Here is a 56566-nt window from a genome sequence, read left to right on the forward strand (position 1 = left end):
GGGGGGGGGGCCCGGCCGGCGCGCGCGGGCGGGGGGGGGGGGGGGGCCCCCCGGGGGGGGGCCCCCCCCCCCCCCCCCGGGGGCCCCCCCCCCCGGGGGGGGGGCCCCCCGCCCGTTCGTCGCGTTCGTGCCGGACGTCCGCGTGAACACCGCGTGCCGTTCACGCGAGCCCCCTGTGAACCGACTGTCACACCCTCCGCGTACGCTGTATGGCTGTCATCGACCGCTCCTGCCGTTTCCCCGCCTACCGCGGCACGGTCCGGTCCACGGGGGACTCACGGGGAGTTGTGGTGGTCGACGGTTTCGGCAATGTGGCGGCGCTGGTCAGCAGCCCATGGATCTATGCCCTGGTGGCCGTGTCCGTGCTCCTCGACATCTTCCTGCCGGTGCTGCCGAGCGGTGTCCTGGTGATCACGGCGGCCACGGCGGCGGCCGCGGGCTCGGGCGCGGCGGCGGCCGGCCGGGTCCCGCACGACGTCCCCGACATCCTGGTCCTCACGCTGTGCGCCGCCACCGCCTCGGTCCTCGGCGACCTGCTGGTCTACCGCCTGGCCTGGCGCGGCGGCCCCCGCCTCGACCGCGCGATCGCCCGCTCCCGCCGGCTGACCACCGCGCGGGAGAACCTGGGCGGGGCGCTCGCCCGCGGCGGGGGCGCGCGGGGCGCCCTGGTCGTCCTGGCCCGTTTCGCCCCCGCCGGCCGCTCGGTCGTCTCGCTGGTGGCAGGGGCCGCCCACCGCAGGGTCCGCGAGTTCCTGCCCTGGTCCGCGCTCGCGGGCCTGGCCTGGGCCGCCTACAGCGTCGCCCTCGGCTACTTCGGCGGCCAGTGGCTCGGCGCGAGCTGGCTGGCGACGGGCGTCTCCCTGCTCGCGCTGTTCGGCGCGGGGGCGGGCGCCGCCTTCCTGATGCGCCGCCAGCCGCGGGCCGGCGAGGCGTCGTAGCGCCCCTCAGCCCGCCCGGCGCGCGCCGGCTGCGCCGCGCACCTCCAGCCCGGCCAGCAGCTCGGCCGTGGCCGCGGTGACGGCGTCCACGGCCTGTTCGAACACCTCCCGGTTGTGCGCGGCCGGCGCCCGGAATCCGGAGACCTTCCGCACGTACTGCAGGGCGGCGGCCCTGATCTCGTCGTCGGTGGCCTCCTCGGCCAGCGCGGGCGGGCGAAGTGTCTTGATGCTGCGGCACATGCCTTCAGTCTCCTCCCGCGAGGCCCACCGGGGAGCGGTTCCCGTCCGATCCGGAACGGCTCCGTGCGGAACCCGCGCCCGGCACCACTCGTTCGCATGAAGCACCGAAGGGAACGCGCGCCTCAAAATCGAACAGGCGTATTATTGAAACGTGGCTACGACCTACGACTTCCCCAGTGACCTCCTCGCCGGTCAGGAGGAACTGCACCAGGTCAGGGCCGAGCTGTCGGCCCTGCTGAAGCGGCTCCCCTGGTCCGTCGAGCCGCTGGACGGATTCAGTGACGACAACGGCTGGCGCAAGGTCGAGCGCCCCGCCTCGCCCGGCTGGACGGAGGACGAGCAGGCCGAGGTGGAGAAGCTCCGGCGGCGCGAGCGCGAACTCGCCGTCTTCGTCACGACCCACCGCTACTGGTCCGAGATCACCGGCCCCGACCGCGTGGCCGCGCGCACGGAGCTGAAGCGCTCCCACGACGCGCCGCCCGAGGAGGCCGACCGGACGCCGGGACAGGGCACGTAGGAACCGCGGACACGCGAGAACGCGAGAACGCGAGAACGCGAGAGGCCCCCGGAGGATCTCCGGGGGCCTCTCGGCCGGCGCTCGGGCCGGTCCTGGTGGGCGCGGACGGTTTCGAACCGCCGACATCCTGCTTGTAAGGCAGGCGCTCTACCCCTGAGCTACGCACCCGGGACGAATGGACAGACTACATGGCCTTCGGCCCCGTCCGGCAAGCGCGTCGACCCCCGGGCCCCGCCGGGGGTTAACCCCACCCCGGATCCGGGAGCGGCCCGGATCCTCTCGCGCAGCCCGGCTCCGTACGGTCGAGACGTCCCACCGCGCCGGCCCCTCACCCGGGCCTTCCGGCGCGGTGTCCCGTCGCATGTCCCTGGGGGAGTCCGCCATGCCCGCCCGACCCGTCACCGCCCGTGCCCTCGCCACCGCGGGCGCCGTCGCCGTCCTCGTCGCCGGGCTCGCCGCCTGCTCCTCCGCCGAGGACGACAAGGACCCCGAGCACCGCTCCTTCGCCCTGTCCGGCCGCACCCTCACCGTCGATTCCGACGACTCCGCGCTGGAGATCGTCGCGGCCGACGGGCAGCAGCAGGGCGAGATCGAGGTCACCCGCTGGTTCAGCGGATCCGTGGCCATCGGCAAGGATCCCGAGGTGAGCTGGACGATGGACGGCGACCGGCTGGTGCTGCGCATGCGCTGCACGGGCGTCGTCGCCGACTGCGACGCCAAGTACCGCGTCGAGGTGCCGCGCGGCGTCGCCGTGAAGGTCACGGGCGACGACGGCAGCGTCCGGGCGCGCGGCTTCCGGGACCCGCTGAGCATCCGCACCGAGGACGGGTCCGTGCACGTCACCGACTCCACCGGGCCGCTGGAGCTGCGCAGCGACGACGGGTCCGTGCGCGCGGAGGTCTCCTCGCGCCGGGTCAGCACCCGCACCGACGACGGTTCGGCCCGCGTCGAACTGGGCGCCGTGCCCGACCTGGTCGAGGCCCGCGGCGGCGACGGCTCCGTGACGATCACGGTGCCCGAGGGCTCCTACAAGGTGTCGGCCAGGACCGGCGACGGCGGGCGGGACGTCTCCGTGCCCAGCGACGACGACAGTCCCCATGTGATCGACGCCCGCACCGATGACGGCGAACTCACGGTCCGAACGGCGAACTGACCAGCCCGTGTGTTCGTCCTCAACGGGTGGGAGAATGAACCCGGGCAGGACGGACGACACGGGAGAGGGATGTGACGGCGACACCATCGCAGCCGTACTCGCCGATGGTGCCGCGTGCGCCGCGCCCGCCGCACCGCACGCCGCGGCCCCGCCCGCCGGGCGCGCTGCGCGACACCCTCATGCTGCTCGGCCTGCCGCTGCTCGCCGCCCTGGCCCTGCCCGCCGCGTTCGCCGGCGGCGGCACCCGGCGCTGGTTCGGCGGGCGGGCCGAGAGCCAGCGGGCCGAGGCACAGGCCGCGAAGGACGCCGCCGCGGCCGCCTTCTACGAACTCGACACCGCCCAGCGGGACCTGCGGATCTCCGTCGAGACGATCGCGGCCGTCGACTCCTCCCCCGCCGCCCGGCGCGCCGTCGACGGCTTCGCCGCGCTCGGCCTGCGCATCGACGAGGCCAGCGGCCGGTACATCAGCGCCGTGGACTCCCACGACCTGGACCGCGACGACCTGGAGGCGTCCGCCGCCTCCCGCGCCCGCGCCGAACTGACCGCCGCCAAGGACGACCTGGACCGGGTCAAGGGGGAACTGGACCGCTTCGCCGAGGGTCTCGGCCCACTGCTCGGCAAGGCCGAGACCCAGCTCGCCCGTCTCGCCCCCGCCGTCGAGCGGGCCCGGCAGGCCCTGCGCGCCGCCTCCGACGCCCTGGACACCGCGCGGGGCGCCGGGCTGAAGGCCGACGACCTCGCCGCCCGGCTCGCCGTCCTCGGACCTGAGCTGACCCGGCTGAACCAGGGCGCCGGACAGCACGGCGTGCCGCAGACCCTGGAGCGGGCCGAACGGGTCACCCGCGAGGCGGAGGCGGTGCGCGCCGAGGCCGAGCGGCTGCCCGAGCGCGCCGCCGAGACCGACCACCGGCTGGTCTCCCTGCGCACCCGCGCCCAGGCCCTGACCACCCGCGCCGGGCAGGTCGAACCGGTGCTGAGCGAGCTGCGCCGGCGGTTCACGGCCGCCTGCTGGCAGGACCTCCAGCACGTGCCCGAGCAGGCCGCCGCATCGGTCCGGCAGGCCGAGGACAGGCTCGCCGAGGCGCAGACGGCCCGTGACGAGCAGCGCTGGGCCGACGCCACCGCCCTGCTGTCGACGGTGCGGGCGCTGCTCAACCACACCGACGAGGCCGTCTCGGCCGCGGGCGACCGGCTGCGGCGGCTCAACGCCGTGCAGAAGGATCCGCAGCAGGAGATCGAACGCACCCGGTTCGCGATCCGCGACGCCCAGCGGCTGGCCATGGCGGGCCGCAACACCCCCGACCCCCGGGACGCGCGCCCCCTGGACGACGCCGTGGCCCGGCTGGAGAGGGCGATCGGCACGCTGGAGGGCCGGCACCCCGACTACTGGCACTTCCTGAGCGAGACGGACGCGGTCCGGCGGACGGTCGCCGACGTGGTGGCGCGCATCCGCGAGGAACGCGGCAGCGGTCACTGACCGCCCCGTGCGAGAGCGGGTCACCGCCCGGGTGCGCCGGTTAACCTGTGCCCATGCCTCGCTACGAGTACCGCTGCCGCAGTTGCGGCGACACCTTCGAACTGAGCCGTCCCATGGCCGAGTCCTCCGCCCCCGCGCCCTGCCCCGCGGGCCACGACGACACGGTGAAGCTGCTGTCGACGGTCGCGGTCGGCGGCTCCTCCTCCGCACCCTCCCCGGCACCCCGCGCGGGCGGCGGTGGCGGCTGCTGCGGCGGAGGCTGCTGCGGCTGACCGGTGACGCCGGGGCACCCGCACCGCCCCGGCCTCCGCTCAGGAACCCTTCAGGTTCGCCCGCCTAGCGTGGCGGCATGGCAGTCAACGCGGCGGAGCCGGCGGGCGGCGCTCCCCAGTGGATCAGCGACCTCATGGACACCCTCGGCGCGCCCGGGGCCGGGCTGGCCGTGGCCCTGGAGAACCTCTTCCCGCCGATCCCGAGCGAGATCATCCTGCCGCTGGCCGGCTTCGCCGCCAGCACCGGCGGCATGAACCTGGTCGCGGCGCTCGTGTGGACCGTCGCCGGATCGGTCGTGGGCGCCCTCGCGCTGTACGGCATCGGGGCGCTCCTCGGCCGGGACCGGACCGTCGCCGTGGCGGCCCGGCTGCCGCTCGTGAAGGTCTCCGACATCGAGCGGACGGAGGAGTGGTTCCGCCGGCACGGCACCAAGGCCGTGTTCTTCGGCCGGATGCTCCCCGTCTTCCGTTCCCTGATCTCCGTCCCGGCGGGCGTGGAGCGCATGCCGCTGCCGGTGTTCACGGCGCTGACCACGGCGGGCAGCGCGATCTGGAACACCGTGTTCGTGCTCGCGGGCTACTTCCTCGGGGACAACTGGCACCAGGTCGGCACCGTCGTCTCGGCGTACTCCAAGGCCGTGCTCGCCGCCGCCGCGCTGGCCGTGGCCGCCTTCGTCGTCGTACGGCTGCTGCGGCCGGGCCGGGGCAGCCGCCGCAGGGCCGAGCGGCGGTGAGCGGCCCGGGGTTCCGGCGGGATCGGAGCGACGGGGGCTAGGTCCGCCGTGCCGCCCGCAGGAACTCCCGCAGGATCCGCTCCCCGGCCAGCACCCCGCGCTCGGGCAGCGCGCCGACCGCCGGTGCCGTCCAGCCGGAGTCGGCCAGCTCGCCGTGGCCGGGACGCCAGCCCCGGTCCGCAGCGAGCAGCAGGTCGGCGTCGAGGAGGGAGTCCCCCGCGGCCAGCGCGAGACCGGCGCCGGTGCGGCGGACGACCTCGCGCAGGGCGGCGCTCTTGGTGAGCGGCTTGGGGACGGCGTAGATCTTGCGGCCCTGGAGGGAGACGGTCCAGCCGCGGTTCTCGGCCCAGACGGCGAGTTCCTTCACCCAGTCCTCGGGCAGCAGCTCGCGCTCGACGACGAGGTAGGCGAACAGGTCCTCGGCGACCCGCTGCTTGCGGACCCACACCGGGTCGGCGGCGCTCATCAGGTGGTCGCGGATCTCGGCGAGCGAGGCGCACTCGTCGGCCAGCCGTGCGGTCACCCGCGCGTGCCAGTCCGGGTCCGAGACGCCGTCCACGAGCAGGTGGCCGCCGTTGGCGCAGATCGCGTACTTGGGCGGCGGGCCGGGCAGGTTGACGCGCTGGTACTGCTTGCGGGTGCGTGTGGTGGCCGGCACGAAGACCGCCGCGTCGCCCAGCTCGGTCAGCAGTCCGGCGGCGGTCTCCGTCATGTAGGACAGGGGCCTGCTCTCGAAGACCTCCACGCACAGCAGCCGGGGCGCCCGCAGGTCGGGCATGGTCAGCCCGAGGGCGGCGGCGGAGTAGATGAGCGTGCGGTCGAGGTCGCTGGCGACGAGCACGGGCATCAGAGCGCCACCGCCTTGCCGTCGGCGCCGGTCGCGCCCCGCGTGTAGCGGGGGTGGATCAGTCCGACGCAGGTGTAGGGCAGGTCGGCGACCTCCTCCACGGGGACGCCCCGCTGCTCGGCGAGGAGCCGCACATGGTCCAGGTCGGTGCCCGCCCCGGCCCGGGCCAGCACCTTCCAGGGCACCCGGCGCAGCATCACGCGGGTGGTCTCACCGACGCCGGGCTTGACGAGGTTGACGTCGTGGATGCCGTACTCCTCGCTGATGCGCTCGACGGCGGCCCAGCCCTCCCAGGTGGGGGTGCGGTCGGCGGCGAGCAGCTCCTTGGCCTGGGCGTCGACGGTGTCGGCGACGTCCGGGAAGCGGGCGGAGACGGCGTCGAGGAAGGCCACGGACAGGTCGGCACCGGCGAGTTCGCGGTAGAACTTGGCGCCGTGGTAGTCGTGCGGGCCGACCAGGTCGGCGCGGAGCACGGTGCGCGATATCAGCCCGGAGACGGTGGAGTTGAGGCAGGCGGACGGGATGAGGAAGTCGTCGCGGGTGCCGTAGGTGCGTACGCAGGATCCGGGGTCGGCGAGGACGGCGATCTCCGGGTCGAAGCCGGTGATGCCGTCGGACGCCTCGAAGTCCCGCAGCGCCGCGGCGAGTTCACGGGTGATGGCGCCCTTGCCGGTCCAGCCGTCGACGAAGACGACGTCGGCCGGGTCGTGGTCGGCGGCCAGCCTGCGCAGCGCGTTGGCGTCGATGCCGCGGCCCCGGACGATGGAGACGGCGTAGTGCGGCAGGTCGAGGCCGTGGCGGTACTGGGCCCAGCGGCGCATCAGGATGCCGACCGGGGTGCCCGCGCGGGCGAGGGAGACCAGGACCGGGCGGGGCGAGCGCTCGGTGAGCACGACCTCGGTGACGGCGCCCACGGCACGGGCGAGGCGGTCGGCGGACGCCTCCAGCGCCGCGTGGAACAGCGCCTGGTACTCCTCGCTGGGCTGGTACTCCACGGGCAGCGACTCGGCGTAGTGCGCGCCGCCGCGCTGGACGGCCTCCTCGCGCTCCTCGGTCGGCGCCTCCAGCCGCACCGCGGACAGGTCCTGGAGCAGCCAGCCGACCTCGTCGGGGGCGTACGAGGAGAAGTCGGGGCCGCGCAGTGGCTCGGGCAGCATGGGGGGCCTTTCGGGGGCGGTCGGGGCTCCGGGGACGTGGGACGGGACGACCGCGAGCAGGACGTGCGGGGTGTGGGCGGCGAGCCGGTCCAGCAGGCCGCCGGGCGCGTGCAGCGCGGGGGTGTCGGCGGCCGAGTCGACGACGGCGACGACGGCGTCGAAGCCGGCGCCCGCGACGTTGTAGGCGTAGCGCTCGCCGGGGCCGTCGGCCGGGTCGTCGTGCGCGGGGAAGACCAGGCGGGTGCGTATCGCGTACCCGGGGTCGTCGACCGCGAGGACGGGCGAGCGGGTGGTCGTGGAGTAGCGCACCTCGGCCCCCACGGCCCGCTCCAGCTCGCAGGCCAGGCGCAGCGGGGCGTACATCAGCTCCTCGAAGCCGAGCACCAGCACGCGCCGGGCCCCGGCGGGCAGCGCCTTCGCGATCCGCGCGGCCATGCCGGGCAGGGCGGCCTCCAGCCGCTCCCGCCGGGCGGGCGTGAACCCGTGCCGCCCCCCGTCGGGAACGCCGTGCGGCCAGCCCAGGTCCGCCCGGCGCACGACACCGGCACCGGCGCCCGTGGGGGCGGTCGCGGCGCCTTCGGCCTGTTCCGGCTCGTGGCGGGCGACCAGCGCCTGGCCGCGTTCCAGGACGTCCTCGGGCAGGCGCACCCGGCCCGAGGCGGCGGTGACCAGGTCGACGCGGGCGCCGATCTCCCGGGCGAAGGCGTCCAGGCGGGCGGCGTCGGCGGGCGAGCGCATGTCGACCAGGGCCACGACGACGTACCGCCGCCGCGGGTAGCGCTCGTGCAGGGCGCGGACGGTGTTCAGGACGGTGTTGCCGGTGGAGAACTCGTCGTCGACCAGGACCAGCGGCCCGTCGCCGGCCAGCAGCGCCGGGTCCTCGGGGAGCAGCAGGTGCGAGGTGGCGTGCGAGTGGGACTCCTCGAAGCCGCCGGCGCGGGCGACCCCGTCGACCGGTCGGCGGGTGGAGTGCAGGTACGGCGCGTGGCCCAGGCCGTCGGCGACCGAGTGGCCGAGCCCGGTGGCGGTCTCCGCGTAGCCGAGGACGACGGCACGGTCCGCCTGCCCGTCGCCCAGCAGGTCGCGCACGCGCCGGCCGAGGGCCACGCCGTGGCCGTACACGACGGACGGCGACTGCGGGACGTGCTTGCCGAGCACGTTGGAGACGAGCAGGTGGGCCCGCTTGGGGTTGCGGCGCAGGGCGAGTCCGAGCATCCCAGTGAGCGCGTCGTCGCCGGTCAGCTCGACACCGAGCCGCTCGGCGACCCAGCTCCCGGTCCAGACCCCGTCGTGTCCTTCGGCCCGCGGCCCCTCGCTCATCTGCTCGTGCCTCCCGTTGCGCACTCGGTCGTTCATGGATTCCTCGTGTCGGTCTCCGGCGTCGCCGCCGCCGCGGTCAGTCGGCGAGGCCGGCCGCGAGGAGTTCGACGAAGCCGATGTCCTCGTTGGCCACGCCGAACGCCTCGGCGCGCAGCAGGGTCCGCTCGGCCCAGGCGCGGTGCGGCTTCACCTCGTTCATCTTGTTCGTGTACGCCGACCGCAGGACGCCTCCTCCGTCGCGCTCGGGGCGCAGGATGTCCTGGGCGTCGCTGAACTCCTCGTGGCTGACCACGGACAGGGCGTGCACCGGCAGCACGTGCGAGGGGTGGATGCAGGTCTTGCCGAGCAGGCCGTTGGCCCGGTCGAGGGCGATCTCCCGCAGCAGGCCGTCCATGGAGTGCTCGATGAGCTTCTGGCGCAGTTCCACGGCCTGCACCTCCAGGAACGGGCTCTGCCGCAGTTGCGGCTTGAACATCCTCTCCTGGACGCGGAAGTACTCCCACACCGGCCCGGTCACCGTGAACCCGGTGCCGTCGGCCCGCCCGAGCATGTTCACCACGTCGGCGATGACGGAGGCGACGACCTGGACGTCGTAGGCCGTCATGTCGGGGGCCCGGCGCAGGCCGTAGGAGGAGCAGAAGTCGGTCACGCCGAGGCGCAGGGCGAGCACGCGGTCGCGGTACTTGTCGACCGCGCGGAAGATGCCCTCCAGCGTCTGCACGCGCGACTCGCGGTAGAGCAGCTCGGGCGACTCCAGGACCGGCATGGCGAACAGGCGCCGGCCGGCGGCCGCCTCGGCGACGGTGAGCGCCTCCAGGAAGGGAACGCCGCGTTCCTGGGTGAACTTCGGCAGCACGAATCCGGACAGCACCCGCACGGCCGCGCCGAGGCGCCGGACGAGGTCGGGGATCTGCTCGGGGGTGCGGACGCGGACGAAGAGCAGCGGCAGATCCGCGGCGGAACGTTCCGCCAGGTCCGAGAGCTGCCGTACGAGGTTCTCCTCGCCGGCCTCCACGTCGGCGTCGTCGATCGAGTCCTCCAGGCACAGCACCATCGACACCACGCCGCGCGCGCCCTGCTTGAGGACGTCCTCGGCGAGCCGGGGCCGGGTGGCGGGGCTGTAGAGCGTGGCGCCCAGGGCGGCGGACAGCAGCCGGGCCGGGGAGTCCGCGGTGAATTCGCGGGGCTCCCGGTGAAAGAGGCGCTCGCGGACCTCAGGGGCGATGTGCCCGAAGTGACGCATGAAGTCTCCCCCGCGGTGTCTGGTGGCCGGTGAACTGTCCAAGGTGGCCGGTAATAGTACGTACGCATCCATGTCGCTGGTTCCCACCGGGCGTGAATTCCACGTGACCCCGCCGTGTCGGCGGCGGGCGGCCGGCGCGCGCGGACACGGCCCGGGTACCCGACCCGCGTTGTCGTGACCAGGACCGAGAAGGCAGGATGACGTCATGACGCACGCGATGCTGAAGGGGTCGAACGTCCCGCTGCGAGCCACCACGGTACGCGCCGTGCTGCGCTGGACACCCGGGCAGGGGGTCCCCGACGTCGACGCCTCCGCGCTGCTGCTGGGCCCCGACGACCGTGTGCGTTCCGACGAGGACTTCGTCTTCTACAACCAGCCCCGGCATCCCTCGGGCCAGGTGTGGCGGCTCGGCAAGAAGCGGCTGCCCGACGGCCTGACCGACACGATCCAGACAGACCTCTCCGGTGTCGAGGCCTCGGTGGGCCGGGTCCTGCTGGTCGCCTCCGCGGACGGGGTGGCCTTCGACCGCGTACGGGACCTGCGCATCCTGCTGTACGACGCGGCGGACGCGGACGCGGATCCGCTGGCCTGGTTCGACGTGACGCCGGAGACGGGCCAGGAGACGGCGCTGATCTGCGGCGAGCTGTACCGGCGCGGGGAGGGCTGGAAGTTCCGGGCGCTCGGCGAGGGCTACTCCAACGGCCTGAAGGGCCTGGCGACCGACTTCGGCATCTCGGTCGACGAGTCCGAGGTGGCGGCCGGGGAACCGGAGGCCGCGCCGGAGCCGGCCGCGCACACCCCCGCCCGTCCGCTGGTCGACCCCGAGCAGCCGACGACCGTGCAGCCGCTGCCCGTACCGGCCTCGCCCGAGGTCTCCCACCCGCTGCCGCCCGAGCAGCCCCCGGCGGTGCCGGCGCAGCCCGGGTACGGCTACCCGCAGCAGCCGGCGGCCGCGCAGCCCGCCTACGGCTACCCGCAGCCGGCCGCCGCGACGTACGGCTACCCGCAGGCACCGCCCCCCACCGCGGGGATCGCCGCCGCCCAGGCCGGCTACGGCTATCCGCCGGCGCCCGCGGCGGCGCCGGACCCGGACTTCCGGATGCCGCCGCAGGGGCCGCAGTTCCTCGGACGGTGACGGCGGGGCGGACGGGTGAGCGCCCGCGCGGGGCTCACCGGCCGGCCTTGGACTTGTAGCCCCGGCCCCACTGCAGTCCCCACCCGTAGAGCCGGTCCAGCTCGCCCTGGAAGCCGTAGACGAACTTCACCTCGCGGCGGACCAGGATCTCGCCCTTGACGTTCTCGATCATCACCACGGCGCAGGACCGGGCCTGCGGATGGCGCTCGTCGAGGCCGATCTCGACGCGGGGGCCGTTGCTCGGGTAGAGCGTGACGATGGCGTGCGTACGGTCGAAGGCGGGCGTCTGGTCGTAGATGTACGCGAAGACCAGCAGGCGTTTGATCTCGTCGCGGTGGTCGAGGTTGACGTACATCGTCTCGCCGGACGCCGAGCCGAACCGGTCGTCGCCGCTGAGCTTGACGTACGGCGGCGCGTTGACGTCGCCGAGATAGCCGCCGAGGGGCTGGACGACGCCGCGGGTGCCGTCCTGGAGTTCGTAGAGGCAGCCGAGGTCGAGGTCGACGTTGACCATGCTCTGGCTGTGGCCGACCACCTCGGGGGGCTTGAGCGCCTTGAAGGGGTGGCGCAGCAGGCTCTCGCGCTGCGCGCCCATGATGTCGGAGGTGCGCATCCGCCAGCTCAGGTTGATGCGCAGGTGCCCGGTGGCCGCGCCCTGCTTGGTCAGGGAGACCTGGCCGTGCCGTTTGGTCAGTTCTATGGAGTTGGTGGCCGCGCTGCCCGAGTCGAACTCGCTCTCGCGTCCACGCCACAGCCCGTCCAGGAAACCCATCGCCGCCCCCACTGTCGCCTCACCGCCGACGGGGCGGCCCCGAGGAGTCGTCCTCGCCGGCCGCCCCGCACAGAGCGTTCCTCACCCGGGGCCGGTTCACACCGGTGGCGCGGATGCACCGGGGGCGCACCGGCCCGGGCCGTCAGGGTGTCACACCCCGGAGGTGACCTCCGTCTTCTCCCCCTCGCCCGATCCGCCGGCCGCCGCGAGCGCCTTGTTGCGCCGCACGGAGGACCAGAAGGACCAGGCGATCAGGATCACGCCGACCAGGCCGGTGATGATCTCGTTGACCTCGTAGCGGATGGTGACGAGGAGGATCACGGCGAGGGCGCCGATGGCGTAGTGCGCGCCGTGCTCCAGGTAGACGTAGTCGTCCAGGGTGCCCTGGCGGACCAGGTAGACGGTCAGGGACCGGACGTACATGGCGCCGATGCCGAGGCCGAGGGCCATCAGGACGATGTCGTTGGTGATGGCGAAGGCGCTGATGACGCCGTCGAACGAGAAGGACGCGTCCAGGACCTCCAGGTAGAGGAACATGAAGAACGCGGCCTTGCCGGCCAGCGCGATCGCCGACTTGGGCTTGCCGGAGCGCGCGGCCTCCTCCTCGGCCTCGTGCTCGCGCTCCTCCTCCTCTTCGAGCTTGTCCTCGAAGTAGCCGGAGAGACCACCGACGATCATGTAGGTGATCAGGCCGGCGATGCCGGAGAGGAGGACCGTTTCCGCCTTGTCGGCGTGGCCGGCGTGCAGGTGGGCCTGCGTGGCGAAGGTCATCGAGGTGACGAGCAGCACGATCAGGGCGATGCAGACCGACAGCATGTCGACCTTGCCGAGCTTGGCCAGCGGCCGCTCCAGCCAGGCCAGCCACTTGATGTCCCGGTCCTCGAAGATGAAGTCGAGGAAGATCATCAGCAGGAACATGCCACCGAAGGCGGCGATCGCCGGATGGGCGTCGGTGACCAGTTCCTGGTAGCGGTCCTTGTCGGTGAGCGCGAGGTCGACGGCCTCGATCGGTCCGAGCTGGGCGCTGACGGCGACGATGACGACCGGGAAGACCAGGCGCATGCCGAAGACGGCGACGAGAATGCCGATGGTGAGGAAGATCTTCTGCCAGAAGGCATTCATCTTCTTCAGGATTCCGGCGTTGACGACCGCGTTGTCGAAGGAGAGCGAGATCTCCATGATGGAGAGGATCGCCACGATCCCGAAAGCGGTCCACCCCCCGTAGAAGACCGCCGCGACCAGGCCGAGCGCGGTGACCGCGAACGACCAGCCGAAGGTTTTCAGAAGCACTGGCTACCCAATCGTGTGTTGGGGGTCCCTCCCAGACGGAATCTCGGGGAGGGGCTCCCCCGCGCCCTACTCGGCTTTACGAAACGTTGACTCCGAAGTCTAGAGCGATGCCGCGAAGCCCCGACGCGTACCCCTGGCCCACTGCACGGAACTTCCACTCGCCCTGGTAGCGGTAGAGCTCGCCGAAGATCATCGCGGTCTCGGTGGAGGCGTCCTCGCTGAGGTCATAGCGCGCGAGTTCCTGGCCGTCGGCCTGGTTGACGACGCGGATGAAGGCGTTGCTGACCTGGCCGAAGGTCTGGCCGCGCTCGTCGGCCATGTGGATCGAGACCGGAAAGACGATCTTGTCGCAGTGCGCGGGCACCTTGGAGAGGTCCACCAGCAGCGACTCGTCGTCGCCGTCACCCTCGCCGGTCAGGTTGTCGCCGGTGTGCTCGATCGAGCCGTCCGGGCTCTTGAGCTGGTTGTAGAAGACGAACCACTCGTCACCGAGCACGCGCCCGCCGCTGCAGACCAGGGCGCTCGCGTCCAGGTCGAAGGGTGCTCCGGTGGTGGAACGCGCGTCCCAGCCGAGACCGACCAGCACCTGCGTGAGGTTCGGTGCGGCCTTGGACAGGGAGACGTTGCCCCCCTTGGCAAGAGTGACGCCCATGTGAAGTCCCTCCCCGGGTGATGGTTCTTGGGTTTACTGCGCGTCCGGCGCCGCACGTAAACCGTGCGGCGCCGGACGGTCGGGGCGTCGCCCCGGATGCCACCTGACTCAGACGTTCACGCCGAAGTCCTGGGCGATGCCGCGCAGGCCGGAGGCGTAGCCCTGGCCGATGGCCCGGAACTTCCACTCCGCCCCGTGCCGGTACAGCTCACCGAAGACCATGGCGGTCTCCGTGGAGGCGTCCTCGCTCAGGTCGTACCGGGCGATCTCGGCGCCGCCGGCCTGGTTGACGACGCGGATGAACGCGTTGCGCACCTGGCCGAAGGACTGCTGGCGGTTCTCCGCGTCGTAGATCGAGACCGGGAAGACGATCTTCTCGACGTCGGCGGGGACGCCGGCGAGGTTGATCTTGATCTGCTCGTCGTCGCCCTCGCCCTCACCGGTGAGGTTGTCGCCGGTGTGCTCGACGGAGCCGTCGGGGCTCTTCAGGTTGTTGAAGAAGACGAAGTGCGCGTCACTCGCGACCTTGCCGGAGTTGTTCAGCAGCAGCGCGCTGGCGTCGAGGTCGAAGTCGGTGCCCGTCGTGGTACGGACGTCCCAGCCCAGACCGACGATGACCGCGGTCAGTCCCGGGGCCTCCTTGGTCAGCGATACGTTGCCGCCCTTGCTGAGGCTGACTCCCACGAGTCCTCCCTTGATGTCCAGGGGCGGGAAGCCCCGTAGTGCGTTGGATGTCGTGCTGGCTGTCGGATCAACGAGTCGATCCTAGTGACGGGTTCCCGCCCGCCGCAGCCCCGGAGCCGACGAATCGCACGGTGTCGGCTAGAGGGTGTCGAGCGCCTTCACGTACTCGGTCAGGTCCCGGGCGTCGGGCAGGCCGTTGACGACGGTCCAGCGGACGACGCCCTCCCGGTCGATGATGAAGGTGCCGCGGACGGCACAGCCCTTGTCCTCGTCGAAGACGCCGTAGGCGCGCGAGACGTTGCCGTGCGGCCAGAAGTCGGACAGGAGCGGGTACTCCAGGCCCTCCTGCTCGGCGAAGACGCGCAGGGTGTGGATGGAGTCGTTGGAGACGGCGAGCACCTGGGTGTCGCGGTCCGAGAACTGCGGCAGGTTGTCGCGCACCTCGCACAGCTCGCCGGTGCACACGCCGGTGAAGGCGAACGGGTAGAAGAGCAGCACGACGTTCTTGCGGCCGTGGAAGTCGGACAGCCTCACGGTGGCGCCGTGGTTGTCCTTGAGCTCGAAGTCGGGGGCCTTGTCGCCGACCTGGATCGCCATGGTCCTGTTCGTCCCTTCGAAGGGTGGTTCGCTGGAAACACCCTACGCAGGGAGTGCCGCGGACCCGCGGACGGGCCGATCACTGTCGGCCCGTCCGCGGGTCCGGACGGTGCGGAGCCGTAAGGGCTACCGCTTCGACTTGGCCGCCTTCGGCGTCGCCAGCCGGCTGCCGCTCCAGTCCTTGCCGACGCTGACGCTCTTGGACGCCGTCAGGCCGGCCGTGGTGGCGGCTTCCGAGATGTCACTGGCCTCGACGTACCCCGGACGGCCGGTCTTCGGCGTGAGGAGCAGGATCGCCCCGCCCTCCTCGATGTACGTGGTGGCATCCACCAGCGCATCCGTCAGGTCGCCGTCGTCGTCACGGAACCACAGCACGACGGCGTCGGCCACGTCCTCGTAGTCCTCGTCCACCAGTTCGCCCTCGACGGCGCCTTCGATGGCCTCGCGGAGCTCCTGGTCGACGTCGTCGTCGTAGCCGATCTCCTGGACCACCTGCCCGGGCTGGAACCCCAGCCTGACGGCAGGGTTCGTCCGCTCCTCCGCGTGGTCCGCGGTCGCGCTCACGGGTTGCCTCCTGATCATGTCTTGAGTGATGTCTTCAGCCACGCGCGTGCGCGAAGCTTGGCCGTAGTCCACACGGGCGGGACGGATCGCGCAAGTACCCGGCGACTGGGACCGCCGAAACGGTGACGATCCCGGCCGTGTCGCCGCAACTCCAGCCATGCCGTCCAAGCCAAAGGTGACGTACACCACACCCTTGTGCCCCGTTTGCGTATTTGGGAACCATGTGTGGGTACGAGACTCGAATGAACGTGCCCCCGGCCCTCGTGGGAGAACCGGTTACCCCACGGTACAGATGACGTTTGCCCCCGCGAGGTGGACGATGGGGAACCGGCGCAGACACCCCGGCATCAGTGGCCCTCCGACAGCGAAGGATCAGCGTGGCTTCCGCATCCGATCGCAATCCGATCATCATCGGCGGTCTGCCGAGTCAGGTTCCTGACTTCGACCCCGAGGAAACCCAGGAGTGGCTCGACTCCCTCGACGCCGCCGTGGACGAGCGCGGCCGCGAGCGGGCCCGCTATCTGATGCTGCGGCTCATCGAGCGGGCCCGCGAGAAGCGCGTGGCCGTGCCCGAGATGCGCAGCACGGACTACGTCAACACCATCGCCACCAAGGACGAGCCGTTCTTCCCCGGCAACGAGGAGATCGAGCGCAAGATCCTCAACGCCACCCGCTGGAACGCCGCCGTGATGGTCTCGCGCGCCCAGCGGCCCGGCATCGGCGTGGGCGGCCACATCGCCACCTTCGCCTCCTCCGCCTCCCTGTACGACGTGGGCTTCAACCACTTCTTCCGCGGCAAGGACGAGGGCGACGGCGGCGACCAGGTCTTCTTCCAGGGCCACGCCTCGCCGGGCATCTACGCCCGCGCCTACCTGCTGGACCGGCTGACCGAGCAGCACCTGGACGGCTTCCGCCAGGAGAAGTCCAAGGCGCCGTACATGCTGTCGTCGTACCCGCACCCGCGGTCGATGCCGGACTTCTGGGAGTTCCCGACCGTCTCGATGGGCCTCGGCCCGATCGGCGCCATCTACCAGGCGCGGATGAACCGCTACATGCACGCGCGCGGCATCGCCGACACCTCGCGGTCGCACGTGTGGGCCTTCCTCGGCGACGGCGAGATGGACGAGCCGGAGTCGCTGGGCCAGCTCTCCATCGCCGCCCGCGAGGGCCTGGACAACCTCACCTTCGTGGTGAACTGCAACCTCCAGCGCCTGGACGGCCCGGTGCGCGGCAACGGCAAGATCATTCAGGAGCTGGAGTCGATCTTCCGGGGGGCCGGCTGGAACGTGATCAAGCTGGTGTGGGACCGCACCTGGGACCCGCTGCTCGCCCAGGACCGCGACGGCGTGCTGGTCAACCGGATGAACACCACCCCGGACGGCCAGTTCCAGACCTACGCCACCGAGTCCGGCGCCTACATCCGCGAGCACTTCTTCGGCGACGACCACCGGCTGCGCGCGATGGTCGAGCACATGACCGACGACCAGATCCTGCACCTGGGCCGCGGCGGTCACGACCACCGGAAGATCTACGCGGCCTTCTCCGCGGCCAAGGCGCACAAGGGCCAGCCGACGGTGATCCTGGCCAAGACGATCAAGGGCTGGACGCTGGGCCCCAACTTCGAGGGCCGCAACGCCACGCACCAGATGAAGAAGCTCACGGTCGACGACCTCAAGCGCTTCCGCGACCGGCTGCACCTGCCGATCTCCGACAAGGAGCTGGAGTCCGGCCCGCCGCCGTACTACCACCCGGGCCGGGACACGGAGGAGATCCAGTACATGCACGACCGCCGCAAGGGCTGCGGCGGCTACGTGCCGACCCGCGTCGTGCGGTCGAAGCCACTGGCCCTGCCGGGCGAGGAGACGTACCGCACCGTCAAGAGGGGGTCGGGCCAGCAGTCCATCGCGACGACGATGGCCTTCGTCCGGCTGCTGAAGGACCTGATGCGGGACAAGGAGCTGGGCAGGCGGTTCGTGCTGATCGCGCCGGACGAGTACCGCACGTTCGGCATGGACTCGTTCTTCCCGAGCGCGAAGATCTACAACCCGCTCGGCCAGCAGTACGAGTCCGTGGACCGGGACCTGCTGCTCGCCTACAAGGAGGCGCCGAACGGGCAGATGCTGCACGACGGCATCTCCGAGGCCGGCTGCACGGCCTCGCTGATCGCGGCGGGCTCGGCGTACGCCACGCACGGCGAACCGCTGATCCCGGTCTACGTCTTCTACTCGATGTTCGGTTTCCAGCGCACCGGTGACCAGTTCTGGCAGATGGGCGACCAGTTGGCGCGCGGCTTCGTGCTGGGCGCGACCGCGGGCCGCACGACGCTGACCGGTGAGGGCCTCCAGCACGCGGACGGCCACTCGCAGCTCCTGGCCTCCACCAACCCGGCGTGCGTGGCGTACGACCCGGCCTTCGGGTACGAGATCGCGCACATCGTCGAGGACGGCCTGCGCCGGATGTACGGCGCGGACGAGCAGCACCCGCACGGCGAGGACGTCTTCTACTACCTCACCGTCTACAACGAGCCCATCCGGCACCCGGCCGAGCCGGAGAACGTGGACGTCGAGGGCATCCTCAAGGGCGTGTACCGCTTCAGCGAGGGCACGGGCGGCTCCCTGCCGGCGCAGATCCTGGCCTCCGGGGTCGCGGTGCCGTGGGCCGTCGAGGCGCAGCGGATCCTCGCCGAGGAGTGGAACGTGCGCGCCGACGTGTGGTCGGCGACGTCCTGGAACGAGCTGCGGCGCGAGGCGGTGGCGTGCGAGGAGCACAATCTGCTGCACCCCGAGGAGGAGCAGCGGGTGCCGTACGTGACGCGCAAACTCGCGGGCGCCGAGGGGCCGTTCGTGGCGGTGTCCGACTGGATGCGCTCGGTGCCGGACCAGATCGCGCGGTGGGTGCCGGGCACGTACCAGTCGCTGGGCGCGGACGGCTGGGGCTTCGCGGACACGCGGGGCGCGGCGCGGCGCTTCTTCCACATCGACGCCGAGTCGATCGTGGTCGCCGTGCTGACCGAGCTGGCGCGCGAGGGCAAGGTCGACCGGTCGGTGCTGAAGCAGGCGGTGGACCGGTACCGGCTGCTCGACGTGACGGCGGCCGACCCCGGGGTCGCGGGCGGGGAGGCGTGACGCCTTCCTGACGACGACACGGGAGCCCCCGGCCGAGCGGCCGGGGGCTCCCGTGTCGTGAGGACCGCGCGCTCGGGACGTGCCGTCGTCCACGGCCGCGGGGCCGGCGAGCCGGACGGCCGCCGAGCGCGTGCGGGCGGCCCCCAGGACGATGCCCGGCGCGAGGCGTCCCGCGACCGGGCACACGATTCCCGCGACGGCGAGCGCCGCGCGGTCCGGCCCGGCCCGTAACCCCGTCCGGCCACGTGAGCGGGGGCACCCGCGCGATCCGTGTCCACGGCTCGCCGTCATCAACTTCCCCGATCCCCCGTGGAGTTCGGGTACCCGGATGAGGCGTGTCATGCCTGCGGCCGAGCGGCTGCCCACGCGCTGCCCCCCTCCGGCAGCGCGCCGCAGCCTCTCACCCCGTGCCCTCCGCAGGGCCTGACCCACTGTCACCTGCGGGATCGGCCTCGGGGGAGGGTTCGCCTCTCCCGTCACCCTGATGAGCGAACCGGGACGGTCACCCCCGTCAGATGTGGCCGACGCCCGCGCCGGCCTCCGCGTTGTCGCCGCGCTTGGTGAGGAACGCGACCAGCACCGCCACGACGGCGACCCCGGCGGCGACCAGCGACGCCAGGCTCATGCCGGAGATGAAGGTGTCGTGCGTGACGTCCACGATCTTCCCTGCGACCTGTGCCGGGGTGCCCTCGGGCACCGGGGCGGCGCCCACCTGGACGGCCTCGGCGGCCTGGTCGAGCTGTTCCGGCGCGAGCGGCGGCAGCCCCGCGTCGGCCCAGTTGCCCGGCAGGTCGTTGTCGACCTTGGAGGCCATCACGGCGCCCAGCACGGCCGTGCCGAGGCTGCCGCCGATCTGCATCGCGGCCTGCTGGAGGCCGCCGGCCACACCGGACAGCTCCATCGGCGCGTTGCCGACGATGACCTCGGTCGCGCCGACCATGACCGGTGCGAGACCGAGGCCCAGCAGGGCGAACCAGAGCGACATGACACCGCTGCCGGTGTCCGTGGCCAGCGTGGAGATGCCGTACATGGCGATCGCGGTGCACGCCATGCCCCCGGCCAGCGGGACGCGCGGGCCGACCTTGGTGATCATCGCGCCGGCCAGCGGCGAGCCGACGATCATCATGCCGGTGAGCGGCAGCAGGTGCAGACCGGCGTCGACCGGGCTCATGCCGTGCACGTTCTGGAGGTAGAAGGTGACGAAGAACAGGCCGCCCATGAAGGCGATGGCCATGAGGACCATCAGCACCACACCGGCCGACAGCGGCACCGATCGGAACATCGCCAGCGGGATCAGCGGTTCCTTCACCCTGGTCTCCCAGAAGGCGAAGAGACCGAAGCCCACCAGGGACGCCAGGACGAACAGCCACGTCTTGCCGTCGCCCCAGCCCCACTCCGGGGCCTTGATGAGCGCCCAGACGAGGGAGAACATCGACCCCGACAGCAGCACGATGCCGGGGATGTCGAAGGAACGCGGGGCGTTCTCGGCCCGGTGGTCCAGCAGGATCAGCACGCCGAGCACCAGGGCGAGGACGCCCACCGGCACGTTGATGAAGAACACGGACTGCCAGTTGACGTGCTCGACCAGCACACCGCCGAGGATCGGGCCGCCCGCGGTGGAGGCGCCGATCACCATGCCCCAGATGCCGATGGCCATGTTGAGCTTCTCGGCCGGGAAGGTCGCTCGCAGCAGGCCGAGCGCGGCCGGCATCAGCAGGGCGCCGAACAGGCCCTGGAAGACGCGGAAGACGATGACCATCGCGATGCTGTCGGACAGTCCGATGGCCCCCGACGAGACGGCGAAGCCGGCCACGCCGATGAGGAAGGTCTGCCGGTGCCCGAAGCGGTCACCGAGCTTGCCCGCGGTGATCAGCGCGACGGCGAGGGCGAGGAAGTAGGCGTTGGTGATCCACTGGACGTCCGCGAGGCTGGCGCCCAGGTCGTCACGGATGGCGGGGTTGGCGATCGCCACGATGGTGCCGTCGAGGGCCACCATCATGACCCCTACCGCGACGGTGACGAGGGTGACCCACGGGTGTCCGCGCAGCCCCCGGGCCGGCGTGGCGTCCGGCGGGGCGGGCGGTCCGTCCCCCGGTCCCGTCTTGTCGATGGTGGTCTGACTAGTCATACCTTGAGGCTAATGACAGTCACTGACAGTTGACAAACCAATTCACGAGTCGGTCACCGACATGTCGGATCCGTATAGCCTGAACGTAGTCTGAACTGCGGAAACAGGATGAGGAGGCGCCTTGTGAGGACGGCGGACACGCCGACGGCAGCGGAAGGCGCCGAGTCGGCGCCCCGGCCGGGGCTGCGGGAGCGCAAGAAGCAACGCACCCGGGACACGCTGCTGCGCTCCGCCCTGGAGCTGTTCACCGAGCGGGGCTACGAGGCGACGACCGTCGACGACATCGCCGAGGCCGCCGACGTCTCCCAGCGCACCTTCTTCCGCTACTTCGCCAGCAAGGAGGAGGCGGCGTTCTTCGTGTCGCGGCTCGCCGAGTCGCACTTCGTCGACGCCGTACGCCGCCGGCCGCCCGGCGAGGCTCCGCTGGACGCGCTGCGCGGCGCCCTGGTGGAGAGCTGGGACACCATCGGCGAGGCCGTCGAGCAGGTGGTGCCGCTGGAGCTGCACATGCGCTTCTACCGGGTGATCGAGTCGACGCCCGCGCTGCTCGCCGCCCACCTGCGCCGCGCGACCGAACTGGAGGAGGAGATCGCCCGCGTCGTCGCCGTGCGCGAGGGCCTCGACCTGGACGCCGATCCGCGGCCGCGCGTCGTGGTGGCCGTCTTCGGCGCGGTGATGCGGGTCACCGAGCGGATCTGGTCGGCCCGGCGGGACGCGGGCCTCGCGGAGCTGCGGGACCTGACGGCCTCGTACCTGGACCAGGTGGAGCTTGCGCTCACCGGGAGCTGGCGGACAACCCCGTAGCACACGACCGAAACGTGATCCGTGTCACTTGGTTTACGCGAGACCGTGCCGTTCTCCTAGTGTGTCCTCCCAGTGACTTCCTTCGACACCTCCCCGCAATCGAACGTCTTGCGCGCACTCCTCGCCCTGGCCGTGGTGTTCGTGATGCTGGCGACCACCGGCTGGACCGCCCTGCGCAACCAGCGGCAGCCCTCGGCGCTCGAGGCGTCGGTCACCGCCTGGGAGCACGGCCGGATCGACGGCCGCCGACTGCCCGACGCGCGATCGGCTCCCGCCCGGCTGGCCCGCTTCTTCGCCTCGCTCACCGAGCGGCAGCGCGCGAGCCTGGCCCACCGCTACCCGCTGGCCGTGGGCAACATGAACGGCGCGCCCGTCGAACTGCGCTACCGCGCCAACCGCCTCGCGCTGCGCACGGCGAGCGCGGTCGAACGGCAGCGGACGCGCGACAAGCGGCTCTCCCCGTCCGGGCAGCGGGAGGCCGGCCGGCGCATGCACCGCTACGAGTCGCTGCTCGACCCCGGCCGACGCATCCTCGCCTTCGACCCCGCCGGTTCGGGCCGGGTCGCGGAGGTGTTCGGGGACCTGGACCGCGCCGACCGCCTGTCGGTCGTCGTCCCCGGCGTGGACACCGACCTGCTCACCTTCCAGCGCACGGACCGCAAGTACTCGGCGCCCGCCGGCATGGCCGAGTCGCTGTACGCGGCCGAACGCGCGGCGAGCCCGTCCACGCGTACGGCGGTGATCGCCTGGGCCGACTACACCGCCCCCAGCGGCCTCGGCATGGAGGCGGCCACGGCGACGCGCGCCCAGCAGGGCGCCGTCCGGCTGAACGCCCTGGTGCGGGCGCTGCCCGGCCGGGCGCCGGTCTCCCTGTTCTGCCACAGCTACGGCTCGGTCGTGTGCGGCCTCGCCGCCGGCGCGCTGCCCCGGCGGGTCAGCGACATAGCGGTGGCCGGCAGCCCCGGCATGCGGGTCGAGAAGGCCGCGCACCTGCGCACCGCGGCCCATGTGTGGTCGATGCGGGACGCCGACGACTGGATCCAGGACGTGCCGTACCTGGAGCTGGGCGGGCTCGGGCACGGCGCCGACCCGGTGTCCGCGGCCTTCGGCGCCCGGGTGCTGTCGGCGCGGGGCGCCCAGGGCCACGCCGGGTACTTCGTGCCGGGCACGGAGAGCCTGGAGAACTTCGCGGAGATCGGGGTTGGCGCGTACCGCACGGTCGCCTGCGCCGGAGAAAACGACGGGTGCCGGGCGGGTTTGTCCCCTGCCGCGGCGGCCGGACGCGCGTAGAGGGAGCAGGAATTCCGGTCTGCGCGGGGAGGGGACGGAGGAGCGCATGCCGCATACGATGAGCCGCATGGGTGACGTACTGGCCGGATTTCATGCCGCCTGGGAGTTCGAGTCCGACTCCGTGCTCATCCGTTACGAACGGGGGATTCGAACACCCAAGTTGTTCCAGGCCCTCGGGGAACGCCGTGTCCCCGTGGAGGCGCTCGCCGGGGTGACGCTCACGCCCGGCAGACGCGGCACCGTCGTGCTGCGCGCCGAGCCGCGCCCCGGCGCCGACCCGTTGATGGAGGCGGCGGCCGGTCAGCTCAAGGAGGGCTGCGACCCGTACCGGCTGGTGCTGCCCGCCGAGCGGGAGACCCTCGCCGAGTACTACGCCGACGAACTGCGCGGGATGCTGCGCGAGTCCGGCAAGACCGAGAGGTACCTGGTGGCGGCGCCCGAAACGCCCCTCCAGTTCAAGGCGTACGACGGGAAGGCGTCCTTCGACGGCACCGCGGTGTCCTTCCGGTGGTCCTGGACGGGCGCGTCGTCGGCGAAGTGGAAGGCCGGCGACCAGAGCTACCCGGTCGCCGCGCTGGGCGGCGTGGAGTGGCGCTCCCCCGAGGCGTTCGAGGGGTACCTGCGGCTGCTGCCCCGGGACGGGTCGCCGGCGGTGCCGCAGGCCGACCAGGACCCGGCGGCCGTGGTGTTCGGGCTCGGGTACGGGCCCGTGCACGAGTCGCTGCCCTTCGCCGCGGCGGTCCTGGCGGCGGTGCGCGAGCACGGTTCCGGCGCGCCGGTGCCGGTGCCGGCGCCCCGGCGCGACCCCGCGGACATCGCCGAGCGGATCCGGCACCTCGGGGAACTGCACCAGGCGGGACTGGTGACGGACGAGGAGTTCTCCTCCAAGAAGGCGGAGCTGCTGGCGGAGCTGTGACCTCGGCGGGCGGCCCCGCTCTCCGTCACCGGGCCGTCTCCTGCTCGCGGGCGCGGCCCGCGTCCGTGTAGAAGCCGATCTTGCGGTCGAGCACGGCCAGGGTGTCCCGGAGCTCCGCGATCCGCGTCAGGACGTCGCGACGGGTGGACTCCAGCAGCTCGCGCCGGTCGAGGTAGGTGCTCTCGCCCTCGCGCACCAGCTCCGCGTACCGCACCATGTCGGCGACCGGCATCCCGGTCATGCGCAGCTTGCCGACGAGGTCGAGCCAGTCGAGGTCGCGGTTGCTGTAGCGGCGCTGCCCGGTGTGCGAGCGGTCGATGGTGGACATCAGGCCGATCCGTTCGTACCAGCGCAGCGTGTGGGCCGTCAGCCCGGTCAGGGCGACGACCTCGCTGATGGTGTAGCGGTCCTGGCCGTCGGGGCGCGGGTGGCGCAGCGGCGGGGCGGCGCAGATGTCCGTGCCGGCGGCGTCCGGCGAGGTGGTCCGGGCCGTGGTCTGCATCACCGTCATGGCCCCCACGCTAGGACCTTGGAGTGCGCTCCAGGCAAGCGCCTCGGGTTTGGGCACGACGGGTTCCCACGGCTCCCCGCGCGGGGCCGGTCGTGCCGACGGCCCCGGCCCCCGGCCGTGTCCGCGCGCCGCTTAGGCTCGGTGCATGTCCTTGAAGAGCCTCGCGTTGATCGAGAACTGGCCGGTTCCCACCGCTGCGGCGGGTGTCGTACGGGCCGACGGCACCGTCCTCGGGACGCACGGACCCGTCGCGCAGCGTTTCCCCCTCGCCTCGGTCACCAAGCCGCTCGCGGCGTACGCGGCCCTCGTCGCGTACGAGGAGGGCGCGATCGAGCTGGACGAGACGGCCGGCCCGGCGGGTGCCACGGTCCGCCACCTGCTCGCCCACACCTCCGGGCTGTCCTTCGACGAGCACCGGGCGACCGCGCCCCCCGGCGAGCGCCGGCTGTACTCCAACGCCGGTTTCGAGCAGCTCGGCGACCACATCGCGAAGGCGGCGGACATGCCGTTCGCGGAGTACGCGCGCCAGGCGGTGCTGGAGCCGCTCGGCATGACGGCCACGACCCTGGACGGCTCCCCGGCGAAGGACGGGGTCTCGACGGTCGAGGACCTGCTGCGGTTCGCCGCCGAGGTGCAGTCGCCGCGCCTGCTGGACGCGCGTACGGTCGCCGAGGCGATGACCGTCCAGTACCCGGGCACCAAGGGCGTCCTGCCGGGCTACGGCCACCAGAACCCCAACGACTGGGGTCTCGGCTTCGAGATCCGCGACTCCAAGTCCCCGCACTGGACGGGGGCTTCCTCCTCGCCGCGTACCTTCGGGCACTTCGGCCAGTCGGGCACGTTCCTGTGGATCGACCCCGACGCGGGGCTCGCCTGCGTGGCGCTGACCGACCGTGCCTTCGGACCGTGGGCCGTCGAGGCGTGGCCGCCGTTCACGGACGCGGTGCTGGCGGAGGCGCGCGGCTGAGGCCGCCCGCGCACCGCCCGGACCGCCCCGCCCTCTCCTGCCCCGCGGATCAGGGCCGTTGGTCCCTGCGCCGTCCGGACCGTGGGGACTGTTCGGCCCTGCCGGGCCCCGTGTCCCGCTGACGATCATGTGGAACGGCCGGGACGTGCCGCGTCCCCTGCCGTCCACACGGCACCTCCCGGCCCGTCGGCCTGTGTCCGGTACCTGCGGACACGGGCGGAGCACGGACAGAAGGAGAGGGCACCGGCGGTGGCCGAAGGGCAGATACAAGAGGTCGGGACCGCGCGGGCGCACGCCGTGGTCCCCGGCGGGGGCGAGGCGAACGAGCCCCCCGGGCACACCGCGTCCTCGACAGCGCGCGCCTCGTGGGTGGACTGGCTGACGACCACCGACCACAAGCGGATCGGGACGCTCTACCTGATCTCGTCGTTCGTGTTCTTCGTCGTCGGCGGTGTGCTGGCGCTCGTCATGCGCGCCGAACTGGCCCGGCCGGGCATGCAGATCCTGTCGAACGAGCAGTTCAACCAGGCGTTCACGATGCACGGCTCGATCATGCTGCTGCTGTTCGCCATGCCGCTGTTCACCGGCTTCGCCAACTGGATCATGCCGCTGCAGATCGGCGCGCCGGACGTGGCGTTCCCGCGGCTGAACATGCTGGCCTTCTGGCTGTTCCTGTTCGGCTCCCTGATCGCGGCCGGCGGCTTCCTCACCCCGCAGGGCGCCGCCAGCTTCGGCTGGTTCCTGTACACCCCGCTCTCCACGGAGACCTACTCACCGGGCCTCGGCTCCGACCTGTGGATCATGGGCGTGGCGCTGTCCGGCTTCGGGTCGATCCTGGGCGCGGTCAACTTCATCACCACCATCATCTGCATGCGCGCACCGGGCATGACGATGTTCCGCATGCCGATCTTCACCTGGAACGTGCTGCTGACCGGCCTGCTCGTCCTGATGGTGTTCCCGGTCCTGGCCGCGGCCCTGTTCGCGCTGGAGATGGACCGCAGGTTCGGCAGTCACATCTTCGACGCGGCCAACGGCGGGGCGCTGCTGTGGCAGCACCTGTTCTGGTTCTTCGGCCACCCCGAGGTGTACGTCCTCGCCCTGCCGTTCTTCGGCATCATCTCCGAGGTCGTCCCGGTCTTCTCCCGCAAGCCGATGTTCGGCTACATGGGCCTGGTCGCGGCGACCATCTCGATCGCGGGCCTGTCGGTCACGGTGTGGGCGCACCACATGTACACCACGGGCGGTGTGCTGCTGCCGTTCTTCTCCTTCATGACCTTCCTGATCGGGGTCCCGACCGGGGTGAAGTTCTTCAACTGGATCGGCACCATGTGGAAGGGGTCGCTGTCCTTCGAGACGCCCATGCTGTGGGCGACGGGCTTCCTCGTCACGTTCCTCTTCGGCGGTCTGACGGGCGTCATCCTGGCCTCGCCGCCGCTCGACTTCCACCTCTCCGACTCGTACTTCGTGGTGGCGCACTTCCACTACACGCTCTTCGGCACGGTCGTGTACGCGATGTTCGCCGGATTCCACTTCTGGTGGCCGAAGTTCACGGGGAAGATGCTCGACGAGCGCCTGGGCAAGATCACTTTCTGGACGCTCACGGTGGGCTTCCACCTCACCTTCCTGGTCCAGCACTGGCTCGGCGTCGAGGGCATGCCCCGCCGCTACGCCGACTACCTGGCCGCCGACGGCTTCACCGCCCTCAACACCATCTCGTCCATCGGGTCGTTCCTGCTGGGCATGTCGTTCCTGCCGTTCTTCTACAACATCTGGAAGACGGCGAAGTACGGCAGGAAGGTCGAGGTCGACGACCCCTGGGGCTACGGCCGTTCGCTGGAGTGGGCCACCTCCTGCCCGCCCCCGCGCCACAACTTCTCGGCCCTGCCCCGCATCCGCTCCGAGTCCCCCGCGCTCGACGCGCACCGCCCGGACATGGCGGCCCTCGAGGCGGTGGACTGAGCCGTGTCCCACCCCGTCCTCGCCCTCGGAGCGGCGGCCCTGACCGCGGCCGGCTCCGCCTGGTACGTGCCGGCCCTCGCCGATCTGAGGGCCGGGGCCGACCGCCCCGCCTCCCACCGCGCCGCGGCGCTGGCCTGCCTCACCGGCTGGAGCACGGCCGCCGCCGTCGGCGTACTGCTCCTGGTGACCGAGAGCTGGTGGCCGCCCTGCGCGGCGGCCTCGGTGGGCGCCGCGGCCGCGACCGGGCTGTGGGTCCGCGCGGTTGCCCACCGCCGGCGCGGTGCCCGCGAGGCGGCCCTGCTGTGGGCCCGGTTGGGGCGGCCCGCCCCCCTCGGGCGTTCCTCTGCCGCCTTCGTCGCCGCCGTCCTCGCCGGCGGTCTGATCACGGCCACGGCCACCGCGGCCGTCCTGTGGGCCCACGGTCGCGAGGCGGCGCCGCTGTGGCTGACCGCCGCCACTCCCCTCACCCTCGTCACCCTGTCCCTCGGCCTCGCGCTCACGGCCGCCCACGGAACCGGCACGCCGGCCCGCCCCGCACGGCGGGCCGGCGGACGCCACGACGTTCCGGGACGGTGACGGCCGGCCGGTGACCGTGCTCCGGGCCGCACCGATCGCGCGGTGCGGCCCCGCGGTTCACCGCTCGCCCATCCGCCACACCAGCAGTTCCGCGTCCGTCACCCCGGTCGCCACGACGCCCCGCGCTCCCGTGATCCGTGCCGCGTCCCCCGGTCCCAGCTCCTCCCCGTCCAGGGCCACGGTGCCGCGCACGACGTGGACGTAGAGGTACGCCGCGTCCGGCAGCCCGGTCCGCTCCCCCGCCGAGGGGCGGCGTACGTGCAGCACGGCGTCCGCCCGCGGGACGGCGTAGGGGACCGAGTCGTCGAGCGCGCGGACGACCTCGTAGGACGGGTCGCCGCCGGACTCGCGCGGTGCCAGCCACATCTGCACGAAGGTCAGCGGGCCCGTGCCGTCGTTGCGTTCGACGTGGCGGACGCCCGCCGCCGCGCTGAGGCGCTGCACGTCCCCGGCGCGGACGACCGTCTCGTGGCCCGCGGTGTCCCGGTGGGTCAGCTCGCCCTCCACCACCCACGTGACGATCTCGGTGTGGCTGTGCGGGTGTTCGTCGAAGCCGGCCCCGGGTGCGAGGCGCTCCTCGTTGCAGGCGATCAGCGCCCCGAAGCGGAGGTTGCCGGGGTCGTAGTGGGGGCCGAAGGAGAAGGCGTGCCGTGTCTCGATGCCGGCCGCCCGGTCGCCCCCGGGATAGCGCTCGTCGGCGCGCCGCAGTTCCATCACGGCGTCCACCGTAGACCCGGCGACACGCCCGCCCGTCCCGATAAGGCAGTCTTGTCCCCGTGCCCGAACCCGAAACCAGCAAGCCCGAGCCCACGGCGCGCGCCGTCCACCCGCACGACGCGACCCTGAAACGGCTGGAGAGGTCGTCCGGATCGCTCGCCGCGCAGGCGATCACGCGGATGGACGAGACCCTGCCGTGGTACCGGGCGATGCCGCCGGAGAACCGTTCCTGGATCGGGCTGGTCGCCCAGGCGGGCATCGCCGCCTTCACCGAGTGGTTCCGGCACCCGGACGCCCCGCAGGCCATCTCCACCGACGTCTTCGGCACCGCGCCGCGCGAGCTGACCCGGGCGATCACGCTGCGGCAGACCGTGGAGATGGTGCGGACCACCATCGAGGTCATGGAGTCGGCCATCGACGAGGTGGCGGCCCCCGGCGACGAGTCCGTCCTGCGCGAGGCGCTGCTGGTGTACGCGCGGGAGATCGCCTTCGCCACCGCCCAGGTGTACGCCCAGGCCGCCGAGGCACGCGGTGCCTGGGACGCGCGGCTGGAGTCCCTGGTGGTGAACGCCGTGCTCAGCGGCGAGGCCGACGAGGGCGCCGTGTCCCGGGCGGCGGCGCTGGGCTGGAACTCCCCCGAGCACGTGTGCGTCGTGCTGGGCACCGCCCCCGACGGCGACTCCGAACTGACCGTGGAGGCCATCCGGCGCGCGGCCCGGCACGCCAAGCTCCAGGTGCTGACCGGGGTGCTCGGGGACCGGCTGGTGGTGATCGCGGGCGGCAGCGACAGTCCGCTGGCCGTGGCCAAGTCACTGATCGGCCCGTTCGCGCAGGGCCCGGTGGTGGCCGGCCCGGTGGTGCCGGACCTGCTCGCCGCGACCCGGTCCGCGCAGGCCGCCGCGGCCGGCCTCAAGGCGTGCACCGCCTGGCAGGACGCCCCGCGCCCGGTCCTGGCGGACGATCTGCTGCCGGAACGCGCGATCGCCTCCGACCCTTCGGCGCGCGAGCAGTTGGTGGAGGAGATCTACAGACCGCTGGAGGAGGCCGGGGCCGCGCTCCTGGAGACGCTCAGTGTCTATCTGGAGCAGGCGAGCAGCCTCGAAGGCGCCGCGCGGATGCTCTTCGTTCACCCGAACACCGTGCGCTACCGGCTTCGACGTGTGACTGACGTCACCGGCTGGTCGCCCTCTGATGTACGGTCTGCCTTCACCCTGCGGATCGCGCTCATCCTGGGGCGCCTGGCCGATGGAGATCCGCAACTCTAGGATTTTGTCGGGGGTCCACAAAACCCCCTCGTGTTCTTCGTCCTTGTCCCCACGGGCGGTCGCGGCCGTCCTCAAGAGAGAGTGTGAGAGTGCTCGTACTCGTCGCTCCCGGCCAGGGCGCCCAGACGCCCGGCTTCCTGACTGAATGGCTCGACCTCCCCGGCGCCGCCGACCGCGTCGCCGCGTGGTCCGACGCCATCGGACTCGACCTCGCCCACTACGGCACGAAGGCCGACGCGGACGAGATCCGCGACACCGCCGTCGCGCAGCCGCTGCTCGTCGCCGCCGGGCTGCTGTCGGCCGCGGCGCTCGGTGACGGCGTCGTGCCGGGCGCGGTCGCGGGCCACAGCGTCGGCGAGATCACCGCCGCCGCCTTCGCCGGCGTCCTCGACGACACCGCCGCGCTGACCCTCGTACGCCGTCGCGGCCTGGCCATGGCCGAGGCCGCCGCGGTCACCGAGACCGGCATGTCGGCGCTGCTCGGCGGCGACCCCGAGGTGAGCGTCGCGCACCTGGAGAAGCTCGGCCTGACCCCGGCGAACGTGAACGGCGCCGGCCAGATCGTGGCGGCCGGCACCATGGAGCAGCTCGCCGCGCTGAACGAGGACAAGCCCGAGGGCGTCCGCAAGGTCGTCCCGCTGAAGGTGGCCGGCGCGTTCCACACGCACCACATGGCGCCCGCGGTGGACAAGCTGGCCGAGGCCGCCGAGGCCCTCGCGCCGGCCGACCCGAAGGTGACCTACGTGTCCAACAAGGACGGCCGCGCCGTCGCCACCGGCACCGAGGTGCTGGAGCGGCTGGTCGGCCAGGTCGCCAACCCGGTCCGCTGGGACCTGTGCATGGAGACGTTCAAGGAGCTCGGCGTCACCGCGCTGATCGAGGTGTGCCCCGGCGGCACGCTGACCGGCCTGGCCAAGCGCGCGCTGCCCGGCGTGAAGACGCTGGCACTGAAGACCCCCGCCGATCTCGACGCGGCCCGCGCGCTCGTCGCCGAGCAGGCCTGACAAGGAGCCCGAGAGCATGCCGAAGATCAAGCCAAGCAAGGGCGCCCCGTACGCGCGCATCCTCGGCGTCGGCGGTTACCGTCCGACCCGGGTGGTGCCCAACGAGGTGATCCTCGAGAAGATCGACTCGTCCGACGAGTGGATCCGCTCGCGCTCCGGCATCGAGACCCGGCACTGGGCCTCCCCCGAGGAGACCGTCGCGGCGATGTCCGTCGAGGCGGCAGGCAAGGCCATCGCGGACGCCGGGATCGACGCCGCGCAGATCGGCGCCGTGGTCGTGTCGACGGTGTCGCACTTCAGCCAGACCCCGGCCATCGCCACCGAGATCGCCGACCGGCTGGGCACGCAGAAGGCCGCCGCCTTCGACATCTCGGCGGGCTGCGCGGGCTTCGGCTACGGCCTCACCCTGGCCAAGGGCATGGTCGTCGAGGGTTCCGCGGAGCACGTCCTCGTCATCGGCGTGGAGCGGCTGTCGGACCTGACCGACCTGGAGGACCGGGCCACGGCGTTCCTGTTCGGCGACGGCGCCGGCGCGGTCGTGGTCGGCCCCTCCCAGGAGCCGGCGATCGGCCCGACGGTCTGGGGCTCGGAGGGCGACAAGTCCGAGACCATCAAGCAGACGGTGCCGTGGGACCGCTTCCGGGTCGGCGACGTCTCCGAGCTGCCCCTCGACAGCGAGGGCAACGTGAAGTTTCCTGCGATCACGCAGGAGGGCCAGGCGGTGTTCCGCTGGGCCGTGTTCGAGATGGCGAAGGTCGCCCAGCAGGCGCTGGACGCGGCCGGGATCAGCCCGGACGACCTGGACGTCTTCATTCCGCACCAGGCCAACGTGCGGATCATCGACTCGATGGTGAAGACGCTCAAGCTGCCGGAGCACGTCACGGTCGCCCGTGACATCCGCACCACCGGCAACACCTCGGCCGCCTCGATCCCGCTCGCGATGGAGCGGCTCCTGGCGACCGGTGAGGCCAAGAGCGGCGACACCGCGCTCGTCATCGGCTTCGGGGCGGGTCTCGTCTACGCCGCGACGGTCGTTACTCTCCCCTAGGCACTCCGTGCCGGATCACACGGTCCGGAACGGAACCCGGCATCACCCGCCGCCGACGCGGCGGGCGCCACACCCTCTGGAACATCTACGAAGGAGCGCCGCCATGGCCGCCACTCAGGAAGAGATCGTCGCCGGTCTCGCGGAGATCGTGAACGAGATCGCCGGCATCCCGGTTGAGGACGTCCAGCTGGACAAGTCCTTCACCGACGACCTGGACGTCGACTCGCTGTCCATGGTCGAGGTCGTCGTCGCCGCCGAGGAGCGGTTCGAGGTCAAGATCCCCGACGAGGACGTCAAGAACCTCAAGACCGTCGCCGACGCGACCGACTACATCTTCAAGCACCAGAGCTGATCTCCCGATCACTGCCTCTGGGCTGACTGCCCCGCCACCCGGCGGTGGCGCCGTACGAATCCGTATCCCGTTGGAGAAAGAATTCCCGTGAGCTCGACCAATCGCACCGTGGTCGTCACCGGTATCGGCGCAACCACACCGCTGGGTGGCGACGCAGCCTCTACCTGGGAGGGCCTGGTGGCCGGCCGGTCCGGCGTCAAGCCCCTGGAGCAGGAGTGGGCCGCCGAGCAGGCGGTCCGCATCGCCGCGCCGGTCGCCGTCGACCCCTCCGAGGTCATCCCGCGGCCGCAGGCCCGCAAGCTGGACCGCTCGGCGCAGTTCGCGCTGATCGCGGCCCAGGAGGCGTGGAAGGACGCCGGCTTCACCGGCAAGGCCGGCGAGGACGGCTCCGTCGACCCCGACCGCCTCGGCGCGGTCATCGCCTCCGGCATCGGCGGCGTGACGACCCTGCTGGACCAGTACGACGTGCTCAAGGAGAAGGGCGTCCGCCGCGTCTCCCCGCACACCGTGCCCATGCTGATGCCGAACGGCCCCTCCGCCAACGTGGGTCTGGTCGTCGGCGCCCGCGCGGGCGTGCACACCCCGGTCTCCGCCTGCGCGTCGGGCGCCGAGGCCATCGGCTACGCCATCGAGATGATCCGCACCGGCCGCGCCGACGTCGTCGTCGCGGGCGGCACGGAGGCGGCGATCCACCCGCTGCCCATCGCCGCGTTCGGCAACATGATGGCGATGTCCAAGAACAACGACGACCCGCAGGGCGCCTCGCGTCCCTTCGACACGGGCCGTGACGGCTTCGTCCTCGGCGAGGGCGCGGGCGTCCTCGTCCTGGAGTCGGCCGAGCACGCCGCCGAGCGCGGTGCCCGCGTCTACGCGGAGGCGGTCGGCCAGGGCGTCTCCGCCGACAGCCACGACATCGTGCAGCCGGAGCCCGAGGGCCGCGGCATCTCCGCCGCCCTCCAGCACCTGCTGGACCGCTCCGACCTGGACCCGGCCGAGATCGTGCACGTCAACGCGCACGCCACCTCGACGCCGGCCGGTGACATCGCCGAGCTGAAGGCGCTGCGCAAGGTCTTCGGCGACGACGTGAACCACATGGCGGTCTCCGGCACCAAGTCGATGACCGGTCACCTCCTCGGTGGCGCGGGCGGCGTGGAGTCCGTCGCGACGGTGCTCGCCCTGTACCACCGGACGGCGCCGCCGACCATCAACGTCGAGAACCTCGACCCGGAGGCGGAGGCCACCGCGGACATCGTGCGCGGCGAGGCCCGGAAGCTGCCCGCCGAGGGCCGTATCGCCGCGCTGAACGACTCGTTCGGCTTCGGCGGGCACAACGTCGTCCTGGCGTTCCGGACGGTCTGAGCAGCGCTCGTACGCACGTGAGAGGGCCCCCACCGGCGGTGGGGGCCCTCTCGTTCCGCGTCCGGGGCGTGCGCGGCGTTCACACCACCTGGTGCAGCCAGCGCACCGGGGCGCCCTCCCCGGCGTACCGGAAGGGCTCCAGTTCGTCGTCCCAGGGCTTGCCGAGGAGCTTGGCGATCTCCTTCTCCAGGTCGGTCTCGCCGGCCTGGGAGCGGGTCAGCGCGGCGCGCAGCCGGTCCTCGGGGATCAGGATGTCGCCGTGGATCCCGGTGACGGCGTGGAAGATGCCGAGGTCGGGGGTGCAGCTGTAGCGCTCGCCCTCGGCGCCGGCGCACGGCTCTGCGGTGACCTCAAAGCGCAGCATCTGCCAGCCGCGCAGCGCGGAGGCGAGTTTGGAGGCGATGCCCGCCTGGCCCTGCCAGGAGAACTCCGAGCGCCAGGTGCCGGGTGCGGCGGGCTGCCGGATCCAGTCGAGGGCGACGCGTGTGCCGAGCACCCCGGCGACGGCCCACTCGACGTGCGGGCAGAGCGCGCGCGGCGCGGAGTGCACGTACAGAACTCCACGTGTCGTCACCGGAACCTCCGGGCTGAGCGGGACATCTCGGAACGGGTGGAACGGCCGTGACCGGGCGGGCCACATGAGGGCGAGGCTACCGTGCGACGGCGCAAGGAGTGTGACGTACCGTCGGTCCCGGTGCCGGGAAACCCCCGCTATTCACCCGGCAGGACGCTTGTGCGGGTGTGAGCCGTCGCATCGCCGCGTGCGGGAACCCTCGGCGGGGTGTCATGGGTTGTGCACGGTGGAGGCACGAGGCGAGGGACGGGGAGCGTATGCGGCAGGGGACGGAGCGGGGCGTACGGAACCGACGGCACCGTGCGCGTGCCGGGCTCGCCGTCCTGGCCGCGGCCGTGCTGGGCGCCGCCGGCTGCGACGCCGCCGGCCCGCCGGAGGCCGCGCGGCCGTCCCCGAAGCCCACGCCGGTGTGGGACACGAGCCCGGCGTCGATCGCGGCGGTGGGCGACTCCATCACCCGGGGCTTCGACGCCTGCACGATCCTGTCGGACTGCCCCGAGGTGTCGTGGGCGACGGGCAGCAGTGCCGAGGTCGACAGCCTGGCCGTACGGCTGCTGGGCGAGGCGCGGGCCCCCGGGCGGAGCTGGAACTACGCGGTCACCGGGGCCCGGATGGCGGATCTGCCGGCGCAGATGACGCGGGCGGCGGCGCACCGGCCCGAGCTGGTGACGGTGATGGCCGGCGCGAACGACGCGTGCCGGACCTCGGCCGACGCGATGACCCCGGTGGCGGACTTCCGGGCCCAGTTCGAGGAGGCGATGCGCACCCTGCGCGCCAAGGCGCCCGAGGCGCAGGTGTTCGTGGCGAGCATCCCGGACCTCAAGCGGCTGTGGTCCGAGGGCCGTGCCGACCCGCTGGGCAAGCAGGTGTGGAAGCTGGGCGTCTGCCCGTCCATGCTGGGCGACGCGGACGCCGTGGACGCGGCGGCGACGCTGCGGCGCAACACGGTGGACGACCGGATCCGGGCGTACAACGAGGTGCTGCGGGACGTCTGCGTGAAGGACCGCAAGTGCCGCACCGACGGCGGCGCGGTGCACGCGTTCCGGTTCGGGACCGAACAGTTGAGCCACTGGGACTGGTTCCACCCGAGTGTGGACGGGCAGGCGCGGCTGGCCGAGATCGCGTACCGCGCCGTGACCGCGCGGACCGGGTGAGCCCCGGCCCGGCCGTCAGGTCCCGGGCCGGGGCTGTCCGCGGGGGACGCCGTGACCGTCCCGGGTCCCGACGGTAACCGTCATGCCGCCGCGGCGGTCGGCGTACGGCGCGCGGGGCCGCGTTCCGTACGAACCCTTCACACACGCACCGCGTCCCGCCCGCGGGGCGTCAGTGGGCGGGGGCGGGACCGCCGCCGGCCGCCGGGGCGGCGCCGGCCGGGGCCTGCCCGCCCCTCGCGGATCTCCTCGCCCAGCAGTTCGCGGGCGAGGAGGGTGGCGCCCGCGACGGCACCCGGCATCAGGAACACCGCGACGAACGGCACCAGGAAGGCGACGCCCAGCGGGGTGCCGAAGCCCCAGGCCAGCATCTTGCGGGAGCGGAGCAGGGTGAGGCGGTCGCGCAGGGGGACGCCGCGGCGCTGGAGGGCGACGGCGGTCAGCTCCTCGGTGAGGAAGAAGCCGGTGACGAAGAAGCCGATCACCGGGACGACGGTCTGGCCGACGACCGGGACGAAGCCGAGCGCGAAGAGCAGTACGCCCCACACGGCGGCGCGCACCACGATGCGGAGGCTGTCGCGGCCGGAGATCCACAGTTCGCGCCAGAGCGGCAGCTGCGACTCGGGCGCGGTGCCGTCCGGGGAGACGTCCCGGTCGACGCGCTCGGAGAGGCTCTCGTAGAAGGGCTGCCCGACGAGCAGCGTGACCGCGGTGAAGGTGAGGACGGCCAGCAGCAGGGTGAGGGCGAACAGGACGGCGGTGAGGAAGCCGCGGAAGAGGCCGGCCCAGGGGCTCGACCAGTCGTCGGCGAAGGGGGTCGCCCAGGCGACGAAGTCGTCGCCCCACAGCGCCAGCGCGACCAGCACCCCCGCGTACAGGACCAGGGTGATCAGGCCCGGGACGAGCCCGAAGCCGTAACTCTTGCCGTGCCGGGCCACCCAGCGCTGGCCCTTCAGGAGATGGCCGAATCCCGCCCCAAGATCACGCATGGGCGGAACTCTACCGGGCCGCCGCGGGCCGCAGGGCCCGACTGTCGCGGGCATACGGTGAAGGCCGCACCCCGTTCGCGGGGTGCGGCCTTCACCGTGCGTGAGGGGCCCGTCAGACGAGCGTCACGGTGATGTTGCCCCGGGTCGCCTTCGAGTACGGGCACACCTGGTGGGCCTTCTCCACCAGGGACCGCGCGGTGTCGGCGTCCACGGCGGGGATCTCGGCGGAGATCTCCACGATGATGCCGAAGCCGTCGTCGTTCTTGCCGATGCCGACCTTGGCGGTGACGGTCGAACCGGAGACGTCGGCGCCCTCCTGGCGGGCGACGACGGCGAGCGCGCCCTGGAAGCAGGCGCTGTAGCCGGCGGCGAAGAGCTGCTCCGGGTTGGTGCCGGCGCCGCTGCCGCCCATCTCCTTGGGCGGGTTCACGACCACGTCGAGCTTGCCGTCGTCGGTGGCGACGCGGCCGTCGCGGCCGTTCTCGGCGGTGGCGACGGCGGTGTAGAGGACATCGGACTGCTGGATGGGCATGGGGTTGTCTTCCTCCTCGGTCCGTCGTGACTCGCGCCCACGATCACGACGAATTTCGGAATGACGCTACCGCATGGCGGAAATCCAGTGAAGGTCCGTCCTCGCCTCAGAGCTTGACGATCATCTTTCCGGTGTTGTCGCCGCGCAGGACGCCGAGGAAGGCCTCGAGGGTGTTGTCGATTCCCTCGACGACGGTCTCGCGGTACTTCAGCTCGCCGGAGCGGACCCAGGCGCCGACCTCCTGGACGAACTGCGGCTGGAGGTCGTAGTGGTCGCCGACGAGGAAGCCCTCGATGCGGCCGCGGGTCTGGATGAGGCGGGCGAGGTTGCGGGGGCCGGGGGCGGGCTCGGTGTTGTTGTAGACCGAGATCATGCCGCAGACGGCGATGCGGCCGTCCCGGTTGAGGGAGCCGATCGCGGCCTCCAGGTGGTCGCCGCCCACGTTGTCGAAGTAGACGTCGATGCCGTCGCGGGCGGCGGCACGGAGCTGCTCGCCCACCGGGCCCGCCTTGTAGTTGAAGGCGGCGTCGAAGCCGTACTCGTCCACGAGCAGCTTGACCTTCTCGTCGGACCCGGCCGAGCCGATCACCCGCGAGGCACCCTTGAGCCTGGCGATCTGGCCGACCTGGCTGCCGACGGCACCGGCGGCGCCGGAGACGAACACCGCGTCGCCCTCCTTGAAGGAGGCGGTGCGCAGCAGGCCCGCGTAGGCGGTCAGGCCGGTCATGCCGAGCACGCCCAGGTACGTCGACAGCGGCGCCGCCTGCGGGTCCACCTTGACGGCGTTCTTCGCGTCGACGGCGGCGTACTCGCGCCAGCCGAAGAAGTGCAGGACGTGGTCGCCGACGGCGATGCCCTCGGCGTCGGAGGCGACGACCTCGCCGACCGCTCCGCCCTGCATGACCTTGCCGAGCTCGAAGGGGGCGACGTAGGACTTGGCCGCGCTCATGCGGCCGCGCATGTACGGGTCGACGGAGAGGAACAGGTTGCGCACCAGCACCTGCCCCTCGCCCGGCGTGGGGACCTCCGCCTCGACGAGGGCGAAGTCCTCGGGCCGGGGCCAGCCGACCGGACGGCTGAGCAGGTGCCATTCGCGGTTGACGGCGGGGAGAGCGGGGGAGTCGGCCATGAGGCACCTTCCAGGGGATGCGATGCGGGGGGTCGGGTGGTGTTTCAGTACCTGAAACAACCATGCGACTGAATATTTCAGGTTGTCAAACACATGGGTACCCTGGATTCCATGGCCGCACCTCGTGACACTCCCCGCCGACCCGACGCCCTGACCCTGGAAGTCGTCGAGCTGATCGGCGAGGTCGTGGCGCGCTTCCACGCCGACTACGAGGAGGCCGCGGCCGAGCGGGCCCTCACCGGGGCGCAGGCCAAGCTGCTGAGCCTGCTGTCGCTGGAGCCGCTGCCGATGCGCAAGCTCGCGCAGAAGCTGAAGTGCGAGCCGTCGAACGTCACCGGGATCGTGGACCGGCTGGAGGCGCGGGGGCTGGTCGAGCGGCGGCCGGATCCGGGCGACCGGCGGGTGAAGGTGGCCGCAGCGACGGAGGAGGGACGGCGGGTGGCCCGGGGGCTGCGGGAGTCGCTGAGGTTCGCGCGGGAGCCGCTCGCGGGCCTCGCGGAGGCGGAGCGGATCGCCCTGCGGGACGCGCTGCGGCGGATGCTCGGGGAGTGAGCGCGGGGCGGCTCCCGCGGGGCGGGGTCCGCGCCCCGGCGCCGGCGGGGTGCCGCTCCCGGCGGGGGCGTGCCGTCCGGATCGGGCCGGCCGTGAGGCGCGGAGACTCTCGGGCGGGGCCGGGCGGGGGCGGTGCGTGCCGCCGGACGGCGCGGGAGGGTGTCGAGCGGCGGGGGCGTGCCGTCCGGATCGGGCCGGCCGTGAGGCGCGGAGCCTCTCGGGCGGGGGCGGTGCGTGCCGCCGGACGGCGCGGGAGGGAGTCGACGCGGAGCGTCGGTGAGGGACGACGCAGGGCGCCCGCCGGGCCCCGCGTCGCGCGTGATCCGAACGACAGGCCCTGCGGCGGCGTGGTCCGTACGAGGCCGCCCTAGGCGCACCACCACAGGAAGCGGTCGCAGGTTTCGCTCGGGGTCGGGTCCGGTGGCGGCGTCGGGGTGGCGGGCGGGGTGCGGGGGTCGCTCGACGAGGGGTTCGCGGGCGGCGTCGCCGTCCCGTCCGGCGGCGGGGACGAGGGGGCGGTGGGCCGTGCCGTGCCCGCCTGACGCGGTGACGCGGACGGGGAGGCCGACGCCGATGCCGACGCCGTGGCGGAGACGGAGGCGGAGGGCCCGGGTGACGGGCCGTCCGAGGGTGCGGCCGCGCCCGGAGCGCCGGTGGCCGGTGCGGCCGGCGCGTCTCCCGGCTCCCCCGCCTCCCGCGTCGCCCCGCCGTCCGCCGTCTCCTCCCCGGCGGCGGACGGCCGCGGTGCGGACTCCGGCGCCTCGGCGCCGAGTTCGGCGACGCCGAGACCGCCGGCCGCCAGGACGAGGCCCGCGGTGACGAGCAGGGTCCGGCGGCGGCGACGGCGGTGAGCGGCGGCCTTGCGGTCGCGTCGGCTCGCCCTGCCGCCGGGGTCCGCCGGCCGGGCGCCCTCGGCGGCGCGGTCCGGGACGCCGGGTCCGTCGACGACCGGCGGTCCGTCTTCCGGACGTTCCGTCACATACGTCCGCGGCGAGGAATGTCGCCGGACAGGAGTGCCGCAGCCCGGGCAGGCGAGGGCGCCGTTGAGGTGCCGTCGGCACGGGTGGCAGTAGTCCATGACGCGGGAAGGTTAAGTTCCGTGACAGCCGTGTTCCTAGGTCCGCCTGTGAAGGTTGTGTGGGGAAGCGGCCGCGCCGTGTCGCCCATGCCGCCGAACCCGCCGAAACCCTTCTGTGTCCGACCCATTGACACTCCCACCACCTCCTCCATTACTGTCACGCCACTATTTCGAACGAGTGCCGAAATCTCGAACAAAGCGAGGGGCAGCCGCCGTGCGCATCACCGGAATCAGCACACACGTGGTCGGGACGCCGTGGCGCAATCTGACGTACGTCCAGGTGCACACCGACGAGGGCCTCACCGGAGTCGGCGAGACCCGGATGCTGGGCCGCACCGACGCCCTCCTCGGCTATCTGAAGGAGGCCGAGGCGAACCACGTCCTCGGTTCCGATCCGTTCGCCGTCGAGGACCTGGTGCGCCGCATGAAGTACGGCGACTACGGCCGCGCGGGCGAGATCGTGATGTCCGGCATCGCCGTGGTCGAGATGGCGTGCTGGGACATCAAGGGCAAGGCGCTCGGCGTCCCCGTGTGGCAGCTCCTCGGGGGCAGGGTCACCGACCGGGTGAAGGCGTACGCCAACGGCTGGTACACCACCGAGCGGACCCCGGAGGCGTACCACAAGGCCGCGCAGGGGGTGATGGAGCGCGGTTACCGGGCGCTGAAGATCGACCCGTTCGGCACCGGCCACTTCGAGCTGGACCACGAGCAGACCCTGTACGCCGTGTCGCTGATCGAGGCCGTGCGCGACGCCATCGGCCCCGAGGCCGAACTGATGCTGGAGATGCACGGCCGCTTCTCCCCCGCCACCGCCGTGCGGCTCGCCAGGGAGATGGCGCCCTTCCGGCCGGCCTGGCTGGAGGAGCCGGTGCCGCCGGAGAACCTGAAGGCGCTGCGGAAGGTCGCCGAGAAGGTGGACCTGCCCGTCGCCACCGGTGAGCGCGTCCACGACCGGATCGAGTTCCGCGAGCTGTTCGAGGACCAGTCGGCGGACATCATCCAGCCGGACGTCGGTCATATCGGCGGCATCTGGGAGACCCGGAAGCTGGCCGCGACCGCCGAGACGCACTGCATGCTCGTCGCCCCGCACAACGTGGGCGGATCCGTCCTCACCGCCGCCTCGCTCCAAGTCGGCTTCACGAGCCCCAACTTCAAGATCCTGGAGCACTTCAACGACTTCGCCGACGCGGAGATCAAGAAGGTGGTGAAGGGCGCCCCCCGGGTGGACCCGGAGGACGGCTGCTTCCACCTGTCCGACACGCCCGGCCTCGGCGTCGAGCTGGACACCGACGCGGCGGCCGAATTCCCCCAGCAGCAGGCCCGGTTCGACCTGTGGGCCGAGGGCTGGGAGCAGCGCCGGCCGAAGGGGGCCGGGGAATGACCGGCGCGGTCGTCGTCGACGCGCCGGGCCGGCACCGGATCGTGCCGCACGTGCCGCGCGAGCCCGGTCCGGGCGAGGCCCTGGTACGGGTGCACGCGGCCGGGATCTGCGGGAGCGACCGCGAGGTCTACCAGGGCAACCGGCCCGAGGGGTACGTGCGTTACCCGCTCACCCCGGGCCACGAGTGGTCCGGGACCGTCGAGGCGGCCGGCGCCGGGGTGTCCGGGGCCCTGGTGGGACGCAAGGTGGTCGGCGAGGGGTTCCGCAACTGCCAGGTGTGCGACCGCTGCCACGAGAGCGAGACCACGCTGTGCGGCGCCGGGTACGAGGAGACCGGCTTCACGCAGCCGGGCGCGATGGCCCCCACGCTGACCCTGCCCGCCCGCCTCCTGCACGTGCTGCCCGACGACGCCGACCTGACTGCCGCCGCCCTGCTGGAGCCCGCCGCCTGCGTCGCCGCCGCCGCGCTCAAGGCGAACCCCCGCCCCGGCGAGCGGGTGGCGGTCGTCGGCACCGGCACGCTCGGCATGTTCGCCGTGCAGTTCCTGCGCGCCGCCTGCCCGGCGGAGCTGCTGGTCGTCGGCACGCGCGACGACCGCCGGGCGCTGAGCGAGCGGTTCGGCGCGACCCGCTTCGGCACCAAGGACGCCCTGGAGCCGGAGCTGCCCGGCACCTTCGACGTCGTCGTCGAGACCGCCGGGTCGGCCGACGCGGCCCGCACCTCCGCCGCGCTGCTCAGACGCGGGGGCCGGCTGGTGCTGACGGGCATCCCGGCGCCGGGCGCCGACGGTCTCGACCCCACCGACCTGGTCGTACGGCAGCTCGAGGTGCACACCGTCTTCGGGGCTCCGCCGGCCGCCTGGGCGCACACCGTGCGGGTCTTCGCCGCCGGACTGCTCGACCCGCTGCCCCTGGTGACGCACGAGATGCCGCTCGCCGACTTCGCGCGGGCCGTCGAACTGGCCGGGGCCGGCGACCCGGCCGTCGGCAAGGTGCTGCTGCGCCCCTGAAACCGTTCGCCGGTGTGGGGGCGGCCCGACGGCCTCCGCACCCGGCGACCCCGGCAGTTCTCCGTACCCATCGTCGCGAACCGTGTCCGGTATCTCGAACCGGCCGCCCGAGCGGCGCATCGAACCGAAGGACAGCACGTGACCGACTCTTCCGCCCCGGCGGCCGCCCGCAGGCCCGGTGAGCAGGCACTCACCGCCCTCGGGCTGGCCGCACCCGCCCTCGACCCGGCCGACGCGTCGCCGCACTCCTTTCCCGGCGGCGGCCGCTGGCGCACCGAGATCCCCTCCTGCGAGGGCCCGGAGGCGCTGGCGGTAGTGCTGAGGGAGTCCGCGCGGCTGGACGTGCCGGTGCACCGGATCAGCCAGGGCAGCGGCGTGTGGATGCTGACCGACGCCGAGATCACCGAGATGGTGGAGGCGACCGCCGAACGCGGCATCGAACTCTGCCTGTTCACCGGCCCGCGCGGCACCTGGGACATCGGCGGCTCCACCCGGACCGACTCCGGCGGCGCGGGCCTGCGGGCACGCGGCCACGACGCGGTCGCCGGATGCGTCGAGGACGCGGTGCGGGCGACGGAGCTGGGGGTGCGCTGCCTGCTCGTCGCCGACGAGGGTGTGCTGTGGACGCTGCACCGGGCACGGTCGGCCGGCCTCCTGCCCGCCGGCACCACCCTCAAGGTGTCCGCGCTGGTGGGCCCCGTCAACCCGGCCTCGTACGCGGTCTACGAGCGGCTCGGCGCCGACTCGATCAATGTGCCCAGCGATCTGACGCCGGACCACCTCACCGAGATCAGGCGGGTTTCGGCCGCGCCCATGGACCTCTACATCGAGGCCCCCGACGACCTCGGCGGCTACGTCCGGATGTACGAGGTCGCCGAGCTGATCCGGCGCGGCGCCCCGCTGTATCTGAAGTTCGGCCTCTCCAAGGCGCCCGGGATCTATCCGTACGGGCACCACCTGCGGGAACTGACGCTGGCGACCGCCAAGGAGCGGGTGCGGCGCGGGCGGCTGGCCCTGGACCTCCTCGCGCGGCACGGCGCGGACGGGGACATGGCCCCCCTCGGCACACGGCTGCCGGGCGCGCTCCACCGGTTCGAGATCCCGTCATAACTTCCGGAAAGACCCTTCACAAAAGAAGACACGACCGCGCACAATCCCACACACCTGTTCTCGGCCGATCCCCCACTCAGCGTTCTGGCGCCACCGGACCGATCCCCGCACCCACCTCAAGGATGATGACCATGCGCAACCGCAGAGCCGCACTCGCCGCCGTCGCCTCGGCCGCCTCCCTCGCCCTCGCGCTGACCGCCTGCGGCCAGAACAGCGAGGGCGGCAGCGAGGAGGACAAGGGCGGCGGCGAAGGCGCCACCATCGGCATAGCCATGCCGACCAAGTCCTCGGAGCGCTGGATCGCCGACGGCGCCAACGTCGAGAAGGAACTGAAGGCCAAGGGCTACAGGACCAAGCTCGTCTACGGCGAGGACGACCCCGACCAGCAGGTCTCCCAGATCGAGAACATGATCACGCAGGGCGTGGACGCCCTGATCGTGGCCGCGATCGACAACAAGTCCCTGGGCAACGTCCTCCAGCAGGCCAAGGACGCCGACATCCCGGTCATCTCCTACGACCGGCTCATCCTCGGCACGGAGAACGTCGACTACTACGCCTCGTTCGACAACGAGAAGGTCGGCGAACTCCAGGGCGGCTACATCGCCGAGAAGCTCGGCCTCGAGGACGGCTCCGAGAAGGGGCCGTTCAACATCGAGCTGTTCGCCGGCTCCAACGACGACAACAACACCAAGTACTTCTTCCAGGGCGCGATGAACGTGCTCAAGCCCTACATGGACAAGGGGCAGTTGGTCGTCCGCTCCAAGCAGACCGCGCTCAACCAGGTCACCACCCTGCGCTGGGACGGCGGCACCGCGCAGAAGCGCATGGACGACCTGCTGACCTCCAGCTACCGCAGCGCCCGGGTCGACGCGGTGCTCTCCCCCTACGACGGCATCTCCATCGGCATCCTGTCCGCCCTGAAGTCCGACGGCTACGGCTCCGCCGGCAAGCCCATGCCGGTCGTCACCGGCCAGGACGCCGAGGTCGCCTCGGTGAAGTCGATCGTCGCGGGCGAGCAGACGCAGACCGTCTACAAGGACCTCCGCCAGCTCGCCAAGATCGCCTCCAACATGGTCGACGCCGTGCTGAACGACAAGAAGCCCGAGGTCAACGACACCACGTCCTATGACAACGGTGCCAAGGTCGTCCCCTCCTACCTGCTCCAGCCGGTCAGCGTCGACAAGGCCAACTACAAGCAGGTCCTCGTCGACGGCGGCTACTACACCGAGAACGACCTCAAGTAACCGGGCCCACCGAAGGATTGGAAGGCACGACCATGGCGGGACCCGTCCTGGAAATGCGCTCGATCGTCAAGACCTTCCCCGGTGTCACAGCGCTGTCGGACGTCACCCTGACCGTCGGCCGGGGCGAGGTCCACGCCATCTGCGGCGAGAACGGCGCGGGGAAGTCCACCTTGATGAAGGTGCTCTCCGGCGTCCATCCGCACGGCAGCTACCAGGGGGACATCCTCTTCGAGGGGGAGACCTGCCGGTTCAAGGACATCCGGGCGAGCGAACAGCACGGCATCGTGATCATCCACCAGGAGCTGGCCCTGGTGCCGTACCTCTCCCTCGCCGAGAACATCTTCCTCGGCAACGAGCACGCCAGGCGCGGGCTGATCGACTGGAACGCCACGCTGCGGCACGCCACCGAACTGCTGCGCCGGGTCGGTCTGGACGAGCACCCCCAGACCCGCGTCGCCGACATCGGCGTGGGCAAGCAGCAGTTGGTGGAGATCGCCAAGGCGCTGTCGAAGAAGGTGAAGCTGCTCATCCTCGACGAGCCGACGGCGGCGCTCAACGACGAGGACAGCGGCAAACTCCTCGACCTGATCCTTCAGTTGAAGGAACAGGGCATCACCTCGATCATCATCTCCCACAAGCTGAACGAGATCCGCCGGGTCGCCGACTCGGTCACCATCCTCCGCGACGGGCGCTCCATCGAGACCCTGGACGTGAAGGCGCCGGAGACCACCGAGGACCGGATCATCTCCGGGATGGTGGGCCGCGACCTGGAGAACCGCTTCCCGCAGCGCACCCCGCACCAGCCGGACGACGGGGCGGCGCCCGCACTGGAGATCCGCAACTGGACCGTGCACCACCCCATCGACCAGCAGCGCAAGGTCGTGGACGACGTGTCGGTCGAGGTGCGGCGCGGGGAGATCGTCGGCATCGCCGGCCTCATGGGCGCCGGCCGCACGGAACTGGCGATGAGCGTGTTCGGCCGGACGTACGGCCGGTACGCGTCCGGCACGGTCCTCAGGGACGGCAGGGAGGTCCGCACCAGGTCCGTCCCGGAGGCGGTCGGGCACGGCATCGCGTACGTCACCGAGGACCGCAAGCAGTACGGCCTCAACCTCATCGACACGGTGGGCCGGAACATCTCGCTGACCGCGCTGGCCAAGGTCGCCCGGCGGGGCCTGGTCGACGAGCACGGGGAGCGGCAGGTCGCCGAGGGCTTCCGCACGTCCATGAACATCAAGGCGCCGACCGTCTTCGAGCCGGTGGGCAAGCTGTCCGGCGGCAACCAGCAGAAGGTCGTCCTCAGCAAGTGGATCTTCGCGGGCCCCGAGGTGCTGATCCTGGACGAGCCCACGCGGGGCATCGACGTCGGCGCCAAGTACGAGATCTACACGGTCATCGACCGGCTTGCCGCCCAGGGCAAGGCGGTCGTCTTCATCTCCTCCGAACTGCCGGAGCTGCTCGGCATGTGCGACCGCATCTACACGATGGCCGCGGGGCGGCTGACGGGTGAGTTCTCGCGGGCCGAGGCGTCGCAGGAAGCGCTGATGCGCCAGATGACGAAGGACAAAGAGGTAACCCGATGAGCACGGACGTGACCGCCAAGACCCCGGCCTCCGCACCGACGGGCAAGGGCGCTCCGGCCGGCGGGGGCGGCCTGCTGCGGCTGATGCTCGACGGCATGCGCCGCAACATGCGCCAGTACGGCATGCTGTTCGCGCTCGGCCTGATCGTGGCGCTGTTCGCCGTGTGGACCGGCGGAGACCTGCTGCTGCCGCGCAACGTGTCCAACCTGGTGGTGCAGAACAGCTACATCCTGATCCTCGCGATCGGGATGATGATGGTCATCATCGCGGGCCACATCGACCTGTCGGTGGGCTCCCTGACGGCGTTCATCGGCTCGATGGCCGCCGTGTTCATGGTGAAGCACGACGTGCCCTGGCCGCTCGCGGTGGTCCTGTGCCTCGCGATGGGCGCGGTCGCGGGAGCCGTCCAGGGGTTCTTCATCGCGTACGGCGGCATACCGTCGTTCATCGTGACCCTGGCCGGCATGCTGATCTTCCGCGGTCTGACGGAGATCTTCTTGGAGGGCCAGACCCTCGGCCCGTTCCCGGACGGCCTGCTGAAGGTCTCCACCGGCTTCCTCCCGGAGGTCGGCCCCGAGACCAACTACCACAACCTCACCCTGCTGCTCGGGCTCGCGCTGATCGTGTGCGTGGTGCTCCAGGAGGCGCGGGACCGCAAGCGGCAGCGGGAGTTCTCGCTGGAGGTGCCGCCCGCCAAGCTGTTCGCGCTGAAGCTGGTCGCGCTGGTCGCCGCGATCCTCGTCGTGACCCTGCTGCTCGCCTCCTACAAGGGCGCCCCGATCGTGCTGCTGGTCCTGGGCGTCCTGCTGGTCGGCTTCGGCTACGTCATGCGCAACGCGATCATCGGCCGCCACATCTACGCCATCGGCGGCAACCTGCCCGCGGCCAAGCTGTCCGGCGTGAGGGACAAGAAGGTCACCTTCCTGGTCTTCCTCAACATGGGCATGCTCGCGGCCCTGGCGGGGCTGGTCTTCGCCACCCGCCTCAACGCGGCCTCGCCCAAGGCCGGCCTCAACTTCGAACTGGAGGCCATCGCCGCCTCGTTCATCGGCGGCGCCTCGATGAGCGGCGGCGTGGGCACGGTGCTGGGCGCGATCATCGGCGGTCTGGTGCTGGGCGTGCTGAACAACGGCATGAACCTCGTCGGCATCGGCTCCGACTGGCAGCAGGTCATCAAGGGCCTGGTGCTGCTGGCGGCGGTCGGCTTCGACGTGTGGAACAAGCGCAGGGTCGGTTCGTAGACCGCCTCCGGCCCCGCCGCCCGGGGGCGGGGCCCCGGCAGGTCCCGGGACCCCGCCCCGCGGCGAACCGGCGGGAAACACCCCGTGCCCCGCGTGACGCCCCGGTGAATTCGGGGCGGACGCTCCCCGTACCCGGCGCCGCCCGGCCCCGCGCCCGGCAGACCGAGATCGCCTACACCTACGGCGAGCCGCCGGCGGACTCGATCGCCGCGGGCTTCCTGCGCTACCTCGCCGACGAGGTCGGCAAGGACATCGTCCGCGCCAAGGGCCACCGCCCCTGCGCCGAACTGGACAAGCCGCTGCTGTGCCGGCCGGACCGGTAGCCGTCCGGGGCGCGGCGGCCGGTCACGGGTTCTCCCACGCCGCCGGTTCCGCCGCGAGCCTGCGGACCGGGTCCGGCAGCGCGTCCGCCGCCAGGTCCGCCACGGTCACGCCCTCCAGGATCCGGCGGACATTGGCGCGCAGCGCCACCCACAGGGGCAGCAGGGGGCCCGCGGTGCCCGTGTAGACGAGGCCGGTGGGCCGCTCGCCGCGCACCGAGACGATCGGGCCGTCCACCGCGCGGATGACGTCCGCGACCGTGATCCGCGACGCCTCCCGCGCCAGCCGGTACCCGCCGCCCCCGCCGCGCCGGCTCTCCACGACGCCGCCCCGCCGCAGGTCGGTGAGGATCCCCTCCAGGAACTTGCGCGGGATGTCCTGCGCGGCCGCGAGCGTCTCCGCCTTCACCGGGCTGTCGCCCTGCCGGACGGCGAGTTCCAGGACCGCCCGTACCGCGTAGTCAGCCCGTGCCGAGATCCTCATGCGTCCATTGTGGACAATGACCCCCGGCACGGGTGACCGGCGGATCCACCGGCACCAGCGGTACAGGCAACAGGAGAGGCTCCCTTGGAGCTCAGCAGACGAGTATTCAGCGCCCTCGCGGGCACCACCGTCCTCGGTCTCGCCCTCGGCGGCAGCGTGAGCGGCGGGGCGGTGCCGGCCTCCGGCGCGCCCGGCCTCGTACCCACCGGTCCGCCGCCCGGGCCGCCCGCCGCCGACGGGGCGCGCCACCGGGTCGCCCTCGACCGGCACTCCCTGCTGGTGGACGGCAGACGCCTCGCGCTGTGGGCCGGCGAGCTGCAGCCCTTCCGGCTGCCGAGCCCGTCCCTGTGGCGGGACGTGCTGGAGAAGATGCGGGCGTCCGGCTGCAACGCGGTCACCGTGCGCGTCGCCTGGAACCAACACTCCCCCGCCCCCGGCCGGTACGACTTCACCGGCGTCCGCGATCTGGACCTGTTCCTGCGCACGGCCGCCGAGACCGGTCTGTACGTCGTCCTGCGCCCCGGCCCGTACATCGGCGCCGACGTCGACGGCGGCGGCCTGCCGGGCTGGCTCGCGGCGACCGGGGGCCGGCCCGGGTCCGCCGACCCGGCGTATCTGCGGCACGCCGACGAGTGGCTGGGCCGCGTCGACGCCGTCGCCGCCCGGCACCAGTACACGCGGGGCACCGGCACGGTCCTGCTCTACCGGCTCGACGCCCCCGACCGCGCCCACCTGGCCCGCCTGCACCGCACGGTCCGCGCCGACGGCATCGACGTACCGCTCCTGCACGACGACGGCCCGGTGCTCCTCGGTGAAGCGCACCGCGGCGCGGACGCCGCCGGGGCGCGGCGCGCGCATCTGGCCGACCTCGCCCGGGGGGTCACGCTGCACGACGCCGTCCCCGTGTTCGGCGGCACCTCGTGGGGCTGGCTGGCCGCGCCGTCGGCGCCCGCGCCCACCTACGACCCGGCGGCGGCGATCGACGAGGCGCGCAGGCCCACGGAGAACCTGGCCCCGCTCCACCAGATCGGTCATCTCCTGCGCCACGTCGCGGACTTGTCGCGGCTGGAGGAGGCACCCGGGGTGCGGGCGGGCGACGCCCGGCTCCAGGTGCGGCACCTGGCCAACCCGGACACCGGCGCCCACGTGTACGTCGTGAGCAACGACTCCGCCGAGGACGTGACGTCCACGCTGCCGCTGGACGGCACCGACGCGACGGTCACCGTGCCCGCGCGGGACGCCCGGCTGCTCGCGGCCGGGCTCGACCTGGGCGCGGGCCGGAAACTGGCCTACGCCACCGTGCAGCCCATGCTGACCATGAGCGCGGGACGGCTCGACATCGCCGTCTTCACCGGCCGCACCGGCGAGATGGCGCACGTCGTGCTCGACTTCCCCGACGAGCCGTGGCCCACGCGGCTGGACGAGGAGGCCGCCTGGGCGTACGACAAGGGCGGGCTGCACGTGACGGCGCCGCTCGGCACGCACGGGCTGACCCGGGTGCGGGTGCGCAGCGCCGACTCCGACCGCACCCTGCTGCTGCTCTTCGCCGACGACGCCCTGTCCCTGCGGCTGTGGCCGTACGAGACGCCGACCGGCAAGGGCCTCGTGTACGGCCCGGCACTGCTGCGCACCGCCGCCCTGGACGGCGACACGGTGCGGCTGACCGGGGACACGGTGGACGCGTACGGGCTGGAGGTGTGGGCGCCGCGCGGCGTCACCGGGGTGACCTGGAACGGCCGCGCCGTCGCCACCCGTGTCAGCCGGGCGCACAGCCTGCGGTCCCGGGACCCGCTGCCCGGCGTGAGCGAACCGGTGCTGCCCGCGCTCGGCGACTGGCGGCGCCGGGAGGAGAACCCGGAGGCCGAGCCCGGTTTCGACGACTCGGGGTGGACGGCCGCCGACCGCACGGCGTCGCACAGCACGACGCCCGTGCCCGAGGGACAGCCGGTGCTGTTCGCCGACGACTACGGCTTCCACTACGGCGACGTCTGGTACCGGGGCCGGCTCACCGGCGCCGACGGCCTGGAGTCCGTCTCCCTCTCCTACGGCACGGGCGCGCGGGGCATGCTCATGGCCTGGCTGGACGGGGAGCCGCTGGGCACGCACCGTGCCGAGCCCGGCGAGGCCGGGGGCACGTGGACGGCGACGGCCCGGTTCCGGCTGCCGAGTGCCCTGCGGGAGCGGCTCGGCGAGCGGCGGCGCGACGGGCGGCCCCGCTCCGGGGTGCTGTCCGTCCTGGTCCGGCGCACCCAGCACGACCAGGACGACATCCGCGCCGCCCGCGGGCTCACGTCGGTCGCCTTCGAGGGAGCCGCGCCGCCGGTGCGCTGGCGGTTGCTGGGCGCGGCGGCACCCGACCCCGTGCGCGGGCCGCTGAACAACGGCGGGCTGTACGGGGAGCGCGAGGGCTGGCACCTGCCCGGGTACGACGACGGCGGCTGGGAGCCCGTGTCGTTGCCGCGCGCGGACCGGCGGCAGGGCGTGACCTGGTACCGGACCACGTTCCGGCTGGACGTGCCCCCGGAGACCGACGCCTCGGTGGGGCTGACCCTGGACGACGACCCGTCCCGCGACTACCGCGTCCAGGTCTTCCTGAACGGATGGAACATGGGCGAGTACGTGGGCGGCGAGGAGGGCACCCAGCGCACCCTCGTGCTGCCGAACGGCATCCTGCGCACGCGTGCCGCCGTCAACACCCTGGCCCTCGCGGTGCTTTCCGGCGCCGGCCCGGCGGGACCCGGGACGGTGCGGCTCACCCTGCTGGGCGGCGCGGCCGGAGGGGTCCCGGTGGAACCGGTCGCCTCCCCGGGGCCGTCCTGACTCCGCACGGCCCCGGCCGGGCCGGAGGTGGCTGAGCGGCCCGGATCCTTGGCATATTGCACGGTGAACCGCGCGGCACCCCCGGGAGCGGAACCGAGAGGAGAACGGTGCGCACGAGCAGGCAGATGCGTCGCCTCGCCGACGCGCTCATCGACCCGATCCGGGTGCCGGTACCCGCGGACCCCGAGGCCCTGTTCGATGCGCTCGTCGCGTCCGTGGCCGCCTGGCGGGGCCGCGAGATCGTGGTCCGCCGGGAGACCTTCCCGCCGCACACCGCGAGCGGCCTGTGGCTGGAGGCCGAGACGCACGACGTGGTGGTGGTGGACCGGCGGGCCGCCGTGTGGCACCAGATCGTGATCCTGTGCCACGAGGTGTGGCACATGCACCGGCGCGGCCGGGACGAGGACGCCGGACCGGCTCCGGCGGGGCAGCCCCGGCCGCGTCCCGTCGCCGCGCGCAGCGACTTCAGCCTGGCCGAGGAGCAGGAGGCCGACCGTTTCGGGATGCTGATGGGCCGCCGGCTGCGCGACTGGCTGGAGGCCCCCCGGGACTCCGTGTACGCGGCGCGGGACGAGGACGCCGAGGGTCTGGCCGGACGCATCGGGGCCGCGCTCAACTACCGCGGGCCGCACCGGTGAACGGCCTCGCCCACTACCTGAGCTGCGCCGTGCTGTGGCTCGGTCTGGCGGCCCGGGCGCCCGACCTGGTACGTCACCGGCGCGACCCCTATCTGCGCTCCCTGTGCGCGGTGCTGGGCCTGGCCGGACTCTGCTTCCTGCTCGGCGCCCCGCCGACCGTGGGGGCCGTGAACCGGCTCAGCGGCGTCCCCAACCTGGCGGCGCCGCTGACGTACGCGTCCATCACGGCGTACAGCGCCGCCGCACAGGTGCTGATCGTCCAGTGGCGCGGCGGGCCGCGGGTGCGTTCCGTCGTCCGCCGCTGGGTCCTCGCGTACACGCTCGTCGTCCTCGGCATCGCGGTGACCTTCGCGCTGGGCGACGCGCCCGTGGAGCGCCGGACGGACCTGGACACCTACTACGCGACGACGCCGTTCATCGGCCAGATGATCGTGCTGTACCTGGCCGCGCACCTCACGGCGGCCACGGTCACCGCGGTGTCGGCGCTGCGCTGGGCCCGGCAGGTGCGCGGGGCCCTGCGGGTGGGACTGGCGGTCCTGGGGGCCGGCGCGCTGTGCAACGCCGGGTACAGCGTCTCCAGGCTGGCCGCCGTGGCCGCCCGCTGGAGCGGGCGGGACTGGCCGGTGCTGGTCACCGGTGTCTCCCCGGCGGCGGCCGCGGTGAGCGCGCTGCTGACGGTCGCCGGGATGCTGATCCCGCTGCTCGCCCCGTGGGCCGTCGAGTGGCGGCGGGCCGCGCGGGCGTACGCGCGGCTGGCGCCGCTGGAGCGGGTGCTCGACGAGGTGCTGACCCGGCGCGCCCTGCGGCTGCCCCGGCCCCGGCTCGCCACCCCCGCCACCCGGCTGATGTGGCGCCAGACCAGCATCCACAACGCGCTCAGCCATCTCGCCCCGTACCTCGACGGCGCCCTGTACGACCGGGTGCGCGAGGCCGCGCTGCGGGCCGGCGACGACGCGGAGCGGGCGGAGGCCCGGGCGTGGGCGGCGGTCGTCGTCCCGGCGGCGCGGGACGCGGAACTCCGGGACACCGCCCCGGGCGGCACGTACGGCGGACCCCGCCCCGGCACGCCGCGACGGCTGCCGGACCGGCTGCCCGGACCGGAAGCGCTCGGGCGCGTCGCCGACGCCCTGGCCGCGGCCGGTCCCCTCGCCGCCGCCCGGGAGCGCGACCCGGCGGCCCTGACGGGCCGCGCATGAACCGGGCGGCCGTGAACCGGGCGCCGAGCGAACGGAGTTCACCGGCATGAGTCTCGTCGTGTACCTGGCGGCCGGCGTCTTCGGGCTGTCCAGCCTGGTGCTGCTCGGCCGGCCGCGCGGCCCGGTGCGCGGCCCGCTGGCCCTGTCGACCTGCGCGGCGATCCTCCTCGGCTCCGCGGTCCTGGTCTGCGCGGCCCCGCTGACCCTGGCCGCCGTCAACGACCTCACGGGCGTACCGAACTTCGGTGCCCCCCTGACGTACGGGATGCTGTCGGCGTACAGCTGCTCGCTGCTCGTCCTGCTGGTCAACTGGCGGGGCGGCCCGCGGGCGCGGGTCCGGCGCCTGGTGCTGCGCAGCATGGCCGCCTACGCGCTGCTGATCGTCGCCCTGGTCGTGCTGTTCGTGCTGGCCGACGCGCACACGGAACGCCTCACCGACCTGGACACGTACTACGCCGGCACCCCGTTCATGCGCGAGATGATCCTGCTGTACCTGCTCGGGCACAGCGCCGCGACGCTGGTGATGTGCGCCGTGTGCGTGCGGTGGCTGCGCGAGGTGGACGGGCTGCTGCGGACCGGGCTGCGGCTGATCCTGGCCGGCAGCCTGCTGGACGTGGTGGGCTTCCAGCTCGCCAAGTACACGGCGGTCGTGGCCCGTTGGCTGGGGCACGACCTGGACTTCCTGTCCACGACGCTGGCCCCGCCCATGGCCTCGCTCGGCGCGCTGACCTGCTCCGCCGGTTTCGTGCTGCCGCGGCTGCTGCCTGCGGTCGTGGCGCAGTGGCGCGGACTGGCCGACTACCGCGGGCTCGGCCCGCTGTGGGCGCTGCTGCGGTTCGTGTCCACCGCGCCGAAGCCGCCCGCGTCCTGGTGGCAGCTTCCCCGCGCGCGGCTCCAGTGGCGCGAGGTGTCCATCCACGACGCGCTGCTGGCGCTGGCCCCGTACTTCGACGACCGGGTGCGCGAGCGGACGCGGGACGAGGCCCTGCGCGCGGGCCGCACGGCCCACCAGGCCCGGCTGGCCGCGGAGGCGGCGATGCTCGCCGACGCCGCGCGCCGCGCCGCCGCGGGCCTGGCGCCGCTGGACCGGCCGAGCACGTACCGGCTCCACGCCACGGAGGTCTCCGGTCCGGGCGCGCTCGTGGAGCTGGCCCGGACGCTGGCCGCCCGACCGGTGGCCGACGGCGCGCGTGAAGGTACGGTGAGGTCCGCCCACGGCTGGACCCACGGCTGAACAGCCGTGGAACGGGCGGGGGTCGGGCGCAGCCAGGCCGAACCGGAGGAGACCCATGTCCCGTAGAGCTGTCGTCGTCGGTGCCGGGCTGGCCGGCCTGCTGGCCGCCGCGGCGTTGTCCACCGCCGCGGACGAGGTGGTCGTGCTGGAGCGAGACGAGCTGCCGGACGGGCCGGAGCACCGGCGGGGCCTGCCGCAGGGGCGGCACGCGCATCTGCTGCTGGCCGGGGGCCTGGCCGCCATGGAGGACCTGCTGCCGGGCGCCGGCCTGCGCGAGCGGCTGCTCGCCGCCGGGGCGCACGAGATACCCCTCGGCTCGGGGATGCTGTCGCTCACGCCGGACGGCTGGCAGCGGCGCTTCCGCCACCAGGGACCCGGCATGATCACGTGCAGCCGGGCGCTGCTGGACTGGGTGCTGCGCGAGGCCGTCCTCGAACGCGGCGGGATCCGGATCCACACGGCCGGCGCCCAGGAGCTGACGGGCGGTTCGCGGCGGGTCACGGGCGTCCGCGTCACCACGGCCGGGCGGGCCGGGGACAGCGTGCTCGACGCCGATCTCGTGGTCGACGCGAGCGGGCGCGGCTCTCGCGCGCCGACCTGGCTGGACGCCCTGGGGGTGACCGGCGTCCGTACCCGGACCGTGGACTCCGGTCTGGTCAACGCCACCCGGATCTACCGCGTGCCCGAGGGGGCCGAGCGGTTCCCGCTGACCGTCGTGCACGCCGACCCGTACGCCTCCCGGCCGGGGCGCAGCGGCATGGTGCTGCCCATCGAGGGCGGCCGCTGGCTGGTCAGCCTGGGCGGCACCCGGGGCGGTGAGCCGCCGGCCGACCCGGAGGGCTTCCTGCGGTACACGCTGGAGCTGCGCGACCCGATCGTGGGCCGGCTGATCTCGGGCGCCGAACCGCTCACCGGCGTGCACGTCAGCCGCAGCACCAGCAATGTGCGCCGTTACGCGGAGAAGGCCCGGAACTGGCCGGAGGGGTTCGTCGTGCTCGGCGACGCGCTGGCCACCTTCAACCCGGCCTACGGGCAGGGCATGTCGGTGGCGGCGCTGGGCGCGCGGGTGCTCGCGGACGAGGTGCGGCGGGCCGGTCTCGCCGCGCCCGGCCTCGCCCGCCGGGTGCAGCGGAGGGCGGCCCGCCCGGTCGACACGGCCTGGGCCGTGGCGGTCGGACAGGACATGAGGTACCCGGGGACGCGGGGCGGGACGCCGGGGGCGGCGGACCGTCTCGTCTCCGCGTACACGCGGCGCCTGACGAGGACGGCGGCCGGTTCGTATCCGGCGGCCGCCGCCCTGTGGGACGTGACGAGCCTGCTCGCGGGCCCGGCGCGCGTCCTGCGCCCGGGGGCCCTGCTGGCCACGCTGGCCGGGCCCCCGCTTCCCCCGGCGGCCGGGCCCGCGCTGACGGCGTACGAGCGGCAGGCCCTGCGCGCCCTGGACCGCACCGGGATCTGAGCGCCCGGCCGGCCCCGCACCGGTCAGCCCCGGAACGCCGGCTGCCGCAGTCCGGTGCCCGCGTCCGGCAGGACCAGCACCGACCCGGCGAGCGGGTGCGGGGCGGCCTGACCGGTGCGGGCCGTGGTGACGTAGAGGTCGCTCAGGCCGGCGCCGCCGAACGCGCAGGCCGTGACGAGCGGGACGGGCAGCCGGACGGTGCGGTCCGGGGTGCCGTCCGGCGTGTACCGGCGCACCGCCGCGCCGCCCCACAGCGCCACCCACACGCAGCCGTCGGCGTCCACGGTGAGCCCGTCGGGGAAGCCCGCGCCGTCCTCCACCACGGCGAACGGGCGCCGACCGGTGACGCGTCCGCCCTCGTGGTCGAAGACGTCGACGCGGCGGGTCGGCGAGTCGACGTAGTACATCAGGCGCCCGTCGGGGCTCCAGCCGGTGCCGTTGCTGACCGCCACGTCGTCCAGGACGGTCGTCGCGGTGCCGTCGCCCGTGAGCCGGGTGAGCGTGCCGCCGCCGGGGGCCTCGTCGTAGCGCATGGTGCCGGCCCACAGGCTGCCGTCGGGGGCGACGGCGGCGTCGTTGGCCCGGCGACCGGGGACGGGGTCGCGGTGCAGCGGGCGGCAGGTCCCGTCGGGGTCGAGCAGGCAGACCCCGTCACGCAGGTGGAGGACGAGCCCGCCGCCGGCCCGGGGCTTGGCCGCGCCCACGTGCTGCTCGGTCGTGCGCACCGTCCGCCGCCCGGAGGCGGGGTCGTAGGTGTGCACGCGGCAGCCCAGGATGTCCACCCAGATCAGCCGGCCGGCCTCCGCGTCCCAGGTCGGCCCCTCGCCGAGGGCCGCCTCGGCGCGCACCGCGACCTCGTACGTCATGCCGCGCTCCGGTGACCGAGGCGCTCGGACAGGTCGGCGGCGCCCTCGACGGCGAGCCGCTCCAGCTCGGCGCGGCGCTCCTCGCTCCAGCGGATCATGGGCACGGAGACCGACAGCGCGGCGACGACGCGCCCGGTGCGGTCCCGGACGGGGGCGGCGACGCAGGAGACGTCCGGGTTGGACTCGCGGTTCTCCACGGCGACGCCCCGCTCGCGGATCCCTGCGAGGGCCGCGCGCAGGGCGGCGGGGTCGGTGATGCTGTTCGGCGTCATCGCGGCCAGCTCGGTGCCGTCGGGGAAGCGGGCGGCGAGTTCCGGCTCGGGGAGGGAGGCGAGCAGCATCTTGCCGACGGAGGTGCAGT

At 72.9% G+C, this 56566-nt stretch carries 53 protein-coding genes, 1 tRNA gene and 1 pseudogene (1 of these 55 cut by a window edge); 33 read left to right on the top strand and 22 right to left on the bottom strand.

Going from position 1 to position 56566, the window contains the following annotated elements:
* Positions 1-209 precede the first annotated feature (209 nt).
* Positions 210-938 carry a DedA family protein gene (locus ACH499_RS02680; protein ID WP_399013418.1) on the top strand — a complete coding sequence of 243 codons (729 nt, stop codon included), beginning with the start codon at positions 210-212 and terminating at the stop codon, positions 936-938.
* A gap of 6 nt (positions 939-944) precedes the next feature.
* Here the strand turns inward: ACH499_RS02680 and ACH499_RS02685 are convergent, their stop codons facing one another.
* A complete protein-coding gene (locus tag ACH499_RS02685) occupies positions 945-1178 on the bottom strand; it encodes a DUF2277 domain-containing protein (protein ID WP_356197107.1) in 234 nt (77 codons plus the stop codon).
* Positions 1179-1329: 151 nt separating this feature from the next.
* On the opposite strand from ACH499_RS02685, the gene ACH499_RS02690 reads away from it, so the two are divergent.
* Complete coding sequence (locus ACH499_RS02690; RefSeq protein ID WP_356197105.1) at positions 1330-1695, top strand: hypothetical protein; 366 nt, start codon at positions 1330-1332, stop codon at positions 1693-1695.
* A gap of 93 nt (positions 1696-1788) precedes the next feature.
* Here the strand turns inward: ACH499_RS02690 and ACH499_RS02695 are convergent.
* Positions 1789-1863 (bottom strand) — tRNA-Val (locus tag ACH499_RS02695).
* Between the two features lie 214 nt (positions 1864-2077).
* On the opposite strand from ACH499_RS02695, the gene ACH499_RS02700 reads away from it, so the two are divergent.
* From ACH499_RS02700 to ACH499_RS02715, 4 genes and pseudogenes are all read left to right on the top strand, one after another.
* Positions 2078-2848, top strand: a complete 771-nt coding sequence (locus ACH499_RS02700; protein ID WP_399013420.1) for a DUF4097 family beta strand repeat-containing protein — start codon at positions 2078-2080, stop codon at positions 2846-2848.
* 71 nt (positions 2849-2919) lie between these two features.
* Positions 2920-4326 carry a hypothetical protein gene (locus ACH499_RS02705; protein ID WP_399013422.1) on the top strand — a complete coding sequence of 469 codons (1407 nt, stop codon included), beginning with the start codon at positions 2920-2922 and terminating at the stop codon, positions 4324-4326.
* Between the two features lie 53 nt (positions 4327-4379).
* A complete protein-coding gene (locus ACH499_RS02710) occupies positions 4380-4598 on the top strand; it encodes a zinc ribbon domain-containing protein (RefSeq protein WP_399013424.1) in 219 nt (72 codons plus the stop codon).
* Positions 4599-4675: 77 nt separating this feature from the next.
* Positions 4676-5326, top strand: a pseudogene (locus tag ACH499_RS02715) (DedA family protein); the annotation flags it as partial.
* Positions 5327-5369: 43 nt separating this feature from the next.
* Here the strand turns inward: ACH499_RS02715 and ACH499_RS02720 are convergent.
* The 3 genes from ACH499_RS02720 to ACH499_RS02730 form a co-directional block, all read right to left on the bottom strand.
* Positions 5370-6179, bottom strand: a complete 810-nt coding sequence (locus tag ACH499_RS02720) for an HAD family hydrolase (protein ID WP_356197096.1) — start codon at positions 6177-6179, stop codon at positions 5370-5372.
* Positions 6179-8656, bottom strand: coding sequence for a phosphoribosyltransferase (locus ACH499_RS02725; RefSeq protein ID WP_399013806.1), 2478 nt, complete (start codon positions 8654-8656; stop codon positions 6179-6181). The genes ACH499_RS02720 and ACH499_RS02725 overlap by 1 nt, the downstream gene beginning before the upstream one ends.
* A 76-nt stretch (positions 8657-8732) precedes the next feature.
* Complete coding sequence (locus ACH499_RS02730; protein WP_356197093.1) at positions 8733-9899, bottom strand: HpcH/HpaI aldolase/citrate lyase family protein; 1167 nt, start codon at positions 9897-9899, stop codon at positions 8733-8735.
* Between the two features lie 205 nt (positions 9900-10104).
* Here ACH499_RS02730 and ACH499_RS02735 point away from each other — a divergent pair, with 205 nt between their 5' ends.
* The gene (locus ACH499_RS02735) at positions 10105-11034 is read left to right on the top strand and encodes a TerD family protein (RefSeq protein ID WP_399013427.1); all 930 of its coding nucleotides are present in this window, start codon (positions 10105-10107) and stop codon (positions 11032-11034) included.
* Between the two features lie 34 nt (positions 11035-11068).
* Here the strand turns inward: ACH499_RS02735 and ACH499_RS02740 are convergent, their stop codons facing one another.
* The 6 genes from ACH499_RS02740 to ACH499_RS02765 form a co-directional block, all read right to left on the bottom strand.
* Entirely contained in the window at positions 11069-11806 is a 738-nt protein-coding gene (locus ACH499_RS02740) for a Tellurium resistance (protein WP_356197087.1), read from the bottom strand.
* A 150-nt stretch (positions 11807-11956) separates the two neighbouring features.
* Complete coding sequence (locus ACH499_RS02745) at positions 11957-13096, bottom strand: DUF475 domain-containing protein (protein WP_356197085.1); 1140 nt, start codon at positions 13094-13096, stop codon at positions 11957-11959.
* A 76-nt stretch (positions 13097-13172) separates the two neighbouring features.
* Entirely contained in the window at positions 13173-13748 is a 576-nt protein-coding gene (locus ACH499_RS02750) for a TerD family protein (protein WP_356197082.1), read from the bottom strand.
* Between the two features lie 108 nt (positions 13749-13856).
* The gene (locus ACH499_RS02755; RefSeq protein ID WP_356197080.1) at positions 13857-14432 is read right to left on the bottom strand and encodes a calcium homeostasis/redox stress adaptation protein; all 576 of its coding nucleotides are present in this window, start codon (positions 14430-14432) and stop codon (positions 13857-13859) included.
* Positions 14433-14570: 138 nt separating this feature from the next.
* Positions 14571-15029 carry a peroxiredoxin gene (locus tag ACH499_RS02760; RefSeq protein WP_356197077.1) on the bottom strand — a complete coding sequence of 153 codons (459 nt, stop codon included), beginning with the start codon at positions 15027-15029 and terminating at the stop codon, positions 14571-14573.
* 126 nt (positions 15030-15155) lie between these two features.
* Positions 15156-15593 carry a DUF3052 domain-containing protein gene (locus ACH499_RS02765; protein WP_356197076.1) on the bottom strand — a complete coding sequence of 146 codons (438 nt, stop codon included), beginning with the start codon at positions 15591-15593 and terminating at the stop codon, positions 15156-15158.
* 377 nt (positions 15594-15970) lie between these two features.
* Here ACH499_RS02765 and aceE point away from each other — a divergent pair, with 377 nt between their 5' ends.
* On the top strand, positions 15971-18718 hold the full coding sequence (aceE, locus tag ACH499_RS02770; RefSeq protein ID WP_399013431.1) for a pyruvate dehydrogenase (acetyl-transferring), homodimeric type: 2748 nt from the start codon (positions 15971-15973) through the stop codon (positions 18716-18718).
* Positions 18719-19229: 511 nt separating this feature from the next.
* Here the strand turns inward: aceE and ACH499_RS02775 are convergent.
* Positions 19230-20846 carry an MFS transporter gene (locus ACH499_RS02775; protein WP_399013433.1) on the bottom strand — a complete coding sequence of 539 codons (1617 nt, stop codon included), beginning with the start codon at positions 20844-20846 and terminating at the stop codon, positions 19230-19232.
* Between the two features lie 108 nt (positions 20847-20954).
* On the opposite strand from ACH499_RS02775, the gene ACH499_RS02780 reads away from it, so the two are divergent.
* From ACH499_RS02780 to ACH499_RS02790, 3 genes are all read left to right on the top strand, one after another.
* On the top strand, positions 20955-21650 hold the full coding sequence (locus tag ACH499_RS02780) for a TetR family transcriptional regulator (protein WP_399013435.1): 696 nt from the start codon (positions 20955-20957) through the stop codon (positions 21648-21650).
* A gap of 72 nt (positions 21651-21722) precedes the next feature.
* Positions 21723-22940, top strand: a complete 1218-nt coding sequence (locus ACH499_RS02785; RefSeq protein WP_356197069.1) for an alpha/beta hydrolase — start codon at positions 21723-21725, stop codon at positions 22938-22940.
* A gap of 67 nt (positions 22941-23007) precedes the next feature.
* Entirely contained in the window at positions 23008-23856 is an 849-nt protein-coding gene (locus tag ACH499_RS02790; RefSeq protein ID WP_356197067.1) for a DUF4429 domain-containing protein, read from the top strand.
* A 25-nt stretch (positions 23857-23881) separates the two neighbouring features.
* Here the strand turns inward: ACH499_RS02790 and ACH499_RS02795 are convergent, their stop codons facing one another.
* Positions 23882-24367, bottom strand: coding sequence for a MerR family transcriptional regulator (locus ACH499_RS02795; protein WP_399013437.1), 486 nt, complete (start codon positions 24365-24367; stop codon positions 23882-23884).
* A gap of 145 nt (positions 24368-24512) precedes the next feature.
* On the opposite strand from ACH499_RS02795, the gene ACH499_RS02800 reads away from it, so the two are divergent.
* From ACH499_RS02800 to ACH499_RS02810, 3 genes are all read left to right on the top strand, one after another.
* Positions 24513-25334, top strand: coding sequence for a serine hydrolase domain-containing protein (locus tag ACH499_RS02800; protein WP_356197062.1), 822 nt, complete (start codon positions 24513-24515; stop codon positions 25332-25334).
* Positions 25335-25631: 297 nt separating this feature from the next.
* Positions 25632-27293, top strand: coding sequence for a cytochrome c oxidase subunit I (gene ctaD / locus ACH499_RS02805; RefSeq protein ID WP_399013807.1), 1662 nt, complete (start codon positions 25632-25634; stop codon positions 27291-27293).
* 3 nt (positions 27294-27296) lie between these two features.
* Entirely contained in the window at positions 27297-27869 is a 573-nt protein-coding gene (locus ACH499_RS02810) for a hypothetical protein (RefSeq protein WP_399013439.1), read from the top strand.
* Positions 27870-27926: 57 nt separating this feature from the next.
* On the opposite strand, the gene ACH499_RS02815 is transcribed toward ACH499_RS02810, so the two are convergent.
* Positions 27927-28583 (bottom strand): pirin family protein, encoded by a 657-nt coding sequence (locus tag ACH499_RS02815; RefSeq protein ID WP_399013808.1) that lies wholly within the window; start codon positions 28581-28583, stop codon positions 27927-27929.
* A gap of 62 nt (positions 28584-28645) precedes the next feature.
* Between ACH499_RS02815 and fasR the strand changes: the two genes are divergently transcribed.
* From fasR to ACH499_RS02840, 5 genes are all read left to right on the top strand, one after another.
* Complete coding sequence (gene fasR / locus ACH499_RS02820) at positions 28646-29851, top strand: fatty acid biosynthesis transcriptional regulator FasR (protein ID WP_356197057.1); 1206 nt, start codon at positions 28646-28648, stop codon at positions 29849-29851.
* A gap of 89 nt (positions 29852-29940) precedes the next feature.
* A complete protein-coding gene (locus tag ACH499_RS02825; protein WP_399013441.1) occupies positions 29941-30855 on the top strand; it encodes an ACP S-malonyltransferase in 915 nt (304 codons plus the stop codon).
* A 16-nt stretch (positions 30856-30871) separates the two neighbouring features.
* On the top strand, positions 30872-31903 hold the full coding sequence (locus ACH499_RS02830; RefSeq protein ID WP_399013443.1) for a ketoacyl-ACP synthase III: 1032 nt from the start codon (positions 30872-30874) through the stop codon (positions 31901-31903).
* A 103-nt stretch (positions 31904-32006) separates the two neighbouring features.
* A complete protein-coding gene (locus tag ACH499_RS02835) occupies positions 32007-32255 on the top strand; it encodes an acyl carrier protein (RefSeq protein WP_356197052.1) in 249 nt (82 codons plus the stop codon).
* An 87-nt stretch (positions 32256-32342) separates the two neighbouring features.
* Positions 32343-33614, top strand: a complete 1272-nt coding sequence (locus tag ACH499_RS02840; RefSeq protein ID WP_356197051.1) for a beta-ketoacyl-[acyl-carrier-protein] synthase family protein — start codon at positions 32343-32345, stop codon at positions 33612-33614.
* A 79-nt stretch (positions 33615-33693) separates the two neighbouring features.
* Here the strand turns inward: ACH499_RS02840 and ACH499_RS02845 are convergent, their stop codons facing one another.
* Complete coding sequence (locus ACH499_RS02845; protein ID WP_356197048.1) at positions 33694-34188, bottom strand: DUF3145 domain-containing protein; 495 nt, start codon at positions 34186-34188, stop codon at positions 33694-33696.
* A gap of 257 nt (positions 34189-34445) precedes the next feature.
* On the opposite strand from ACH499_RS02845, the gene ACH499_RS02850 reads away from it, so the two are divergent.
* The gene (locus ACH499_RS02850) at positions 34446-35342 is read left to right on the top strand and encodes an SGNH/GDSL hydrolase family protein (protein WP_399013446.1); all 897 of its coding nucleotides are present in this window, start codon (positions 34446-34448) and stop codon (positions 35340-35342) included.
* Positions 35343-35479: 137 nt separating this feature from the next.
* Here ACH499_RS02850 and ACH499_RS02855 read toward each other — a convergent pair whose 3' ends face one another.
* The 3 genes from ACH499_RS02855 to ACH499_RS02865 all read right to left on the bottom strand — a co-directional run bounded on the left by ACH499_RS02855 (position 35480) and on the right by ACH499_RS02865 (position 37989).
* Positions 35480-36328 carry an EI24 domain-containing protein gene (locus ACH499_RS02855; RefSeq protein WP_399013448.1) on the bottom strand — a complete coding sequence of 283 codons (849 nt, stop codon included), beginning with the start codon at positions 36326-36328 and terminating at the stop codon, positions 35480-35482.
* Positions 36329-36440: 112 nt separating this feature from the next.
* On the bottom strand, positions 36441-36860 hold the full coding sequence (locus ACH499_RS02860) for an organic hydroperoxide resistance protein (RefSeq protein ID WP_356197043.1): 420 nt from the start codon (positions 36858-36860) through the stop codon (positions 36441-36443).
* A 106-nt stretch (positions 36861-36966) separates the two neighbouring features.
* On the bottom strand, positions 36967-37989 hold the full coding sequence (locus ACH499_RS02865) for an NADP-dependent oxidoreductase (protein WP_399013450.1): 1023 nt from the start codon (positions 37987-37989) through the stop codon (positions 36967-36969).
* Between the two features lie 111 nt (positions 37990-38100).
* Here ACH499_RS02865 and ACH499_RS02870 point away from each other — a divergent pair, with 111 nt between their 5' ends.
* Entirely contained in the window at positions 38101-38541 is a 441-nt protein-coding gene (locus ACH499_RS02870) for a MarR family transcriptional regulator (protein ID WP_356197037.1), read from the top strand.
* Between the two features lie 367 nt (positions 38542-38908).
* Here ACH499_RS02870 and ACH499_RS02875 read toward each other — a convergent pair whose 3' ends face one another.
* Positions 38909-39520: a hypothetical protein gene (locus ACH499_RS02875; protein WP_399013453.1), complete on the bottom strand. Its 612-nt coding sequence runs from the start codon at positions 39518-39520 to the stop codon at positions 38909-38911.
* 313 nt (positions 39521-39833) lie between these two features.
* Here ACH499_RS02875 and ACH499_RS02880 point away from each other — a divergent pair, with 313 nt between their 5' ends.
* The 7 genes from ACH499_RS02880 to ACH499_RS02910 all read left to right on the top strand — a co-directional run bounded on the left by ACH499_RS02880 (position 39834) and on the right by ACH499_RS02910 (position 47511).
* Positions 39834-41000 (top strand): mandelate racemase/muconate lactonizing enzyme family protein, encoded by a 1167-nt coding sequence (locus ACH499_RS02880; protein WP_399013455.1) that lies wholly within the window; start codon positions 39834-39836, stop codon positions 40998-41000.
* Positions 40997-42010 carry a zinc-binding dehydrogenase gene (locus ACH499_RS02885; RefSeq protein ID WP_399013456.1) on the top strand — a complete coding sequence of 338 codons (1014 nt, stop codon included), beginning with the start codon at positions 40997-40999 and terminating at the stop codon, positions 42008-42010. The genes ACH499_RS02880 and ACH499_RS02885 overlap by 4 nt, the downstream gene beginning before the upstream one ends.
* Positions 42011-42148: 138 nt before the next feature.
* Complete coding sequence (locus ACH499_RS02890; protein WP_399013457.1) at positions 42149-43120, top strand: hypothetical protein; 972 nt, start codon at positions 42149-42151, stop codon at positions 43118-43120.
* Positions 43121-43251: 131 nt separating this feature from the next.
* Positions 43252-44364, top strand: coding sequence for a multiple monosaccharide ABC transporter substrate-binding protein (gene chvE / locus ACH499_RS02895; protein WP_399013459.1), 1113 nt, complete (start codon positions 43252-43254; stop codon positions 44362-44364).
* A gap of 32 nt (positions 44365-44396) precedes the next feature.
* A complete protein-coding gene (gene mmsA / locus ACH499_RS02900; RefSeq protein ID WP_356197021.1) occupies positions 44397-45947 on the top strand; it encodes a multiple monosaccharide ABC transporter ATP-binding protein in 1551 nt (516 codons plus the stop codon).
* The gene (gene mmsB, locus ACH499_RS02905) at positions 45944-47188 is read left to right on the top strand and encodes a multiple monosaccharide ABC transporter permease (RefSeq protein WP_399013462.1); all 1245 of its coding nucleotides are present in this window, start codon (positions 45944-45946) and stop codon (positions 47186-47188) included. The genes mmsA and mmsB overlap by 4 nt, the downstream gene beginning before the upstream one ends.
* Positions 47189-47292: 104 nt before the next feature.
* The gene (locus tag ACH499_RS02910) at positions 47293-47511 is read left to right on the top strand and encodes a hypothetical protein (RefSeq protein ID WP_399013464.1); all 219 of its coding nucleotides are present in this window, start codon (positions 47293-47295) and stop codon (positions 47509-47511) included.
* Between the two features lie 22 nt (positions 47512-47533).
* On the opposite strand, the gene ACH499_RS02915 is transcribed toward ACH499_RS02910, so the two are convergent.
* Positions 47534-47992: an Rrf2 family transcriptional regulator gene (locus tag ACH499_RS02915; protein ID WP_356197013.1), complete on the bottom strand. Its 459-nt coding sequence runs from the start codon at positions 47990-47992 to the stop codon at positions 47534-47536.
* An 84-nt stretch (positions 47993-48076) separates the two neighbouring features.
* Between ACH499_RS02915 and ACH499_RS02920 the strand changes: the two genes are divergently transcribed.
* From ACH499_RS02920 to ACH499_RS02940, 5 genes are all read left to right on the top strand, one after another.
* Positions 48077-50812 carry a beta-galactosidase gene (locus ACH499_RS02920; protein ID WP_399013466.1) on the top strand — a complete coding sequence of 912 codons (2736 nt, stop codon included), beginning with the start codon at positions 48077-48079 and terminating at the stop codon, positions 50810-50812.
* A 125-nt stretch (positions 50813-50937) separates the two neighbouring features.
* On the top strand, positions 50938-51450 hold the full coding sequence (locus ACH499_RS02925) for a toxin (RefSeq protein WP_399013809.1): 513 nt from the start codon (positions 50938-50940) through the stop codon (positions 51448-51450).
* Complete coding sequence (locus ACH499_RS02930) at positions 51447-52646, top strand: MAB_1171c family putative transporter (RefSeq protein WP_399013468.1); 1200 nt, start codon at positions 51447-51449, stop codon at positions 52644-52646. The genes ACH499_RS02925 and ACH499_RS02930 overlap by 4 nt, the downstream gene beginning before the upstream one ends.
* Positions 52647-52692: 46 nt before the next feature.
* Positions 52693-53880, top strand: coding sequence for an MAB_1171c family putative transporter (locus ACH499_RS02935; RefSeq protein WP_356197007.1), 1188 nt, complete (start codon positions 52693-52695; stop codon positions 53878-53880).
* 55 nt (positions 53881-53935) lie between these two features.
* Positions 53936-55339 carry an FAD-dependent monooxygenase gene (locus ACH499_RS02940; RefSeq protein ID WP_356197005.1) on the top strand — a complete coding sequence of 468 codons (1404 nt, stop codon included), beginning with the start codon at positions 53936-53938 and terminating at the stop codon, positions 55337-55339.
* A 23-nt stretch (positions 55340-55362) separates the two neighbouring features.
* On the opposite strand, the gene ACH499_RS02945 is transcribed toward ACH499_RS02940, so the two are convergent.
* Both ACH499_RS02945 and ACH499_RS02950 read right to left on the bottom strand, forming a co-directional pair.
* Complete coding sequence (locus ACH499_RS02945) at positions 55363-56205, bottom strand: SMP-30/gluconolactonase/LRE family protein (RefSeq protein WP_399013470.1); 843 nt, start codon at positions 56203-56205, stop codon at positions 55363-55365.
* A protein-coding gene (locus ACH499_RS02950) for an IclR family transcriptional regulator (protein ID WP_356197001.1) crosses the window boundary here: on the bottom strand, positions 56202-56566 show its 3' end. The gene runs 409 nt beyond the window's last position; the window shows 365 of its 774 coding nt (coding positions 410-774); its start codon lies beyond the right edge, outside the window — the gene reads right to left on this strand; it ends in the stop codon at positions 56202-56204. Before ACH499_RS02950 ends, ACH499_RS02945 begins: the two co-directional genes overlap by 4 nt.

This window comes from Streptomyces sp. NPDC018947 (genome assembly GCF_044390505.1).
Lineage (GTDB): Bacteria > Actinomycetota > Actinomycetes > Streptomycetales > Streptomycetaceae > Streptomyces.

Coding starts and splice junctions, on each gene's coding strand:
- ACH499_RS02735 (WP_399013427.1), top strand. CDS start 10,105: ATGACGCACGCGATGCTGAAGGGGTCGAACGTCCCGCTGCGAGCCACC.
- ACH499_RS02885 (WP_399013456.1), top strand. CDS start 40,997: ATGACCGGCGCGGTCGTCGTCGACGCGCCGGGCCGGCACCGGATCGTG.
- ACH499_RS02700 (WP_399013420.1), top strand. CDS start 2,078: ATGCCCGCCCGACCCGTCACCGCCCGTGCCCTCGCCACCGCGGGCGCC.
- ACH499_RS02830 (WP_399013443.1), top strand. CDS start 30,872: ATGCCGAAGATCAAGCCAAGCAAGGGCGCCCCGTACGCGCGCATCCTC.
- ACH499_RS02725 (WP_399013806.1), bottom strand. CDS start 8,656: ATGAGCGAGGGGCCGCGGGCCGAAGGACACGACGGGGTCTGGACCGGG.
- ACH499_RS02850 (WP_399013446.1), top strand. CDS start 34,446: ATGCGGCAGGGGACGGAGCGGGGCGTACGGAACCGACGGCACCGTGCG.
- ACH499_RS02940 (WP_356197005.1), top strand. CDS start 53,936: ATGTCCCGTAGAGCTGTCGTCGTCGGTGCCGGGCTGGCCGGCCTGCTG.
- ACH499_RS02740 (WP_356197087.1), bottom strand. CDS start 11,806: ATGGGTTTCCTGGACGGGCTGTGGCGTGGACGCGAGAGCGAGTTCGAC.
- mmsB (WP_399013462.1), top strand. CDS start 45,944: ATGAGCACGGACGTGACCGCCAAGACCCCGGCCTCCGCACCGACGGGC.
- chvE (WP_399013459.1), top strand. CDS start 43,252: ATGCGCAACCGCAGAGCCGCACTCGCCGCCGTCGCCTCGGCCGCCTCC.
- ACH499_RS02835 (WP_356197052.1), top strand. CDS start 32,007: ATGGCCGCCACTCAGGAAGAGATCGTCGCCGGTCTCGCGGAGATCGTG.
- ACH499_RS02945 (WP_399013470.1), bottom strand. CDS start 56,205: ATGACGTACGAGGTCGCGGTGCGCGCCGAGGCGGCCCTCGGCGAGGGG.
- ACH499_RS02855 (WP_399013448.1), bottom strand. CDS start 36,328: ATGCGTGATCTTGGGGCGGGATTCGGCCATCTCCTGAAGGGCCAGCGC.
- ACH499_RS02870 (WP_356197037.1), top strand. CDS start 38,101: ATGGCCGCACCTCGTGACACTCCCCGCCGACCCGACGCCCTGACCCTG.
- ACH499_RS02760 (WP_356197077.1), bottom strand. CDS start 15,029: ATGGCGATCCAGGTCGGCGACAAGGCCCCCGACTTCGAGCTCAAGGAC.
- ACH499_RS02865 (WP_399013450.1), bottom strand. CDS start 37,989: ATGGCCGACTCCCCCGCTCTCCCCGCCGTCAACCGCGAATGGCACCTG.
- ACH499_RS02915 (WP_356197013.1), bottom strand. CDS start 47,992: ATGAGGATCTCGGCACGGGCTGACTACGCGGTACGGGCGGTCCTGGAA.
- ACH499_RS02720 (WP_356197096.1), bottom strand. CDS start 6,179: ATGCCCGTGCTCGTCGCCAGCGACCTCGACCGCACGCTCATCTACTCC.
- ACH499_RS02780 (WP_399013435.1), top strand. CDS start 20,955: ATGAGGAGGCGCCTTGTGAGGACGGCGGACACGCCGACGGCAGCGGAA.
- ACH499_RS02790 (WP_356197067.1), top strand. CDS start 23,008: ATGGGTGACGTACTGGCCGGATTTCATGCCGCCTGGGAGTTCGAGTCC.
- ACH499_RS02800 (WP_356197062.1), top strand. CDS start 24,513: ATGTCCTTGAAGAGCCTCGCGTTGATCGAGAACTGGCCGGTTCCCACC.
- ACH499_RS02795 (WP_399013437.1), bottom strand. CDS start 24,367: ATGACGGTGATGCAGACCACGGCCCGGACCACCTCGCCGGACGCCGCC.
- ACH499_RS02925 (WP_399013809.1), top strand. CDS start 50,938: ATGCGTCGCCTCGCCGACGCGCTCATCGACCCGATCCGGGTGCCGGTA.
- ACH499_RS02860 (WP_356197043.1), bottom strand. CDS start 36,860: ATGCCCATCCAGCAGTCCGATGTCCTCTACACCGCCGTCGCCACCGCC.
- ACH499_RS02685 (WP_356197107.1), bottom strand. CDS start 1,178: ATGTGCCGCAGCATCAAGACACTTCGCCCGCCCGCGCTGGCCGAGGAG.
- ACH499_RS02935 (WP_356197007.1), top strand. CDS start 52,693: ATGAGTCTCGTCGTGTACCTGGCGGCCGGCGTCTTCGGGCTGTCCAGC.
- ACH499_RS02775 (WP_399013433.1), bottom strand. CDS start 20,846: ATGACTAGTCAGACCACCATCGACAAGACGGGACCGGGGGACGGACCG.
- ACH499_RS02730 (WP_356197093.1), bottom strand. CDS start 9,899: ATGCGTCACTTCGGGCACATCGCCCCTGAGGTCCGCGAGCGCCTCTTT.
- ACH499_RS02815 (WP_399013808.1), bottom strand. CDS start 28,583: ATGGAACTGCGGCGCGCCGACGAGCGCTATCCCGGGGGCGACCGGGCG.
- ACH499_RS02750 (WP_356197082.1), bottom strand. CDS start 13,748: ATGGGCGTCACTCTTGCCAAGGGGGGCAACGTCTCCCTGTCCAAGGCC.
- mmsA (WP_356197021.1), top strand. CDS start 44,397: ATGGCGGGACCCGTCCTGGAAATGCGCTCGATCGTCAAGACCTTCCCC.
- ACH499_RS02710 (WP_399013424.1), top strand. CDS start 4,380: ATGCCTCGCTACGAGTACCGCTGCCGCAGTTGCGGCGACACCTTCGAA.
- ACH499_RS02680 (WP_399013418.1), top strand. CDS start 210: ATGGCTGTCATCGACCGCTCCTGCCGTTTCCCCGCCTACCGCGGCACG.